The sequence below is a fragment of the Bacillus sp. NEAU-Y102 genome (assembly GCF_054788175.1).
Window position 1 is genome coordinate 115,344 of sequence record NZ_JBTWFK010000011.1, and the last position, 57,671, is coordinate 173,014.

Genomic DNA, 57,671 nt, shown 5'->3' on the forward strand with positions numbered 1-57,671 from the left:
GTAACCTGAGAGTGTTCCAATTTCAAGACCACTACCGAGTATACCACGCTTTTTATCTGGAGAAGATTCTGCGATATAAACCATTGCACCTGAATATTCGCCGCCTGTAGAGAAGCCTTGAATCATTCGGGCAACTAAAAGTAGTATTGGTGCCCATACACCAATTTGTTCATAGGTTGGTAGTAATGCGATGAATAATGTAGAAAGTGCCATTAAAATAATAGTAGTACTTAACACGATTTTTCGGCCGTACTTATCTCCTATTCTACCAAAGAATACACCTCCGATTGGTCGAACGAGAAAGGCTGCTGCAAATGTACCGAATGTAAGTACAAGCTGCAATCCACTATTATCAACACCTGAGAAGAATAATTGACTTAAAATAACCGCTAAATACGCGTATAATCCGAAGTCAAACCACTCCATTGCGTTTCCTATACCAGTAGCAATTACTGCTTTCCTGGCTTGTTTAGGATTGACAATATTAACGTCTTGAGGTTCAAAATTTAAATCATTATTTTGTTGCATATAATAAAACAGCTCCTTATTTAATTTAACTTCTTTAAGCACACCTTCTCTTATTGAATAAAATTAATTCGAAGCACTTAAGGAAAATTAACGTCTCCTTATCTGTTATTATTGTTTCACATAATTAATTATTTGTCCAATGAGATGCTCTCTATGTTAAGTAATTTACTATTTTAAAAAGCTAAAGAAGCCGCTAAAATAGCGGCTTCTTTAGCTTTTTATATTTTTTTATATTTTTTTAAATACTTGCTGTAGCAGCTATGTTATGAACACAGGAAATAAATTCATAAGTGAATGCGTCAATTTCCTCTTTCGTAATAATATACGGCGGAAGTAATCGAATAATATTCCCTTGTGTTACATCGACTAACATCCCTTTATTCATTAACTCAATCTGTAATTTCTTCACATTTTCATTCGTGTCATTCACACTTATCCCAAACATCATCCCCGCATGACGCACTTCCTGAATATAATAAGAATTTTCTTTCTGAATGTCTTGCAGTTTGTCATTTAAATATAGTGACGTTTCATAAGCTTCTTGCATTAACCCATCATCAAGTAATGTATTTAATACAGTTAAACCTAATGCTGTTCCCATTGATGAGTGAGCAAACGTTGTCCCGTGATCTCCTGGTGAAAATACATCACATAACTTTTCACCTACAATAATTCCCCCTAGCGGTATCCCACCTCCTGCTCCTTTACCGATTTGAATAATGTCCGGTGTAATATTAAAATTTTGATAAGCAAATAGTTTTCCCGTTCGACCCATTCCACTTTGAACTTCATCAACGACAAGAAGTACATTATATTTTTTACATAAATTTTGAACACCATGTAAATATTCACTTGATAAAGGATAAATCCCCCCGCTACCTAAAACAGGCTCTAGCATAATCGCAATTGGATTTTCTTTAATAATGGTTTCTTCTAATTGGTCTATATTCTCGCGCTCTACTTCATATACAGGAATAGATGTTTTAGGAAAATTTTGATATACTTTTTCTTGTCTCGTAAAATGTAGTGCCCCTAACGTCCTCCCGTGAAAACTATCTTTTAACACAACTACTCCATCACGCTCTTCATTCGCAATAGATCTATATTTATCAATTAATTTTAATGTCGTTTCTGTCGCTTCCGTACCAGAGTTTGTAAAAAAGACTTTTCCGCTTTTTAAAGTACAACCTACTAATTTCTTTGCATACTCAATTGCAACTGGGTTTAAAAAATGAAACGGTAAATGCAACGATTTCGCAACTTGCTCCATTGTCGTTTGTACAATTTTAGGATGATTATATCCTAATACATTTACTCCTACGCCAGAAAATAAATCTAAATACTCTTTACCATCTACATCATACAGTTTACACCCTTCTCCCCTTTCCATTGCAACCTCTGTACGACAATATGTAGACATCATATATTCTTTATCTAATTGAAACCAATCCGACATGCTAAATTCCTCCTAGTTATTTTCCCTGTTTATTTCTGTTCATTCTCTATAAAGTCATGTATAAATTCATTTTTCAGATTGAAATTTTAATAGTCATTTTCTTCACGATATTCATTTTTCCATAATTTCTTCTATTTCAACAGGTCCACTACATATGTGTTTTTTTCATCTAGCGGTATGTTACTGCTTTGAACTTTGCATGTCATACATAATCAAGACTATAAAATCATATTTAGTAACAATCGACGAAAAAATTTGGAGGCTATATCGATGAATGAAAAATATGATAAAAATAGGAAAAATTTATTAGAAGAAGAGTTTAATAAACATCGAGAATTTACTGAACCAGCTAAACTTCATTCGCAAACAATTGGTGCGCGCGGGCCTGTACTAGAGCAAGATAGTGTACTGCATGAGTCATTACAAGAATTTATTCATGAAAAAATTTTAGAAAGACCTGTTCATGTAAAAGGTTTTGGTGCGTTCGGTTATTTTCAAACGATCTATCCGATGTTTGAACATACTAAATTAAGTTTTTTACAAAATTCTAATGAGAAAGTTCCTGTTATGGTGCGATTTTCGTTAGCTGTTAGTACGAAAGGAACACCGGATACTTCTAGAAATGTACGCGGTTTTTCCACAAAATTTTATACGAAAGAAGGCATTTTTGACCTTTTATGCAATCACATCCCTGTTTTTTCTGTTCGTGATCCTATGCGTTTCCCTGAAACAATTAAAGCATTATTGCCTTCACCTAAAAATAACTTAATAGACCCTAATAGATTTTGGAGTTTTGTCGCTAAAGCACCTGAATCTATTCATTTTGTTGTCCGTTTATACTCTAATAATGGTACAGTCAAAAGTCTTCGCCACATACCAGGACATAGTGTAAATACATACATTTGGAGAAATGCGGAAGGTAATCGAAAGTATGTAAAGTATCATTGGTACCCATTTGAAGGTGTACAGTACATTACTAGTAAAGAAGCAATTAAACTAGCTGCCGAAAATCCTGATTATAGCGGGAAAGATTTATATGATGCAATTGAAAATGGTAAACCAGTGGAGTATGGCTTATACGTCCAGCTCATGGATCCGAAAGATGAAGCGCACCTATCTTATGATCCTTTAGATGACACAAAAGTATGGGATGAACAGACGTATCCTCTCATACCAGTCGGGAAAATGGTATTAAATAAAAATCCTGAAAATTTTATGGAACAAGTAGAAAAAGTCGCATTTTCCCCTTCTAATTTACTGGATGGTGCAGAACTATCAGATGATAAAATGCTGCAAGGGCGCGCTAATATTTACAGTGATTCACAACGAAGAAGAATTGGTCCCGAATTTCGCAAATTAACGATTAACCAGCAGCAAGATTGGACACCGACTAAGCAAATAACGAGCGGTGACGGAAGATACGTTGAAGGTAAACTTGAAAGAACTTCTATAACAAAACAAAATGACTTTACGCAGGCTGGTGAATTTTATACGAAGTTACAGCCGATAGAAAAAGAACATCTCGCTGAAAACTTAGCTAGTGATTTGAAAGTTATATCCGATGATATTCGAAAGGTAGTTTTGGGGTATTTTCATAAAGTGTCAGCTGATTTGGTGAATAAAATTGAGAGTGCAATACAAAAGCTTTGAGAATAAAAAAAACGTCATTTTTAATCTATAAAATGACGTTTTTTTTATGGCGAAATTACTAGGAATTTCTACCGCCTCATTTACAAGTATTAACGAAATTTTTCTCCTTCAAAATTTCCGTTATTTCATTTGGGATTATGATACTCATATCTCTTTTTCAAATAATCTTTTTCACATTGCAACGGTTTGTATTCCACTATTTTCCCTTGCTTCTTTTGCGTTTCAGTAACAACCCATTCCCCTTTTTCAAGTTCAAGGTGTTTTATCACATTTGTATCGTCTATTTCTTTATAGAGTAAAAATGCTTCAAGCGGCTTTACAAACAATCTTGGCTCTCCTCTATATCCACCACTTTCAAAAACTTTAGTTAACGAATTATAATACGTATCATCAATCCGACCACCATACATTAAATGTGCAGCTTCTAAATCTCTTTTATTAACTTCCCAAAAGCCACCTTCATCAAAATTCAAATGAAATACGGATTTAATGTCCTTCATAATATTTTCCACATACTTTTCATCCCGAATTTTACTTTCTTCGAGACAATCTGAAGTTAACTTTGGTGCATCTGTTTGAGAATGTACAACGTGTTGTATCGATACACACAAAATAAATATGCTTAAGATGTACAATATTTTTTTCATAATTACATATCACCTCAAATGATTTAGATACTATATTATTTGAGGCTTACAATATTCTTATGCTAGAAATGAGAAAGGTCCTATAAAATAAATTTTTTATAGGACCTTTCCTTTTAATATTGCTTTATCAAATTCACGGGCGGGGCAACTACCTTACTACTTTTCACATCATATAATCCTATAGGTGTTACTCGTATAAAAGGCAAGTGCGTCGCAGAAAAGAATAAAATCGTAAATGCTGGATCGTTATAAGCATATCCTCGCGCTTGCAGTAAGTTCACCATCTTTTTCTCTTCTTGTATTAATTCACTCATCTTTACATCCGACATAATCCCGAGCAATGGTAATGCAATTTCGTGCAATACTTCATTCTTTTCAGCAATTACAATCCCTCCGCCAAGCTCTTTTACTCTATGAAAAGCTGTAAGCATATCTTCTTTACTCTTTCCAATAAGAATGATATCGCCTGTACCTGAATAAGAACTAGCAAGGCCACCTAATTCATTCGCAAAACCTTTCACAACTGTATTCACTCGCCAACTGCCATCACGGGCAATCATCATGAGGAAACATTCATCATGAACAATAGACAGTTCATTAAGGCCTAAGTCGATTTCGCTAACGTATGGTTTTGTTATAACGTTATTCAATAAGTGTATACCTGCTTTATTAGAAAAAACCATATCCTCTTTTTCTATGGTCCAGTCTAACAGTAGTGGAGTTACTTTGAAGTTACTCCATTCTATAAGTAACGATTCATTTTTGTTTACTCTATCACGCTTTACCCATTGTCCTTTTGCGATTACACTCGTTGGCACCGGATTTTCTTTACTTTCTAAAATATTGACATTGGCGATTCTACCTGTCGCAATTGAACCATGCACATGCTCCATATTATAATAGCGAGCAATATTATAACTTGCCATATGGTATGCATCTATTACTGGCACTCCTTGTTTTATCGCGGTAGAAATCATAACGTTTGTCATTCCATTTGCATAAAACGAAGGATGTGAGCCGTCTGTAGTAAGAATAAATCTATCAAACTGCTTTACGCCTAGTTCCAACAATTCTTTCAGTAAAACTTCTAAATCTGGACGGATTGAAGAATTTCTTAGGGAAACAGTGTAACCTTGCATAAGACGAGCGAAAGCTTCCTGCCCTGTCATCGCCTCATGATCACAATCTGTACCTAACAGTTTTAACTTCGCTAAAGTCGTTTCAGATGCACCTGGAAAATGTCCTTCTACTTTTTTATGTAATCGTTTCGTTTCCTGCACCCAATGTAACATTTCATCATCACCATGTAATAATTTGGGCCATGCTGTTAGCTCGCCGCCTTGAATCACCGCTTCATGCTGTAGCCACTCTACTATTTCTTCACTATTAAACAAAGATTCCCCGTTTTGTAATTTCAGTCTGTCCATCAAAACGGCACCACCAATACATACTTGCTGGAATCTTATTGAATTCATCTAATAAACGAAATGCTTCTTCACGCTTTAATGTAAAAAATAAAGTTAAATTATCATTAATAAAAGTTGTTGTCCCAAACTGCATCGCATGATTCGCTAGCGTCTCTGGGTTATACAACTGATATGGATGTGCATGGGGTTCTATGTAACCGGGTACGACATACTTTCCTTCACAATCAACAACTTCACACTCCGTTAATTGCTTTGGCAGCTGCTCCCCTACATATACAATTCGATCATTATATATCCAAATGTGCGCTGTCATCCACTCGCGCATATAGGAATTTAAATATGTTGCATTCTTTAATAATATGTGTGGACTTCTTGTGCCGTCTAGTACTTCAACATGTTCTCGTAATTGCTTATTACTCCATTTAAAATGATTTTGTCCCATTGTATTCAACTCCACTGTTATATTAGTTAATATTAGAAATAATTAACAAACTAAAGTATCATCTATTCATAACTCCCCTTTATACCCCCTATTACTTTCATTATATGAAAAGATTATAAAAATAACAATTTTCAGAAATAAATACATTTCTTTTCTTCAAAATAAAAAGAATGCCATGCAACTGACATTCTTTTTATTTTTATCGTAAGCATTAAGTTTGATTTTCACTTTGAAATACACTTGATGCCATATCATAAATGCAACTATAACAAAATTCTATTCATTTTCTTTTCATCTATTTATTAAATTCAATTTGCATCATTTTATTTAACTGCGGAACAATATCGACTCCACCTATAGAGTTGAGACTGATAGCCAATGTATGTTTGCCTCCAATTACTCCCCCAGCAAAAGTTGTAAATCCAGGAATTCCTCCTCCATGCCCCCAAACTGAAACACCGTTTGGAAGTTTAGTCTCATAGATTCCAAGACCGTATGCGTCACCAACCCCTTTTCCTTCTATTGGAACTGTAGTAAGCATTTCTTTTAGCTCGCGTTCCTTTAGTAACTTACCACCGAGTAAAGCTGAAAAGAACTTATTTAAATCATCCGCATTAGAAATCATATCTCCAGCTGCATTAGCTAAACTCGGATTATAATACGTAATATCTTTCAACTCGCCTGTTCCCTCTATTTTCACATATCCACGAGCATGATTCTTTCCTGGGATGACGGGTGAATTTCCTGGTAAAAACGTATTTGATAGGTCCAAAGGTTCAATAATTCGCTTTTCGATTTCTTCCGCATAACTATTTCCAGTTATTTTTTCAATAAGCATTCCTAGTATTACGTATCCTGTGTTTGAATACAACCAGTCTTTACCCGGCGAGAAATCTGGAGGCAGCGAAAGGCCTATTTTCACTATTTCTTCTGCTGTATACGTTTTTTTCGAATTCATTATGTCCGCGTCTTTTGACTTTAAGTATTCAGCGATACCACTCGTATGATTCAAAAGTTGTCGTATCGTAATTTGGTTGCCATCATACCCATTTCCTTGAATAAGACCCGGAAGCCACTTTTCAATTGGATCGTCAAGTTGTAAGCGCTTTTCTCCTACTAATTGAAGAACAGTCGTCGCAGTAAACGTCTTCGTCACACTACCAATCCGAAAGCGATAATCCGGTTTCAACGGTTTCTTTGTACTTAAGTCCGCCACGCCAGCAGTAAAACTACTAGTTTTTCCGTTGTTAGACGCCTTAGCTAATATCCCTACAGCACCAAGCTGTACTGTTTCCTGCATTACTTGTTTCCAGCCATTACGATTCTTTTGATCATGTACTTGTGACGAACTAGAAATATTTTGAGTTGACTCTGCAGTCACAGTAAAACCAGGTGTGAATAGGGTAGTACCCGCTAATAAAGCTGCTAAACTTGCCAACTTAATTGAATTACATTTTTTCATAAGGCTTTGTCTCCTCCATTAATATCGCATTAATTCAAGCTATACTTTCATCCTATATGATAAATCTCTCTTTTTTCTTATCCATTCCTTACGAAATACTTACGTTTAAATACAGTAAACTGAGGAAGAGTTATGCATGCAAATAAAAAGAGAACATGTTTTCATTTTTTATGTAAACATGTTCTCATAAACATTTAAAATTCTATATTAACTTTTCATCCTATTCTTTACACAACTAATTTAAATTCCTTTTTACCAGCCCGCACTAGCATTCATACCATTTCCAATAATAGAAAGTAATAGCGGCCATAATACTGGTCCCAATGTAAGAAATACATTTAGAAGTATGAGCATTCTATATCCAACAGTGAAATTATGATTTTTACGATTAACAAATACTAAACTGATTAATGATATTATAGTCGTTAAAAATAATACTAACATTAGCAACCAATACCACACCATTAAACTAAGACTCCATGGTGTTAATAGCTCATGTATGATACAAAATGAGATTCCTAATACAGCAAAACTAAAACTAGTTACCGATGTTTTTATAAGCCATTTATTTATTTTTTTATCGTATGTATTTTTACAATATAAATCTATTAAAGTATATAAAGATAAATATGCCATTAATACACCTATCCAAGACAATAACCAGTCTCCGTCCCCTTTGAATAATACGTACAGTAACCAACACATGCCTACTGCAGAAAAAACAAAGGAAATAAGTATGCTTTTTAATACCGATTTCATTACATTTTCACACCCTAAAAAATTAATTATAATTTATAAAAATTAAGTATAGGTTAACATGCAATGAAATATAAGTAAATAAAGTTTATTTCATTTTCTTATTTGAAGACGGTTTCATATAAGAAAATAATTCATGTTAATCAAATTTCCCTATAAAAAAGAAAAGGTGGCCATTTAAGTATCCACCTTCCCGTCTCCCTCTACCAACTCATTATTTTTTCTACATCTAACTCCTTGTACGTCTTTTCACCATATCGAACAGACTCATATACCGGAATAATATCTCTCGTTCTACAAACTCTCTTTAGCCATTGTTGCATCGTTTCATAGGATCTTCGCTTTTCGTGAAATGGTAAAGTTCTTTCCCATTCAACTAACGTTTTTCTTATCTTATCTGAAGGTAATGGCTGCTCTGACTGAATAATGACTTTTTCATTCTTTATGCTTCTTACCGCAGTTTGCTTTGTGATCGATTCTTTCTCCTGTACTATTTCTGTTTTCGTCAACCTTTTCCTAATATACTTGTAGATGGAATATATAATTGATATTGCGATTATTACATAAAAAACTATAGTAATCCATGCATTTGAAAGAACAGAAAGCACGTCACTCCATAGACTTTCTCTTTCGAAAGGCTGAAATTTTCTATCCGTTTTCGTTCTTATACCTGTATCTCCTACTTCTTCATCTTCATCTTTTTCGGACTCATCTAAATTTCCCCCTATACTAGTAACATCATAATTTCTTTCCGATATTGTCTTAGTCTTACTGAAAAAACGCTCTTTTACTATGTCTTGTACATACACAACACCTTGTGATAACGTTATCGCACTAATCGCAAAGAAAAGTATGATTAAAGTTCTCACACTCCATAACTTCACTTTCATATGTCGCTTTTTATTCACCATGATATAAGCCCCTTCTTATTCTTTCATTACAATCCATTTATTCGTTCTACTGTATTTCTTTGGTGAAGTACCAATAATTAAAGGAACCGCATCCAGTTCCTTTCGACGAAAGCCTGCTGTGTAAAAGTAAGAAGAAGATATAGGCGTATCTTGGTCTGATATCGAGGCAAGTACCTTTAATACATTTTGCAAATGTTTCCGATTATCCCCATTTTTTATATGTAGCAAACCGTTATCTTTTACACTATTGATCCATACTTCAAACGAACAGTTTTGCATAAGAAGTTGTTTGCATATACCTGCTGTTAATTCAATTAGTTCCTCTATATCATTTCGCAAAGAAACACCACTTTTATTTTGCAAGTTGAGATAAATCGCGTATTTATCACATTGTGTTCGCTCATACTTTTTCGCAGTTAGCGTCCCTGTTTTCGCTGTTGCACTCCAGTGGATGGAACGAAAATCTTCATTTTCATAAGACTTTACTCCCATTACTTTCGTTTCATCATATAAGGGTGAAGACATCGCTTTTCGAAATCCTCGTGACCATTCTTGTAATTCAGGAACTTGTATTTTCGGAACAGCTGGTAAGACTAAATAAGAGGGCGTATCAACTTGTTTATATGTTATATGGTTCGTTATAAATCCAAAGAGATCAGTAATCACAATTTCAACTTCTTCCCATTTCGCGATGCCTCTTTTTAACGCTACAGCTTGCAAATCAAATGAAACTGACTCCCTTCCTTTTAAATTAAAATTCATATAATAATTTGAACCTGTACTATGATTTTTGTTTATTTCATCATGATTCCAAGTTAGCTTATTTTCACATTTAAATCGAAATACGATATTAAGAATAGGAAATATCGACTTGTTTGAAATTTTCATTTTGCACATATTCGTTTCACCTATAAAAACGTTCGAATTCCCTTGACTGTATTCCCATTCAACGCGAGAAACTTTACGTATATATACATGCATAGCACCTATTAAAATTACATATAAAAATACGAGAGATAAAAACAGTAGATTACTTGAAAATACACTTAAAATAACGGCTACAACTGACATAACCCCCATTACGAAAGGCTCCGCTAAAGGTGTATACACAAGCTGTTGATTCATCGTACATTCTCCACTGGCACACTAATCGTATGAAGAATTTCTTTCATAATTTGTTCTTTCGTCGTTTTCATCTCTCCCTCAATCGTTAACGTTAAACGATGAGCACAAACGGATGCAGCGAGCGTCTTAATATCATCTGGCGTACAGTAATCTCTTTCATTTAATATTGCCCGTGCTTGAATTGCTCTCATAAATGCCAACGTTCCCCGAGGACTTACACCAATTTCAATTAACTCATGGTTACGAGTTGCTTCAATAATTTCAAGGAGATAATCTTGCACATCATTCCCTACTAACACTTCTCTTGCACGCTTTTGCATCGTAATAATTTCTTCACTTGAAATAATAGAATGTAACGTTTCTAATGGATCATTCATTTGAAACCGATTCATCTTTTCCTTTTCAGCTTCTCTCGTAGGATAACCTTGGCGTATTGTGAGTAAAAACCGGTCTAACTGAGCATCTGGTAACGGAAATGTGCCCGCTGATTCGAGTGGATTTTGCGTTGCTATAACTAAAAAAGGTTCTGGTAATGAATGTGTCTGTTTCGCAATTGTAACAGTACGCTCTTCCATAACCTCAAGTAACGAAGATTGTGTTCTCGGTACAGCTCGATTAATTTCATCCACTAATACGATATTTGCAAAAATAGGACCTAACCTCGTTTTAAAATCCGATTCCTTCACATCAAAATATTCAAGACCAATAACATCTCCAGGCAAAGTATCCGCTGTAAATTGTATTCTTTGAAATTTAGCGTCCACCCTTTTAGTCAAACTTTTCGCTAATGATGTTTTTCCTGTCCCAGGTACATCTTCTAATAAAATATGCCCCCTTGCTATAAGAGCTATAGCTGCCAGTTCAATCGATTCATCTTTTCCTATGATAACTTTCGAAATATTATTAGTAATCTTCTTTAATGTACTCATATAGTATCTACCACCTTTTAATTATCTGAAAATTAAAAATATTTTTCCGAATTATAACGTGTAATTCGAAGATGAAATAGAGTGAAAATGAATCTTTTATTTTTTCTTCATTGCACGCAAAAAAGCACCTATTGTCGTATATTGACAATAAGGTGCTTAACTCAATCCAACAGCCTTCTTTCCCTCTAATTTTTAGTAACAATACATCCTTTTTTCTGCCACGCATGCATTGTTTTCAATTAACTAGTAAAATGCATTCTAACATTTCATATGATGACAACCATTTCAATTTGCTTATTATAGAACTTCCTCTACATCGACACTCTCTATCTTCACTTCATACATATTTGGGATGGTTGCTTCTTTTGGTACCCATGCATAATAATTTTGATCATTCTCTAAAATAAATTGAACTAACTTTGTTTCTGAAACATTCCAGAAATTTTTAAGATTATCGATGTAGTCCTCTAAATCTTCTTTATAGTCCAATTGTAATATATAATCTCTTACCGTCAGGGCAAACACAATTAAATTTCCTAATAGTTTTTTTGCTCATTTTCTTCTTCATACTCTTGTGGTAAGAACCACACTTGACCTATTCCTATCGTTTTTTTGTATTTTTCATAAAAACTACTATCATCCATATTCTCATAATCATGTATTAATTTATTGACCAATGAATGCCATTTTGGCGGAATAATATTTTCCAATGCAGGATTATGTTCAATTCCTTCTACTATATCCTCGATTTCTTCTGTCTCATCTTCATAGTGATATTCACTTAGGTCTATATGCTTGAATTTCATTTCATTTTTATAATGTGCCGAATCATATGGATAATGATTATTATCTTTTAAACTTGTATCATCAAGTCCGAGTATCTTTACTATTGCAGCTGTCTCAAAGCTCCAATACCCTACATATCCAGGTTCTTTATGCGCATTTTTCCATTCATAATCATAATGGCCTTTAAACCATTCTTTCTCCATGTACGTTTGTAATCTTTTAGATGCTTCTTTTTTATCTGTTTGTGCAAGTTCTATAATCTCTCTCGTTTTTGCATATGGATTTTCTTTATAATATCTATTCGTCACTTTTGTGTATCCGATATCACTAGCGCATAAGAGGAAATCAATTACTGCGTCATTCATATTTTCCTTCTCAACTAGCTTAGCTAAACTTACAAGATTCTTTTTCTCCGTCTCTAATAAAATCCCTAGAGATATCATCCAAATTAGATTTAAATATCCAACTTCTTTTTTTCCTATATGCTTCAAATTAATAAGAGCGTTGTCAAAATCTCCTTCTATTGTATGGATAGCTTCTCCTAGGGAATATTTTGCATTAACATTATCCAAATCGTATATAAAATTTGACTGATAGAATTCTTCTATGATACTTATATTATCATTAGGATACCTTTGAATACCTTTTTTCATCTTCTTCTAAACTTTTAATTTCAACTCTATTCTCTTGAATAAACTCTTTATTATATTCTATTACTTCTCTACATTTTTTTTCTATACATAAATGATCTCTCATACCTTTCAATTCCTCCTGGCTTCTATACTTATGGCCATTCTCCAATAATGTCTCCCTTTGCATCTATTCTATAAGTTTTAACGTTCCCAGTACTATCAACTTTTGATAGTACTCTTTCCACTTCACCTTTTTTCAATGCATTCGTAATTTTTATTGATAATTTCATATCTCCATCAACAGCCTTCAATATCCTACTTTTTCGCGTCTTCGCACCATTCAACCAATCATTTGACATTTGTCGTCCATCTTTAGTTTTCCCTAATTGTGAACTACCAAACTTAGCTTCATCAATAACATATTTAATATTTGAATTTGCATTTTCATATAATCCATCAATTCCTTTTACTATTTTATCATTTATGCCTGATGGTGCACTCTTTCCGACTGGCTTTAAATCAAATCCAGCTTCTTTTAAACTTTGATTATTCAATAAATTGTCACTAGATTTTATTTCACCATAATTCCCTTTTTGCTTTTTTTCATAATATTTTTCTTGGCTTCTACAACTTTTAATTGATTTTCATTTAAGTCTCTAGCAACATAACGCTCTCTGCTACTTTATCAACTTGAACCATACCCTAAATAAAAAGCACTTGTTGCCTTTAGTCGACAATCAAGTGCTATAAGTACATATTTCTGTTACAAGCGTAATTAAATATTTTTTTGATTATTTTAATAATAATTATCTCTTTGTACTAATATTATTTTTTCGCATAGAGAATTTATTCATTCTTAAAATGAACCATGTCATAAGGATAATAAGAAATATCTTTTAATATACTATCATCTAATCCTAAATTTTTCATAATTGCTCCACTTTCAAAACTCCAATAACCAAAATATAATTTTTCTTAATGTTTATGGCATTCATACCATCCCATATTATTATGCCCAACATACCATTGCTCTAACAAGTGCTTTTTATGAATTCATAAGATTTTGTATTATTATTATTATTACACAAAATAACATTAATCAGACTTTTAAATGGCTTTTCAAATAACCAGCTACATTTTCGAACTGTAATTACTTCTTAACAACTACTAATCTACCTCTATTATTTGTATCCCTTCTTTGGTTTCTGCACAATCATTAATGCTTCTTTTTAATACTCATCTTCAAATAAACAATTATATATAGTAACACCTGTTTCCTTTAACTCTAACGAAACATCCTCCACTTCAATACTTAGCGTTTCTTTATCAAGATTCTTTATACCGTTACTATCTAATAATTTTAAAATACTACTTCCTATTTTCTTAGATTCATCATTGTATGGCGAGGACTCTTCAACTAGCTCGATTGTACCATTAGTGTATCTATATCTTAAATATTTAACCACTGCATATGGCGCGATTGCCGAAATCATTAGCATTACACAATTAATTTCTGATTGCTTCCGAACGTACTCACTGAATTCTACACTACCAAAACGAAATTTCACATCTAGTGGTAGAAGAATGTAAGAAAAACATGATGAATAACTAAAATCAGTAATATTATCAACATTTATATTTGATATTTTATTAATTTCTCCATCCCAAAAATGTTTATCAACAAATTTCCCCAAAACATATTGGAAATCACCTTGTTTATATAATTTATTAACAACTTTTAGTATCTCATCACTCATAATTATTCTCCTTTATTGTACAGGGTATCCATGTATATTTCCTTTACCATCCATATGAACCTTTACCCTCGTTTCTCCATTTGGACCTATTGGTTTTCCAAAATCATGCACTCTAACACTTCCATCTGGCTTTACTAGTGTTCCTTTCACCCATGCTTCTTGTGTCTCTACTACCCCATTTTTCCCTGCTCCCCACTGCGATTTGGTTGAGACATTATTCCCATGACCAGGAACATGTTTACCCTGTTTTCCTGCATCAACTTTTGGAGCACCCGAAACGCCAGCATCAACATGTCCTTGACTTGCTAGTTTATCATTTTTTCCAATGTGCCCTGCTACACTGGCACCCTTACCTCCACCAGAAGACTGGATTTTTTGAATAGTATCCTTAGTATTTTGAATCGATTTATTCCAAACAAATCCACCATGTACAAAAAGACTTGCACCAGTAGCTGTTGCTGCTATATCTAATGGAATAACAATTGGTGACGCTAACCCGCCAGTTCCTACTTCTGCCACGATAGTTAAGAAATTAGATCCGCCTATGAGCGAGATACCTTCAAACATTTCTACAATGGACCCGGCTATTGATATAACATTTCCAGCCAACCTTCCAGCTTGATAAGTTGTCTTACTTTCTAATTTATCATTCTCATGTGGTTGTAGTCCAAAAAAGTTTTCTAGTGCTGCATCACCAGCACCTTGAAAAAATTCGATAACTCCATGCAAAAATGTTTGCGCATAAATGGCTGTTTTTTCATGCCATGATCTATTGTCTTCCCGCTCTTGTAAGTTAAATTGTTGTTTTTGCAAAGTAATTTGTTTCATCTCGGTTTGACGAGCTTGTTCTTCTATAATCCCCTGAATCGAACTCACCCAATCCATATTCAACCCTTGTGTACTAAACGTCCCACTCACAGGACTAAATCCTTTCCCGCTTTGCACTTCAGCGAGTCCGGCTGTGATGCTAGCGGCTAATTGGAGGGCGGTGCTGTAGTTGTTGCTGGATGAATGATTGAATTCATGTAGACGCTCTAGTTTTTCTTCTAGTTTTTTTCTCATTGCAATTAAGACTGCAATAATTGCGTCTACTCCAGGCATTGGTGTAAGTACTTCTATTGCTTCTATACTTGCAATGGATTGATTGATTTCTTGTATTTGTTGTCTTATTTCATGTTCGATAACATCTGTTGAAGCAACTTTTGCTTGAAAATCGTTTGGAAATGCTTCGTTTTGGCGAATTAATTCTTCACATAAGCATATGATTCCTTGTGCTAATGGCCGAAATGTTTGGACAAGGTAGGCTTTTGCACTACTGTATGTTTGTCCTTGTAATACTGTGTCTATCGCAAAGGCATCAATAGATTGAATGGCTTGTTCCATACTTTGAATCGTAGCATTACATATAGCGTTCATACTTTGAGTTTGACTTTGTACTTCTCCCAAATACATGTTTAAACTCATGTATTGGCCTCCCTTTGTAGTTGCTGCTGTTCATAGGAAAGGTTGTTTTCTTTCTCACTGAGATGCCGTTTTTCTTTAAGCAACGTCTCTTTTTCGTTTTCTAATTCGAATGTAAGTTTTCTTTCATACTGCCCGATCTCTTGCCGCATATTCGTAAAAAAGTGAAATGCTTCTTTGTCACCATACCAAGTTTCTAGTATTCGGTTAAATAAACGATTACTTCTATTTTTCCATTTATGAAAACTAGCCTCAGCTCGTTCTTGATTTTGCAGCGCGATTCGGTTTTCATTTTGTTCTTCAAATATAATTCGTAATTTTTGATTACATTGATTGATTCTCGTTTCAATTCCTTGACTCATCTTTTCTCCCTACCTTTTCCCCTTTACGTAGGTTGTTACATTATTGAAAAGTCTTTTGAAGTCCTGTATCCATTTTCTCAAATTCATTTGCTACGGAATGGATATTATCAATTGTTTGTTGAAAAGCAGTACAAAATTGTTTCGTGATCTGTAAATTTTGTTGATTTGCTTCTTGTGCCTTGAAGTTCACAGATAGTGTAGTACGCGTTGCCTTATTTATAGAGCGACTAGTAGCACTTTGCATTCTATCTGAAGCATTTCTCATTTTCGTTGCAAGTTGCGTTGCCGTATGCAAATTACTTTGAAATTCTCCCATTACTTACTCCCCTCTACCTTTTATTTACAAGAAAATTATAACACGGAAAAATTTCCCAATAAACCGAATGTTCGAATTTAACATACAATTCACCACAGTTACTGAGGATACGAGCAACACTTATCAATCAACATAACTGAATCCAAAATGGATTCTACTTATACAAAAAAGATGACTTCAGCCATATGCTAAAGTCATCTTTTTCTACCTTATTATTTTACTAATTCTCCATTATAAGCTTTTATATTAAGCGGAGCAGTTAAAAATTGTGCTGCTTTACTAACGAAAGATGTGAAGTGTTCACTCGTATTATGGCTCGCAACTGCTGCTTCATCTTTCCATACTTCTACCATCGTATAAACACTTTCTTTTTCTGTATCTTTATATAAGTCATAAGATACATTTCCACTTTCTTCTCTTGAACTATGAATAAGCGGACGAATTTCTTCTAAAAATGCTTGTTGTTTCGCTGGATCTACTTGAAATATTGCGTGAATAATAATCATGGTGCTTCCCCTCTCATCTTTCACTTATTGAAGTTCTTTTATAAAATTATTTCCACTCTGCAACTTTTTCAATTGGAAGACGTACTGATTGGTAACCACTGTCAGCAGCTTTTCCGATTGAAATTAACATAACTGGTACGTGACGGTCTTTATCTAGTCCGAAAGCTTCTGCGATTTGATCTTTCTCAAAACCACCAATTGGACAAGTGTCATAGCCGTGAGCACGAGCTGCTAGCATAAATTGCATCGCTACAAGACCACCGTCAATTAATACTGTATCTTTCATTACTTCTGGTGTAACCATAGAGAAGTAAGTTGAAAGTTTTTTCATTTGATCTTCTTTTACTTCTGCTGGCATAAGTCCACGCTCTACTGCTGTACCGTAAATTTCTTCTGCGTTATCAAAGTTGTTTAAATCACCAAATAAAGCAATCATTGCTGAAGATGTTTCTACTTGAGATTGATTGAATTTCGCAAGTGGCGCAAGTGTTGCTTTCGCTTCGTCACTTTCAATCACTACGAATCTCCATGGTTGCATGTTTACTGAAGATGGTGCAAGTGTTGCTTCTGTAAGAATTTCTGTCATTTCTTCTTTGCTAATTTTCACTGAAGGATCGTACTTACGAATTGAACGACGTCCTGTTAAAATTTCGTTAAAATCATTTGTTTTTACTGAGTTAGTCATAGTTGTATTCTCCCTTTTTTATAATTCTTTTATATTTTCTTGAATGTGATTTAACATATTTAAAAGATTATCGCGTTCTTCCTCACTTAATCCTTTAAATGCAGATGCTGCAAAACGTTCTTTTTCCTCTTGAAATGCTTGAATTTTATTTCGTCCCTCTTCAGTAAGAGAAACTAACGTAATTCTGTTATCATCTGGATTTTTACGTCTTACAATCATTTCATTGGCCTCAAGCTGCTTTAAATGCCTCGTTATCGCAGCATTATCAATATTCACTTCTTGTTGAAGTGCTTTTTGACTAATTTCACCTACTTCATATAACTGAAGTATAAGCTCTAATCGAGACTGGCTCATACCCGTACACCCTTCAAATTTCGAACTTACTTCTTTATTTAGAAAGTGTAATTTATATAAAATAATCGCTTCTTTTGAGCATGAACTTGTCAAATTAACCCTCCTTTACAATCAAAATAAAAATGTTTGATGTATCAATAGTTGATATGTCAATTAATATAATCTATATCGATTTAGAATGCAAGCATTTTGTTTTTATTTTATTTTTTCCAAATTAAGGCGCTTTGTAGCGTTACAAATAATGTTAATTGCACTATAATACTAATTTAAAGAACTGGAGAGTGATTGATAATGCGGCAATATACAAATAGAAATGAGGAATTGAAAATGGAAAATGAAATGAGGATATTCACAAATGACAACAATAAATATAGGGATTGTCGCGCACGTAGACGCTGGCAAGACGAGTTTGACTGAGCGTATTCTTTATGAAACGAATGTGATTAAAGAAATTGGCCGAGTAGATAGTGGTAATACACAAACTGACTCAATGGAATTAGAAAGACAACGCGGAATTACGATTAAAGCATCTGTCGTTTCTTTCTTTATTGATGATGTAAAAGTAAATGTCATTGATACACCTGGACACGCTGATTTTATCGCTGAAGTGGAGCGATCATTCCGCGTTCTAGACGGTGCGATTTTAGTTATCTCTGCCGTTGAAGGTGTGCAAGCACAAACAAAAATTTTAATGCGAACATTACAGAAACTAAACATACCGACTATTTTATTCGTTAATAAAATTGATCGTAGTGGCGCAAACAGTGAAAAAGTTATGAAACAAATAAAAGAGGTTCTTTCAAATGAAGCATTCCCCTTCTACTCTGTTCTAAACGAAGGAACGAAAGAAGCCCGGATCATTGAATACAAATCATATGACGATTGTATGGAACTGTTAGCACCATTTAATGAATCATTACTTGAATCATATGTAAATAACGAAATAATACCGGACGCACTATTAAGAGAAAAACTAGAACAGCAAATACAGCAAGCGAATGTGTATCCAATCTTTTTCGGTTCAGCAATGACTGGTATGGGCGTAACAGAACTTCTTGAAAAACTTCCGGCTCTCATTCCAGCTCTTACATCGGCACAAGAGGAACCATTATCCGGTGTTGTTTTTAAAATTGAACGTGAACCTTCTGGAGAAAAGGTTGCTTATATAAGAGTTTTTTCAGGTAGCTTACATGTTAGAAAATATGTTGATATACAGCGCAGTAAGTCTCTATTCCATAAAGAAAAGATAAAAAAAATGTGCCTATTTCATAATGGAGATACCGTTCAAACTTCTACCGTTCCTAGCGGTGAGTTTTGTAAAGTGTGGGGGCTGAATGATATTAAAATTGGTGATATTATCGGTGAACGTACGGATTATATAAAAGATATTCACTTTGCCGAACCACAAATAGAAGCTGCCATTGATGCGGTACCTAAAGAGCAAATTCATGATTTATACGCTGTTCTTATGGAACTATGTGAAGAAGATCCGCTCATTAAAGTTTGGAAAGACGATGTTCATAATGAACTATATATTCGCCTTTTCGGTGAGGTACAAAAAGAAGTAATTGAAACAACACTTTATGAGAAATATAATTTGCAGGTTACTTTTTCAAATACGCGAGTTGTATGTATCGAGAAACCAATTGGCGTAGGCAATTCTGTTGAAGTAATGGGTGAAAAAGAGAATCCATTTTACGCAACAATCGGATTCAAAGTTGAACGTGGTGAACTTAATTGCGGCATAACATATAAATTAGGTGTTGAGCTCGGCTCACTACCTTTAGCATTTCATAAAGCGATTGAAGATACGGTATTTCAAACGTTAAAACAAGGATTATATGGATGGGAAGTTACAGATATTATCGTCACGTTAACACATACTGGTTATGCTAGTCCTGTTACAACAGCGAGTGACTTTAGAAATTTAACACCGATCGTATTAATGGATGCTTTAAAGCAAGCTGAAACATATGTATATGAACCAGTAAATGAATTTGAATTAACTGTACCGGAGCACGCAATTAGTACTGCAATGTATAAGCTTGCTGCCGTTCCAGCAACTTTTGCAGAGCCTATATTCAATAACAATTCTTATCAGTTAACAGGATCATTACCTGTTGCGAAAACAGAGAATTTTAAACTCATGCTTCATTCATTTTCAGAAGGAGAAGGCATATTTACAACGAAGCCAGCTGGTTTCACAAAGCTTATGGCTCCCTTCCCTACTCGAAAACGTGTTGATTATAATCCGCTGAATCGTAAGGATTATTTACTTCATGTTTTGAAGGCTTATTAAAGTAAAAGAGGTGCAATTCGCACCTCTTTTGCATGTATTAATAGGTTAGTTTGTCCTAACAACTTCTTTAAGTTCTCCTATTATTTTCGCTATAGCCTCAATTGAATTTTCCGTTTCATATCCCCCAACATTTACAGAATGATTTGCATTTTTGACAACTTCAATCTGTAAATTCGTTTTATATAACTGATCAATTTGATCTGCATTGTATTGGTGATCTTTATCCCCAATAACTAAAAACCCTTCGTGTCGACTATGTAAGATAGAATCAAAAATTGTATCAAACGTCAGTAAAGGTGTAAGTAGTATCATTTTTGACTGCGCGAATTCTTCTCTCTTCATTAAATCATTTGCAATCGGAATTGTTCCGAGTGACTTCCCTAAAAACATAGTCTCGTTGTATTGCTCATCTTTTAATACTTCATTTATTACAGGATTAATATCATCCATCATTACTTTCGTTACTTCTTCCATTGGTTTATTCATTAATTGTCCATCATAAGAATAATGAATATGTACAACATCTATTTTATGTTCAAGCATTAACATCGTTGCGTAATAAAATAACGGCTTATCATAATTGTATCCTGAACCTGAAAACATAAAGCAAACGGTACTAGAACCTTTTTCGATATGTGTGTAATAAATTACTTTGTCATTTATATGTACCTCTTTTTTAGTTCCCTTCACCATTTTCCCCTCCGAATACATTTACTTTTGTAATACGATATGTTCTGTGTGAACTGATACATCCTTTACTTTCTCTTTTATAAATGCAGGCTGTAAGTTATATGTATGCAGTTCTTCTACTGGCACCCATCTAAACAAATACGTTCTACCCTCTTCTTCCAAAATATATTGATCCGCTCCACTCGCAGGTAACTCATGTAGCTCTACTTCATAATAAAAACTAATTTCATGAAACTTTCGCTCAGAAAGTGTAAAGAAATTTTCTACTGACCATATTAACCTTTTCCTTTTAATAGGAACACCTATCTCTTCCGCAAGTTCTCGTTTTAATGCATCTTCACTATTCTCTAGCATTTTTACTCTACCGCCGGGTACATACCAAAAATCTTCACCGTCACCTTGCAGAATGAGTATTTTATTATCATGTTTACAAATTGCTCCAACGCGGTAATTAAAACATGTTTCCTCAACTTTAAACGTAAGATCCATCCGTAACGCCCCCTTATATAAATATCGAATTATTACAAAACAATTATGTAATTACTGTACAAATAAGGTTACTAAATTTATCCACTCCATTCAATGGTTTTTGAATTTTCTAAACTATTATTTTTCATCATTACAAGTGTATATACATATGTTACAATCATATTGCACACTAGAAAACATTATGGGGGTACGGATGGAAACGTTATTAATCCAGCAAACTGAGAAATCAAATAAGTTTTGGAAAATCGTTGTGAAAGAAAAAGACTATGTTGTGTTTTACGGAAAAATTGGCACAGCTGGCAGTGTGAAAGCGAAAGAGTTTGAAACAGAAGAAGAATGTATGAAAGAAGCTAATAAACTAGTTGCTTCCAAACGTAAAAAAGGATATACAGACCCGTTGCCTGGGGAAGATTACATAAAAGAAAAAACGATAACCGAAGAAGAATTTTGGGAGCTACTTCATCGTGCAAAAACGAAAGGTGAGGACCAAGAAGAACAAATAGAATGGCTTACTTCTCACCTTGCTAAACGTACAGTACATGAAATTGTAGCTTTTGATACGCATATGCATCGCCTTTTGAAAGACTCCTATACCTCCCGTTTATGGGCAGCAGCCTATATTATTATGGGTGGCTGTTCAGATGATACTTTCGATTACTTCCGCGGATGGTTATTATATCAAGGAAAAGAGACATACGAAGCTTGTATTGAAGATCCAGAACGATTAATTCCTGTATTAGAAAATTTGAGTGAGTATGACGTCCCAGAAATAGAAGAACTTTCTTTATATTTCGGTTTCACTGTATATGCAGAAAAAACTGGTGACGAAGATGATACTTACTTTACACTTTACCATGTCTTATCTAATGAAGAATTCGACGATGTAGATTTTGAATTTGACTGGAATGAAGACGATGAAGAAGGTTTAAAAAAGATGTTTCCTAAGCTATGGGAACTGTATGGAGAAGAACCGTTTGAGTGGTAGATTCATATTAGGACTCTGTTTAAGCAATAAACAGAGTCCTTTTTTCACAAGATTCTTATTTAAACTCTCTTTATTTCATACCACTTATCCAATAACATCTTTTCTCTTTTCCTTGAAATACCTGCTTTTAATTCCCATTCGTCCACACTCTTCATCCACTCATACACATCTGTAACTCTATGTTCTAACCTTCTAAAAGTAAGTCCTTCTTTAACAGCACTTTCAATACTAATTGAAAATCCACCTTTCCACGGCTTCGTTTCACCTTCTAATGAAAAAGTTTCTGGAAGCCATAAAGGCATCTCTGTCCAAGGCTGCACTTTATGTTCATTCATAAACGATTCCTCTATCCAAACGAATTCAGCATCACTATTCGTAACTTTTTTACACGTATTTAATAGCTCTTCCATCGTCAAATCATAATTCGGACCTGTTACATTGAATGTACCTGCATTTTTGTTTTCTGCCATGTTTAGTCCCCAGTTTGCGACGTCTTTTATATCAACTATCTGTACTGGACGGTCTTTTCTTCCTGGAACTAACACTTTACCTCCTTTTGCTACACGCCCGATCCAGTATGGAAGTCGATCTGTATAATCGAACATTCCTGAAAGAAGTCCTGCTCTTACGTGTAAAACACGCCCCGGCCAATACTTCTCTGCTTCTTTTTCACATAATACTTTCAGCGCACCATAATGCTCATAAGGAGAAACTTCACCATTCTCTACAGCCTTTATTTGCTCTTCCGTTGGTTCAGGTTGTAATATATAGTCTTCTTTTATGTCATGCGGGATCCAATCTTTATATACGGAAAGGCTTGAGATGAATATATAATGTTTTATATTATCTTTTAAGACATCTCCAGTATTCCGAATGTGATGCGGAGAAAACCCACATGTATCCACGACAACATCCCATTTTCGATTTTCTAAACTTGATACATCACCATTTCTGTCACCGATAAGCTGCTCCACTTCAGGAAAAATTTCTTTGTTTGTTCCGCGGTTAAATAATGTAACTTCATGCCCTCTGTTCAAAGCCTCTTCTACAACAGCTCTTCCCAAAAATCGTGTACCACCTAGTATTAAAATTTTCATGGTTCTCCCCCATTCATCATTAAAAATCCTTTCTTTTGTTAAACGATTTTTTGCTCTTAAAAGTTACGGGTGGAATGCAGATTTTCACTATAATCTTAGTTCTATAAAATAAAAAGTAATTATTAGCGCCCATTCTTTACCTTTACACAATCTCCCCATCAATTAACTCAATAATTCTATTACACTTATTCGCTACCTCAATATCATGCGTTACAATAATAATCGTTCGTCCTTCTTCATTCAGTTGTAATAGTAGATCCATAATTTCTTCTCCTGTTTTTCTATCTAAATTCCCTGTCGGTTCATCAGCCAAAATTATTTCTGGTTCGCCTACTAACGCTCTAGCAATTGCGACTCGCTGCTGTTGTCCACCTGAAAGCTCGTCCGGTGTTTTATGCGTATGTTCTTTTAAACCTACTTTTTCTAAATAGAACTTCGCCTTATTTTCTCTTTCTCGTTGCTTTAGCTTTCTATATGTGAGTGGTAGTGCTACATTATCTAGTACAGTATGTTCTTTTAACAATGCAAAATATTGAAAGATAAATCCAATCATTTCATTTCTTGTTTTATGAACTTTATTTGCTCTTATTTCAGTTAATGTTTTTTCATTTAACGTATATTCACCCTCATTTGGCAAATCAATTAACCCTATAACATTTAATAGCGTACTTTTCCCCGATCCTGATCGACCCATTATCGCTATAATTTCGCCCTTATTTATCGTTAAGTTTATACCGTTTAATGCGAACGTATTATGGTTCTTGTTACTATACACCTTCTTAATGTCTTTCAATTCAATTAAACTCATTATTCCATCCCACCTATTAATGTTTTCGGTTCGAGTTTTCTAATAAATAAGAAGACAATTACATTCGAGACAATGATGATCAATAATAAGAAAAGAAATACTAAAAATAATATAGGCATGTCCAATTTAAAGTCTAATGCCGATACTGCTTTAAAATCCTTTGACATTTGCAGCAGCTTCCCATACCTCCATGAAAAGTAAGCTATTGACATTCCTAAGCCAGCTATTGCTACAATAATGTTTTCTAAAACAATTTGAATAAACATTCCAAATTTACTTTCGCCAAAAACTATTTTTATACCAAATTCCCTCTTTCTCATTAAAATAGAAACGATGGTTGTTACTGCCATTCCGACTATCGAGAATAGAATGAATAAGATTCCTACTATAAGTTGAGGTATTTCAGAATAGCTGTTAAGAGTAACATCTATATTTATTTCATCACCTAAATTTTTCAAATGAAACGTACCGCCGTTTCCTTTAAGTTGAATTAATTCTTCTAGTTTCTTTACATCTGCATCTTTTCGTAAATGTAAAACTGTACTTTGATGCAGTCTTAAAAACATTCCTTCATAATTTTCATATCTATTAGATGACATAGGCATTATCATTGCGTAATCCAACTTCAAATAAACGTTCGTTGTATTATTATCTACGATAAATTTATTCTCTGGTAAAAAGCCTATAATTGTATATTGATTATTAATTGTATCCCCAACTTGAAAATATTTCTTAAAGTAAGAACCCATTAATACTTTTGTTTTTTCTTCACTATTTTTGGGAAAATCTTCATGCAAGAAACCCTCTTTAGGTTTTAAATGTAAACCTAATAATTTATAGTAATTTTCATCTACAACAATTGTTTGAACAGTAGGTCTTTCATCGTGAAACGTTTTATGTTTCAAATCAGCAATCATACTGTTTTGAAGTGGTCTATTACTTGATTCTATTTCAATTAAACTCTCCTCGTATGTACCATACGAAATCACGTCTTTATTTTGATGAATTGTATTATAAACCGCTTGAATTTGCTCTTTATTAAATTGATTGCTTTGTAACCTATCTGTCATCCTTTCAAAAGTAACTAAATATGTTTTATCCACATTTAATGCTGAGCTGGATTTATCGTTTAAATGGTGTAAATTATAAAATACATTAATTGAACTCGTTATAGTTGCTAATCCAAATGTAATTTGTATTAGCAGAAGTACCGAAAATAGAAATCTCTTTTTTAATGCTATGAACGCACTTTTTATTCTCATCATTTTTACTCCTTTAATGCTTTAGCAGGTTCACTTTTAAGCACATATACAAATGGTATAACAGAGAGGATAAAAGCTATACTAAGTGAAAGAAATACACACATTACAATATGAGTAGGCTGTAAACTAATGCTATAGCTTGTAGACTCTATAATACTTTCACTCAAAGTGCTAAAAATCCATTGTATGCATATCGCACAGGCTGATGCGGTAATTGCACATAAAAATAATTGACTAAATATAAAAATAAAAAGATTTACATTACTTGCTCCCAAAGATTTCCTTAGCGAAAGACTTTTTTTCTTCGTATAAATCCAATAATAACTTACTACTATACTGGTAATTAAAGCTATACAAAAAAGCCTAAATGGAAAACTTAATAACTCTTTCACAGCTTTACTTGAGTTTTTTTCTTTCTCAAAATTCTCTTTTTCACTTATCACTTTGGCATTTATATCTTTATTGTTCTGGTTTATATGCTGTATGAAAGTGTTTATTTCCTTTATAGGGTTTTCGTTAGAACGAACGATCATTTGGAATGTATTTTCATTTTGGATCATTTTTTTCACTTCATCTGGCATATCATTTAAAGCGACGTAAATTTTAATATTATACTCATATCCAGTATTTGCTCCAGCTACACCTTTAACTGTATATTCCTTATTAAATAGTTTTATTGTTTCCGTATCCTTATAAATTTTCTTCCCGACTATTACACTATTTTCTTCATTTTGTTCCATCTGAGAACCTTTTAGCAAAGGTGGAGACCAATTTTTATTAAGGAGACCATTCATTGTTGCTCGGCCGATACCCGGAATAGTAATACGAATATCATTTGTAATAACACTAGCATTTTTAAAATCAGTCTCTACTAACATCTGAAATTGTTTAAAATTTAATTCCCCTATATTAGTAAGTTGAACGGAATAGTAATAATTAAAATAACCATTCTTTCTATCATAAAATTTCTCATCATAATAATCTTTCGTCGACATTGCTATAAGTATCGGCCATATTGTCAATACAAACGCAATAAATAACATAATGAATATTGCTTTGTTTACCACTATTTCTTTTAATACTAGATTCATATATCCTCCTCATTTTAAAAACCGCGAAAAAGGTATTTATCCTTTTTCACGGTTTTTGTTGATTGTTATCTAATTACCATTTCCTTAGAGGTGTAGGCACTATCCCCTTTCATTACCCATTCATGACCCGAATAACCAGTAGTAATTGGCCCTCTGGATGAAACTTTAACGTTCACACGATCTGTAATTTTAGCATTATTCTTTTCTGCCTCTTTAGAAGACCCATCATCAAAGCTAGCCCTTACAGTCATCTTGTAAAAATGAGGTTCATTTGTTTGCGCAGTGTAGGCGTGTCCTGTAGCCTTTCCTCCGCTCCCTTCCCATTTCCCATAAGAATCCCAACTAATCGAAGCAAATGAAACGGAAGAAACCATACCTAATAAACAAGCAGTTAGCCCTGTAGTAGCTAAAGTTTTTTGAAGTAAGTTTTTCATATAAACTCAATCTCCCTTGTTTAAAATATTCACTTAAATATTTAAGTATTTTCAGGCCTTGTCCTCATTATACATAAAAAAAATAATCTCATATTAAAAAATCCTAATTTTTACATTTTCCACACAACCCTTACATTGCTCTGAACTTTCCGTCATAAAAGAAAAAGATGGTATGAAACTCCCATTCACACCATCTTTTTGCTTCCGTTATTTATTTGATCCTGTATAAGGAAGAATGTATTTCACAATCAATTCCCATCTATCCCGTGCATTCGGCATAACTTCAGAAGCAATTACTACAACCAAATCCTTCTTCGGAATACAACAAATCAAATTCCCACCATCGCCCATTGCACAGTATGAAAAGATTCCAGCCTCTTCTCGTAACCACCATAAGTAACCGTATTGATTTTGGTTCATTTCTGTCGATTCTTTTATCCATGATTTTGATAGTATTTGTTTTCCATTATGAATACCTTCATTCAAATACAACTGTCCAAACTTAGCCATATCTCTAGCTGTTAACGTAAGTCCCCAGCCGCCTGTTGAAATACCATTTGGATCGTGAACCCATCCTTTCACACCTTGTCCAAATAGGTCATCGAATCCAAATGCCTTCATATTATAGTTTGAAATTTCTCTCATACCGAGTGGTTGAAATAAGTACTCATTTGCAAAGTCACGGGCACTTTTTCCTGTTGCGCTCGTTATGATTGCTGATAATAAATGAGCTCCTGCAGATGAATACTTAAAAGTCCCAATTTCTCCGCCTTTTCCTATCCTATTTAACGTATACTGTACCCAATCTTGTTGTGTACATAGTTCTTCTAACGGTTCCTGCCAGTCTACGAAAGGATGTGGAGCTGTCAATGTCAACAGATGTCGTACTGTTATTTCAGATGAATTAACGTTATATTCCGGGAAAAATTCTATTACTTTTTGATCAACACTTTTTATATAGCCCTTATCTATACATATCCCAATTAACGCAGAGATTATCGTTTTTGTAACTGACGCTACATGAAACGCATTATCTGGACTGTAACCATTATAATAATTTTCAAAAACAACATTACCTTTCTGCACTACTAACATACCATTAATATTTTTGTATTCTTCTTTTATAATACGGTCTATCTTTTCAGCAGTTTGCATTGTTCTTCCCCCTTAATCAATGATTAAAAAGGCTCGATAGGTACATATATATCAACTATATGTTTCTTTTCCGGGTGCCGTCTTGGGTCATTTTTATACATTTCAAAAGGATACGAATCTCTCGGTTTATATCCGCTATTTTGCAGCCACTCACCGTATATAAAGTCCCATGCCCCTTTATATTCATCTTGAAATATTTCAAAATGTCCTACTGCATACTTTCCAGAAGGTATTACCATTATTCCTATGTCGTTCGCTTCTACTGCGGACGCATCCGGAATTGTTATACATAAACTTGTTCTTAAATGATAGTCCTCAGTAAATTCATGATGATCGTGGTAAATGGTTAATACTTTCGTATCATCAAATACATGATAGTTTTGTTTAGCTGCGTAATGAAATACTTTCTCTATCATTTCCGGAAAAGCTATCGTTAACTCTCCATATGTACCGATATGTCTTGTGTATGCGACGTTTATATCATCCGCTGTTACAATTTCAACATTTCCTCGAACCTTCTTACATTCATTGTATTGAGGAATTCCCCTTACGTCTTTGCAATTCTTGCTATTGTCATTTCGATATTGAGACGGACTTACACCGTAATAATTTTTAAATGTTCGGGAGAAAACTGCTGAATCTGTGAAACCAAAATGGTAAGCGATATCCGTAATCGTCATATCCAATCGATATGTAAGAAGGTTTGTTGCCCTTTCTAACTTCAATCGATTTACATATCGTGATAACGGCTCGTCTACTATTCCTTTAAAAATTCTATGAAAATGAAACTTCGAAAATCCTGCTATATCCGCTAGCTTTTCAATGGATAGTGAACTGTCTATGTTTGATTCTATATAATCTTGAACCTTATGTATGCGTCTTAAATACTCATTTCTACTTTGTTTACTCTCCATATTTCTAGCTCCTCACAACAAAAAGGCTAACTTTGTGCTAGCCTACTTTTACACATTTTTCAAAAATAATACTCTACTACCACCATTCCCATCATAATTTGTATGTACCGATACACCCTCTATTTCATCATCCCCAGCCTCAATTCGAAAGCCAATCTCCCTATGAAACTGTATTGATTTTTTATTTACTGGTGACGTGATTGCTTTTACAACTTTACGGTTATTTGCACGAGCAATATCAAAGAAATAAGAATACAATGTCGATGCAATTCCTCTTCTTCTATACTTCGGATTCACACCGATAAAATGAACGTATGCTTCATCTTTATATGTTTGTGAAAAAAAACCGCATAAGAAACCTAACGTTTCTCCCTCTTCTTCAATAATAAAACTCGTTTCTTGAAAGTGAACGAAAAACAATTTTGGCAACATGCCAGTCATATCTCTCCCGTCCCACCAATCATTTAAAACAGAATGAATTTTTACATAATCTTCCCCTTTGATGTTTCTTACTCGCATATGTTTCTCCCTCTCACTCACTTCATTTTTTCATAAATTTTAATGACCGTTTCTACTAAAAGGATGAATACCCATATCCCGCAAAATACAAGAACAGACTGGAATAAAGAACCTAGCATAACAATACTTATTAAACCTAATTCTGGGCCTGAAATGGATATTTCATCAAATCCTATATTATGTATAAATGGACCAGTTGAAAAAGCCATCAAAATAGATGCTATTAAATAGATAACACTCATTATTTTTAATATTTTTATAGAAAGATACGAAGTTTGTTCTTGCTCCACTTGTGATAATTCGATTTCACCGCTCGCAATTCCTTTTTGCAAACAGTCCTCACATAGAAATTCTTCCTTAATTTTTTTACCACCGTGCAATGTACCTGTAATTTCTTTACACCTTGAACATTTTCGATTTATCATGTTGTTACCACTCCAATCTATTAAGATTATACTTATATCACTCTGCATTTACCTTAATATCCCTTTTATGTATTTTATAGAGAAAGGTCGTGTTTTATGATTTCAAAACTTACGTTTGGCTCGAAAAAGCGTACCGTTCATTATGTATTAAGACCTAGTTGTTATGCAGTTATTTTCCATTCATCTTCTTCAATGATTGCTGTTATCCAAAAAGGAGACCGTTATTTTTTACCTGGTGGTGGTATGGAAGGTACCGAAACAAAAGATGAATGCTTACATCGTGAACTACTAGAGGAATTAGGATGGGCAATTGAAATTGATCAGTATATCGGTAATGCGGCACGATATTTTTATGCAGAGAAAGAAGATACATATTATTTAAACGATGGGTTCTTTTATATTGCGAACATGGTGCAGAAACAAACTGAAAACTGTGGGGAGGATCATGTTTTACGATGGATGTCTCCATTACTTGCTGTTAAGCTTCTCATTCACGATCATCAAAAATGGGCGGTTGAACAAGCACTTTTATTACGAAAACAAAAATGATCTCCTTCTATATGAAAGAGATCATTTTTACTATTAACTGACTTTTTTCAAATTGAAAGCAGGCTTTTTCATTCCACCTTTTTTTACAACATATAAGCCGATGAAGATAATAAGTCCGCCAACGAGTTGCATCATATTAATTTGCTCTCCAATTGTAACTGCCGCAAAGATAACTGCGAACAATGGTACGAGATACATATAAACCATTACTTTCGTTGAGCCTATTTGACTAATACCGACATACCACATTGCTAGTCCGAAGATGGTCGCAAAGATGATTGAATATGCTAGTGAACCCCAGCTTGGCGTATCTACTGGCCATGTTAAAGAGTTTACGTTGAATAAACAGTATATAACAAGTGGTACAATTCCAATTAAAGTAGACCATGATGTAACTCTCATTGCGGAGTATTTTGTAATAAGAGGTTGCGCTAATATTGGATACCATCCCCACGCAATTGCTGCGACTAATCCAATTACATTTCCGAGCCACGCATATTCGTAAGTAGCTCCTCCTGTATGTCCTGTTAATAAAACAAATGCTGCACCAATAAACGCTACTATTGAACCAATTTGTACTTTCATCGAAAAACGTTCTTGTTTGTGCAATACTGCTAATATCCCTGTAAATATAGGTGACATCGCAATTAATAATGAGGCGTTCGTTGCTGAAGTATATTTCACAGATAACATAAACATCGTTTGATACATTGCTGTACCAACGATACCGACTACTACTAATCGTAACCAATCTTTTCTTTCAATACGTAATGAGCGTTCCATCATAAATGTAATAAGTAATAAGACCGGTGATGCTACTAAAAATCGTAAACTATTAAATTGAATGGATGACATATATGCCACGCCATACTTTCCTATTGTATAATTTGCTCCCCATACTAACGCTACTGATACTAGGAGCCATTCCATTTGCCATCTTTTCATCCGAATCTCCCCTTCCATATTTAGCATAGTAAAATTGGCTGGATATAGCACCGTCCAATTGGCTGTTTTTTTACCCAGCCAATTTGTTATACTTAATGTATATAAGAGATACGGAGGCGTTTGTATGGAATGGAAGCTAGATAGTGACAGTAAAATCCCTATTTATCAGCAAGTGGTTGACTTTATTGAAAAACGTATTACATATGGAGAACTTCCTCCAGGAAGCTTCCTCCCTTCAGAACGGAAATTAGCTACGCAGTTAAATGTAAACAGAAGTACAGTAACGACTGCTTATAATGAACTTCGTGCTATGGGAATTGTAGAAAGTACGACTGGTAAAGGTACACGTGTGAGTACACATATGTGGGGCGTTTCTCCAACATTAACGCCGAACTGGAGAAATTTCGTAGAAGGTGGTACTTTTTTACCAAACTTACCACTACTTCGCCATATTCGGGCAGAAGTACAACAAAATGAAAATATTATAGATTTCGCTAATGGAGAACTCGGTTGTAATCTTTATCCTCACGATCAACTACAAACGATTTTACGTGAACAACCGTTAACGCATTCATTAAGTTACGATCATCCGCAAGGCTATCTCCCGCTAAGACAAGCGGTCGTAAAATATATGAAGGAATATTTAAAAGTTGAGGCGACTGAACAATCCATTATGATTACATCCGGCGCTCAACAAGCACTGCACCTTATCGTGCAATGTTTATTAAATCCAGGTGATGCTGTTGCTTTCGAAAGTCCTTCACACTGTTATTCCCTGCCGTTATTCCAATCAGCAGGTATTCGTATTTTCCCATTACCTGTCGATGAACACGGCATTAATCCAGACGATGTACAAGAGCTATACAGAAAGCACCGCATTAAAATGATTTTTTTAAATCCAAATTTCCAAAACCCTACGGGGACGATGCTTCATCCAAACCGTAGAAAAAAACTATTATCACTTTGCGCAGATTTACGAATTGCAATCGTTGAAGATGATCCATCTAGTTTGCTGACGCTAGAAAAGAAACAACCTTGTCCTACTTTGAAATCAATAGATGAAAATGGAACTGTCATTTATGTACATTCTTTATCAAAAATGATTGCGCCAGGATTACGAGTCGGTTGGCTTGTCGCCCCGCAGTCTGTCGTAGAGCGATTATCAGATGCACGGCACCAAATGGAATTAGGAATGAGTATTTTCCCGCAGTGGCTTATGCAACAATTTTTTGAAACTGTACCATTTCAGTCTCATATCGTACCGTTACGAAAACAACTAGCAGAAAAAAGAGACGTTATCGTTCGTGCCCTAAACGAGCAACTTCATGATAAAATCTCTTTTTCAAACCCTACTGGTGGTATATACATTTGGGGGAAATTAAAAGAACCTATAAACGAAAAACAAATCATTATGCAAAGTTTAAAACAAGAAATTGCTTTTATGCCAGGTAGTATTTTCGGTGCGAAAGATGGTTATATACGTTTATCTTATGGAAAAGTGGATATTGATCAAATTGAGGAAGGTATTTCTCGTTTACGCGAGGCTATTTTGGTATGTGAAAATAACTTTAAATAAAGCTTTCTCGTTTGACAAAACCTAAATCTACCATTATTATCAACTCGAACCTATTTATAGGAGTGATAAAATGAAGATTTACGTTGATGCAGATGCTTGTCCTGTAAAAGATGTAATTATTTTTGAGGCTACGAATGTGGAAATTCCTGTTACCCTCGTTACTAGCTTTTCACATTATTCTAATGCAGAGCAGCCAAAAGGTGTCGAAACAATTTATGTTGATTCTGGAGCAGATGCTGCAGATTACCGGATTATGCAGTTAGCAAAAAAAGAAGATTTAATCGTAACGCAAGATTACGGTCTTGCTTCACTCGCTTTAGCAAAAGGCTGTATCGTACTACACCATAAAGGCTATAAGTATACGAATGACAACATTGAACAATTGTTACAAACACGGTATTTAAGTGCAATGGTTCGCAAAAGCGGTAAGCGTACAAAGGGACCGAAACCATTTACAGCAGAAGATAAAGAGAAATTTAGAGCACTCTTTAAAAGTATGATCGCTCATTAAAGATGAACCTTCTTTTCGCAAGGAAAACTTCGCAACACAAAGAAGAGAATATCCAAATGAACATTCTCTTCTTGAGGTTTACCCGTTTAAAATGAAGGTAAATTATCTAAGTTATTTTCCTTTATTCCATCAGGTTCACTACGTATAATATCTCTGCCATACTTATGAAATACGTCTACATGAGCTAACTTCCCTGATTTTGCTTCTTCAAGGGCAGTCATATAATCTAACTCTCTCCCGCTACTTGTTTTAAACGCAATTAAATCACCATCATCATTTTTACGAACAGCAACAATTTGTTCTGCTCCTGAATTAACTTCATGGTCTACTTCAAATTGAGCTTGTTCTTCTCCTTGATGTAAGTAATCATTATAAACTTTTTCAAAGTCTTTATTGTCCATAACATTCACCTCCAACACATTTTTTAGTATGGTTGGGAGGTAGTGGTTTTATGTACTTTTCTCTTAGAAAAACGTATTTTTAATACCTACGCAACCCTTTCAAAGTCTCCAATATATCCTCTGTAAAGGCTGTACTACCTTCTGTCTCTAAAACTCTGAAATAAAAACTTCTTAAGAAAGTTCTAATATTTTGTACTAAAATAGCATGCTGCGGATGTCGGATATCTTCAACCGTTGCTATACTATGTAGCCAATTGCTCCACTCTTCTTCAGTTAAAAGATTTTGGTTACGTAAAGACATAATCGGCTTTACTAACCTCTCATCTTCAAAGTGCACATACACGTAATCACTTAATCGAACCTTCTGACGAACAGCTGCAAGAATCGCATATGAAAACTCACGATTTTGGATTGTACGTGCTAAAGCATCGAGCGCATCTGCTGCATGTGCAGTAGAGTGTGCCCAGCCTTTTCCTTCTACGTATCCTCTTACATCTTCTTCTAAATATACATATTCTAGTACTTGTTCTGCCACACTATACAGCTGTTCTTCAGATAACAGTGGTTCTCTTTCATGAACAGATAAAATAAGCGGCGGAATTAATACAGAGAACGCACGTTTAAAGACAGAATCTGTTCCCTTTTCACCAATTTTATAAAATAAATAATCAGGGCTAATTGCTTGCAGCATTAATCCTCGTAATTCTTTTTGTCTAAACACATCATTTGTAATCCATTTGTGAAGCGTACTATAAATTAAATCATCGCGTAATTCAGCATCAGTTGACCCGATATAATCTAACATCCACTGTGCATATGGATAAGCATCTACGTCTTCTGGTACAGCATAATTATTATTTTTAATTTGTAGTAGTTCTTCTTTTAGTTCTAGTACTTCATTCATTATATTTCTTGTCCCCTTTTTGCGTTTTTTATTGTCTTATCCCCTTTTATTTGCTTCATAAAATTAATTTAATTATAACAATAAACAAAAGGCTATACATATATTTCTGATTATGTAATACGCTCATTCATGAAATATAACTTCTGGATTTCCTAAATCACTATTCTGAAATACAACATCCGCACACTCTTTCGGATTATGCTCATCTATATACATCTTACAGGCCGCATGATATCTGTTTAAAAACATTTTCTCAGCTTCTTCATAACTTCCAAAAGCCTCAGTCTCGCGCTTTGCACCACGTTTTCTCGCAATCTCAAAATCTGTATCTACGAAAATTTTATAGTCAAATAAATGCTCTACGTCTTTTTTCAATAGAAACGTCCCATCTACTATTAGTACCATATTAGGTTGAGCCAATAGCTGCCCATTATGGACAGGTATATCCGTTATTAAGTTATGAGAAATCGTATCATATTGTAAATTCCCGTTAGGCCCTAAAGGCTTTAATAATCTTTCTTTGAAAGCTGTATAATCGTGTGCATCTTCATAATACCCTCTTGCAGATTCTTTTCCTTGCGCGTATCGAATTGCTCTCGGATTATGAAAATCATCAATGCTGGCGCGTGTTACTGGTAATCCTCGTTTTTTTATTTCTTCCGCTAGTTCGTTTGCAAATGTTGTTTTTCCCGACGCTGTAATACCACTTACTCCAACTCTTGTTGGATGGGTTAAGTTTAGCTTTAAAATATGATCTGCAATTTTTTTGATTTGTTGTTTTCGGTTCATGATATTGCCTCCACACAATCGGTTTACATAATATAATTATGAGTTATAACTTATGTCGCTATTTGTCGGCAAGTCAATATTCTTTTTCGAATCGTCGATATATCGAAAAAAATCGTTGATATATTATGATTGGCTTACTTTCCCTTAAACCCTCGATATAAAGCAGTCCGTAATTCTTGTTTGTATTCTTCAATTTCTGGCATATCGAGTTCTTCTGCTAGTCTGATGGCTAGTTCAATATCATACGGTACTCGTACGAGTTGAATAGAAAAGCTCGCTGCTTCTTTTTCATTGTAAGTTCCTTCAAATATTAAATAGGAAGCTTGTGTTATTTCAAGTGGGTTTCCTACGCTACCGGCATTACATAACGTTTTCCCTCTGAAATTTTGAACGAACGCTTGGTGAACGTCACCGTAACAAACGACATCTGGTTTTCTTTCCCCTTCTATATTCTCTGTGAGCTCACTATTTTCGAACATACTAATACGCTCTTCTCTTGAGGCATGTGGTTGAATTCTTTCATATAAACTTCTCGGTGAAGCGTGGAACATACGGATCAGTTTGCCGCTCATAAAAAATTCGATTGAAAATGGTAAGCTTCTTAAATAGTCATTTTGTTCTTCCGATAATTGTTTTTGATGCCATTTTAACGTTTCAAATTCAGTCGGTTTTGTAATGAAATCATCCCAGTTCCCCATTACAACTCCTTCACATTCTTTACGAATGATTTCAATCACTTCGCTAGAATGAGGACCTTTTCCGACTAAATCTCCAAGACACACGACGCGCTCGATTCCTCTTAATTTAATATCTTGCAGTACAGATTCTAATGCTGGAATATTACCATGTATATCTGAAATTACCGCTATTTTATCCAAATGAATCCCTCCATTACTTATAGTTTATTATATCCTCATGTTGTGATTGATACCATTTTGGAATATAGGATGAAAAATGATTATGATCTTCTAAAATTCCGTTCAATCTTTCCTTCATATCATTTACTAAATGTGGCGTGCTTCGGTTTGTCCATACGATATCAGCTGGGAATGTCATTGCTGCATATAATGAGTACAGTTTCCAAAAATGAAGCGACGGTTCGCCTCCGCAATATCCGTGAACTTGTCCAACCGCAAATGGTTTACTTATTCTTGTAGTAAAAATCGCTACGTTATAAAAATCATGTATTGGATCACCAAAATCATATCCACCAAAATCGATAACGATAAACTCCTTATTATGAATCATACTATTTGCTGGATGGAAGTCATCGTGTAAAAAGGTAATAGGGCGATTTTTCAATAATTGTTTATGCTCCCCTACAAATCTTAATACTGGCTTCAAATCAAGGAAGTCTATTTCATAATTTGCTAACGCTTCTACGTATCTTTCGTATTTATTCCATCGAACCGTTTCCCATTTATTACTTGCACTTTCTCTTCCAATTGAGTGAATCCTCTTTAGTACTTCTCCTGCTTTTCTTCCTGCATGGTACTGTTCTTCCACGGATAGCTTCCCTAAACCTTCTTCACCATTTATACCTTGGATCCATTCAAATACTTGAACACATTTATTTATTTGTTCAAGTTTTATAAAATGAATTAACTTAGGCGTTGGAATATGTAATGACTCTAATTGTTTCATATACATATATTCTTCTTGTTTACGTTCAAAATGAACAGCATCACATACTTTTACAAAATATGTTACTCTGTTTTCTAACTCTATTTTATATTTCTCTTCATGTGAAAAACCTTTTGATATAGCTGTACACTTTACAATATGAGGCCATTCTAGTTTTCTCTCTATCTCTCTAAGCGTTTCCTTCACAAAGTTCACCTCTATCAATATATGTACAAACTACCTAGCACTTCATGCTCTCGTTTATTTTCACCTTTAAACTCCACTGCAAAAGGATTTTCGCCATTCTTATTCAGATGTTCTAGCACTAGCCCTTCTCCAATCGGCTCACAAAACTGCACATGAATATCTCCAAATACTACACTTTGACACTCGGCATTCCATTTTTCACTTTTCACAACTGAGCTTGTAGATAGCCCCATTACTTCTTTCCATTTCCGCACCGTTTCTCGAACGTTTTTCACTGCATAATGGATCGTTTCAATTTGTTGTACTTTATTTTTATGTTCCGTGATTGTTCCAATGTTACGTAAATCATTTCTTCTTTCTTCGTCCGTTTCATTCCATTGTATAAAGAAAGGTAATTTCGGTCCGTTCTCTTCTTGCTTTACAAATAACATTTTCCATTCTAAAAGGCGGCCATCTTTTCTCATACGTTTCCCTTCAAATGGTCCTATCGTATGTAAACCGTGCTTACTAAACTTTACTGCTAGCTCTTCAATTGCATCTGTTCGAATTGCGATTTGCAGCATTCCTTCTCCGTCTTGTAATTTCACTACTGTTTCTTGTACTAATGGATTGTCTGCTTCTTTCGCTTTTTCTTCATGCTGCACTGCTAAAAATTCGATATATGATAAATCAAAATAACATAAACTATTCCAAGTACCCCAAGTAATATGCTCTCCACCTATTGCAGTATAAAATCCGTGCGCCTGCATTTGTTTTGCCGCTTCTTCCGGTGTACAATGTACGGCGTGTACTAGATGATCAAATCGCAACATGTCCTTCTCCCCTTTCTCTCCATCCTTTTATTGTATATTTTATTTTTCTTTCATTCAATTCAAAAAACTTTAAAACCCAGTTGATTTATACGATTAATATGTATTATAATGAAACAAATTTAATTATTGCTGATTGGAAAAACCAAAGGCACTTTTCTCATACGGGAAAAGTGCCTTTTTCATTTATTATTACAGGGGGATTATTTATGCAGAAATTAATTGTCTTTGCTATTATCGGATTTTTCGCTCAATTGATTGATGGGGCACTTGGAATGGCGTATGGGGTAACATCTACCTCACTATTATTAATGTTTGGTATCGCACCGGCTGTAGCTTCCGCTTCTGTTCATTTAGCTGAAGTCGTTACAACCGCCGCTTCCGGTGCATCTCATATCAAATTTGGAAACGTTGATAAATATACAGTTTCCAGACTTACATTACCTGGAGCAATTGGTGCATTTGTTGGGGCATGTTTTTTAAGTAATTTACCTGGCGATGTAATTAAACCGTACATTTCCGTTTTTTTATTTACTTTAGGGGTTTATATTTTATTACGATTCGTCCTTCAAAAACAAATTGTTGCTTCAAATAAGCGTATGTCTGCAAAACAACTTGTGCCGCTTGGTTTATTCGCTGGATTCGTTGATTCAACTGGTGGCGGTGGCTGGGGGCCGATTACGACACCCGTTCTTCTAGCAAGAGGAAATGAAGCTAGAAAAGTTATTGGATCTGTAGATACGAGTGAATTTCCTGTTTCACTCGCTGCAACAATTGGTTTCTTCATCTCACTTGGCTGGGAACAAGTAAGCTGGGTTTGGGTATTTGCCTTAATGCTTGGCGGTATTGTCGCAGCTCCAATTGCTGCATGGTTAGTTCGTATCGTTCCAGCACATTTACTTGGGGTATTAGTTGGTGGTCTTATTATCTTTACGAATATACGTACACTGCTGACTACATTTAAAGTGGATCCAACTATTATTTCACTTTCTTACGTGGCAGTTGGTCTTGTCGTTATTATTTCTATTTTCATTGCTGTTCGCAATCATTCCAAGCGTTCTAACGCATCGACAGCCGGATATCCGAATGATCAAAAACAAATGCTACCATAACGATAAAAATACCGCCCGATATACTTCGAGCGGTATTTTTTATTTTTCTATTTTCCAATTAATCATCGTTTCTGTAGCATTTACTCTCTTCATATGTAACTTTTCTAAAACACGAATCGAACTATAGTTATCTAGGATTGTCTCTGCAATTATTGTTTCTACCTCTCCTGTTTTGAAAGCCCAATCGATTAGTTCTCTTACAGCTTCTGTTGCATAGCCCTGATTCCAATATTTCTCAATAAATCCATAGCCAATTTCTACTGTTTGATTCTCGTTTGGTTTCCCTTTAAACCCAATATCACCTAAAACGCTATCATCTTCTTTCCGAAGAACATACCACGCGCCCCATGGTAATATAGCTGCATCTTGTTTTACATTCTTTACATGCCCTACAATATGCGGACCGCTATTGTATCCTTGCTCGTTAGCAATTTGAATCCTCTCTTCTGTACACGGCACTATATAGAGCCTTTCTGTTTCTAATTTCATATTGATTTCCCCTTTTTACTTAAACGTTACTCTAATTATAACAAATAATATGACTTTATCATGAATGTCGAATTATATTTTTCTGAATTTTCTTTTAATTTAGAGGGTTTTTCAATATTTTTTGCGAAACATTTGTATAACAATTTTTTCTTTGCTTATTGCTACATAATAGTAGGTTCGGGTGGAGTTTTGCAAGCGTTTCCTATACAATAACCGATATTTTTTGACTTTTCCTAACAAAATATCTTGCAATATATTCAGAAAGTCATTACAATTGCCATATATTAAAAATCTTAGCAATATATCAAATCCTCATCAATCCGATGAGGTAGAGGTTGCGACTTTTATGAGTAAAACGGACGAGACACAGAGAATGTCACCAACTCCGTTTGAAAGGAAAGGTTGCCGAAGTTTATATTTCTTCTCTGGAAATATGAGCTGGGGCTGTCTCCGAAAGGAACAGAACTGTCACGTTTACAAATTACCGTGTAAACGTGGGGTGCTATCTTAACGGAAGGGTATGATGGGGTGGTTATTTGTGAAACGTTCCGCCAAATTCCTTTGGCGGTTTTTTGTATTTTTCTCCCCCGCTCCTTCCTAACCTACAAGAAAAGGAGTGTTGAACATGAATAGCGCAACAAATCAATCTACCTCTAAAACGCAAACTACACAAGGACAAGGTGAATTAAAACGCGGATTAAAATCTCGTCACCTTACGATGATTTCTCTCGGTGGTACAATTGGTACCGGACTATTTCTTGCCAGCGGTGGTGTCATCCATACAGCTGGACCTGGTGGCGCATTAATTGCATACGCCGCAATTGGAATTATGGTTTATTTTTTAATGACAAGCTTAGCTGAACTTGCAGCTTACATGCCTGTTACTGGATCTTTTAGTACGTATGCAACAAAATTTGTTGATCCATCACTTGGCTTTGCACTTGGATGGAACTATTGGTATAACTGGGCAATTACGATTGCTGCTGAACTTGCAGCTGTAACATTAATTATGAAATTTTGGTTCCCAGATACTCCTTCTCTTATTTGGAGTGGATTATGTTTAGCTATTATTTTCCTTTTAAACTATTTATCTGTTAAAGGGTTTGGTGAATCTGAATATTGGTTCGCACTTATTAAAGTAGTTACTATTATTATCTTTTTAATTGTTGGTTTCATGATGATTTTCGGAATTATGGGCGGCGAAACTGTTGGATTTAAAAACTTCACAGTTGCAGATGCACCATTTAACGGCGGTATCATGGCAATTATCGGTGTATTTATGGCAGCTGGTTTCTCCTTCCAAGGAACTGAATTATTAGGAGTAGCTGCTGGTGAAACATCTGATCCAGAACGTAATATCCCAAAAGCAATTCGTTCAATCTTTTGGCGTATTCTTTTATTCTATATCCTTGCGATTCTCGTTATCGGTTTACTAATTCCTTATACAACTGAAAGCCTTGCTGCAAGTGATGTAACAGTAAGTCCGTTTACACTTATTTTTGAAAAAGCGGGCGTTGCCTTTGCTGCTTCTGTTATGAACGCTGTTATTTTAACTGCTGTACTATCTGCTGGTAACTCTGGTATGTATGCATCAACTCGTATGCTTTGGGATTTAGCTCGCCAAGGAAAAGCACCAAAGTTTCTTGGTAAATTAGATAGCCGCGGTGTACCTGTTAACGCATTAATCGTAACGTCAATTGTTGGTAGTATTGCTTTCATTGCTTCTTTATTCGGTGACGGTGTTGTATACATTTGGTTATTAAACGCATCTGGAATGTCTGGTTTTATCGCATGGGTCGGAATTGCAATTAGTCATTACCGTTTCCGTAAAGCATATATCGCACAAGGAAAAGATTTAAAAGACTTACCATATAGAGCAAAATGGTTCCCATTCGGTCCAATCTTCGCATTTACACTTTGTATCATCGTAATTTTAGGACAAAACTACGGCGCATTTATGGGTGAAGCAATTGATTGGAACGGTGTACTCGTTTCTTACATCGGTTTACCACTCTTCTTAGTACTATGGTTAGGTTATAAATTTACGAAAAAAACAAAAGTGATTCCACTTGATAAATGTGAACTAAAATAAAGTGAAACGAGCAAACAAATTTGTTTGCTCGTTTTTTGTTGCAAACCTCTTTCCTTTATTATTGCTCCTGTTTTTGCAATAATAAAGGAAATATAAATAAAGGTTGGGATACAATGAACATTCGTATTACTGATGAAGCAAAAGCAGCTATACGTAGATTAGAACGTGAAGATAAAAAGATCGTTCGCATTAGAGGAACAATGACGAACTCTTGTAGTATTTTCGTTGATGTCGATTTAATTTGGGATACATATAACGCAGATGATGTTGTATATGAAGATGTAGAGCTTATCGTACAAATGGATTCATTCACGAAAGAATACACTGGTGATACAGTGAAACTTGATTATAAGACGACAGGTTTTAGTATTACGACTCCGAGTGAGACTTTAGTTTATGGATTGTCGATTAAAAAATAAAAATTGTTTTCATTTGACCACCGAGGTGAAAAAATGGGTAAATATGTTCCGTTAAAATTTTTATTTAATGAAGAATTAGCAGAGAAAATAGCTGATTCTATTTGTAAACACGATCCTAATTTTTCTAAAAGAATCTTTGTAGATTCTGTAACATATAAAGTTGAAAATTTAGAGTTAAAACAACGTATTGAAGTAATAGCAGATGAATTACACAATGCTTTACAAAAAGATTTTAATGTAGCAATACATATATTACTGAAAACATTAGGACCAGAAAATACAACAGAAGTAGGCACATTCACAAACGGATATATGTACATGCCTATCGCAAAATACGTTGAAAAATATGGTCTGAACGATTTTGAAACCTCATTCAACACCATGTATGAAATAACGAAAAGGAATAACGCTGAATATGCCATTCGGCCTTTTCTTGAAACATACCATGAAGACACACTAGACATATTACAACAGTGAGTTCATGACCAAAACAGTTATCTCTATCAGTGTTTCAGTAGTTTGGAACAAAAGGCTGCTGGTACTAGAATGAGTTTGCTTAATTTCCCAGGCTTTCTAACGAAAGGAATGGGGATTGCGATTGTAGGTGGATTATTATCGATACATTTGCTAAACCGAAAATTACTACCTATGAATGCTAATTCTTTCACTCATTTGTATAGTAATTTACTATTACTTTTTGCAGGAATCATATTGATTAGCTGGTTGGTTACTATGAAAATGTATAAATGCTCCAGAAGAAATATATATCAAGTGAAAAGATTCATTTTTCAATAACTTTTTTGTTATATTTTTCAATCTAGTGACGTTTCTTACATCAAGATTAAACAACTATATTTTTAACCCCGATCTAAATTTAGATCGGGTTATACTTATTTGGACTTTTGAAATTAAATAACTTTATTATCATTTTACATATAAAAAATCAAAATTTAACAATTTACCCTATATGCATTATAAAAGGCTTGTCTAAAATAATGTATATGTCAAGAAAACTTGTCTGTAAGTTGAAATGTTGTAGAATCTAGAGTCCGAATATGCTTACGGTAGATCCTCCTAATCATACTCGCCTGCGTCGGATGGTCTCTAAACCCTTTATACCACGTATGATTGAGGACCTTCGTTCCCGTATTCAGCAACTTGCCGACGAATTGTTAGTTGCTGTACAAGAACAAGGAAAGATGGAAATTATTGCAGATTTTGCTTAACCACTACCCATTATTTTCATTTCAGAGGTGCTTGGGATTCCCGCCACTGATCGAAACCAGTTCCGCAAATAGACAAAAAACTCATGGACACCTCTGTGGAACCTATTCAGGGAACTGAAGTTAAAACAACACTTAAAAGTTTATTCATTACATTGAGACATTACTTAACGAAAAGCGTCTAAATCCTGATTCTGATTTGATAAACGATCTCATTCAAACAAGAGAGCAAGAAAACAAGTTGAATAAGAACGAGCTTCTTTCGACAATTTGGCTATTCATCATCGCTGGACATGAAACGACAGTTAATTACATAGAGAAGTCAACGTCTTTTTTATTTTAGGGGAACTTGTTTTGTTAATTTGATATTTACAGTTAAGTTAAGTGACATTTGATTCTCATAATCCGTATTATCTGAAGTTAATAAAGTCTATTACACTCTCTTCTTTAGGAACGTTTCCATAATATCTTTCTTAAATTTTTCATAATCAAACTGAAAAGCTACATTATGCGTTTTATAGCCTGGATTAGTAACAAAACGAAAATCTGCAATGCTTTGACCAAATCCTTCTCCTTGATCAGGGATTACTTTAATAGGTACTCTTGAAAGACTAACAGCGTCTTGATTTAGCAAATACCAAACTGTTACAAAATCATGCATAGGACTTCCACTTATACCAGGATTAGACTTGGAGTAGAAATTATAATAATAATCTAACATAGGTTTGATGATGAGTCCTGCAAGATCCTGTGTACTCCGATGAAATGCATCAATTTGCTGGACCATTTCGGGTGTAACAATCGCGTGTTGAGTCACATTTAAAGGAATAATCGTCAAGTTCTTTGCATGCTGCAGAATTAAGTTTGCTGCATACGGGTCTGCGTAAAAATTAGCTTCAGCCACAGCAGTTACGTTACCTGGATAGAAAAAAGCTCCCCCCATGCAAATGCATTCTCTTACATTTCGCATTGTTTCTAAATTTAATACAAAAGTCGTAGCTAGCGAAGAAAGTCTTCCTAAATTGATAATTGTAAGATCTTCTAAATTTGATTCTATAATTTGATAAATATCATTTAAAGGATAAACTGGATATGAAATTTCAGGTGGAATAATAGGTCCTAATCCAACTTTTCCATGTACCTCAGGGAAATACTGAATCACTATACCTGTCAACGGTACAGAAGCACCAAGGAATACAGGTATTTCTTCTCTTCCCGCAATGTACTTTAAATAGTTAATATTTCTTATTACATCTTCTCTTGATACATTTCCATAATCGGCCACAATTCCTACAAGTTGAATGTCTTTACGAAAAAAGGTGTACAGTATAGCAAACGCATCATCAATCCCTAAATCTGTAAACAGGAGAACCTTTTTTTGCATATCTCTTCCTCCAAAATTTATAGAATTCTACTTTCACCAATGATGCAGTGATTAGAATACGCTTGTATATATATTTTTTATGTATTCTTAAAGAGTGGATTCTATTCACTTGAAATAGTTTTGCTTATCTAAATCTGATATTATATTCAAGCACAAAATACATAAGGGTATTAGAGATATGGAAAAATCTGTTGTTATTGAGGAATTTACATCGGATTGGGCACTACAATTAGGGCTCACCATATCAAAAACGAAAATTGTACGTTTAGACACAAAATTAACATATTTTGATTAGCTCCCTGTACGTTAAGGAATTAGTTTCTATATTTGAGGAGATGTATGTGACAGGTGTATATTTAGGGGAATCTAATATTCACCATTCAAATATGATAGAATAGAAGTATATCCAAAACGGAGGAATAACAAATGAACTCAAACACAAAACAGTTTATTTATGATATCCAGCAAAGAAAGAACAATTATATAGAAAATGCTCTAATAGCAATACAACACCCTAAAAAAGAGCAATCTGAACAGGTCATTCAAAATATAGTAGAGAAGATGGATATGATGATTAGTCTAGTTACTACGTACATGAGGATTGAATCTGGATCTACGGAAGAATTAAAAGAACTTCAGAAAGAAATTATCCATGCTCAAGCATATATCCAAAAACGAAAATTTGAAGAAACACAGAGATAAAACCCTGTGTTTTTATTTGATTTATAATGCTAATCTATTATAAATCAAATTACATGTGATTATTGTTTTGGCATAATCCATACAATTTGTTGAATGCGTACAATATATGGCACCGTATCTTCAATGAGCAAATGATCTAGTTTCACATCCTTTAATTTACCTCTTATATTGCCTCTTACAGTTTCAATAACCACATGTTTACCAATTACTGATTGTAATGTCTGATATACATAGGGATTAGGCACACTTACCATATTTTGTTTACTAAAGTCATTTCCCTCCAAATAACTCATTCTATAAAACTCCTTTCTAACTTGCATTCTTTCTACTAATATATGATATAAATCTTATAAATATGCTAGAAGGATAATTCATTATATGGACGGAAATAACATTTTAATAGGGTACGGTTTCTATTTCTACATTGCTAAAAAAATGATTTATATAAAGTTACTTTTACTAGTTAATAGGAGATGATAAAGGGATATTTTGAATATACATCTAGGTTGTTCCTTTCTGGTTATGTATCATTTTAAATACGCCCTTTATTAGAATAGTGCTCATACTTTTTTTGAGATTCTTTCGTAATACGTGCGTTAAGTAAAATTGCTAACAATAAAAACACTCCATATTTTCCGCCTGTAGCTCCTATGATAATCACACTACTACAAACAAGTACAATTAATAGGATAAACGAAACTAAATAAATACGATCATAATTCTTTGACATCTTCTCGTATTTTATGCGTTCTTTCCTTGCATCCATTTTAATTCCTCCTTTAGATGATCCATTTCACTCTCAGATAAATCTCGGCCTTAAAAAGGAAACAATCTATCGTTTTAAATAATTAGTTTGTTTTTTTATCAACTAATTTATATAACGTAAAAAGAAATCCTACCAATATTAAGCTTTCCACCATGATAATCTCCATCCTCTCCTTCCTTTTAACCCCAACACATCAGATAAAAGTTATGTATATCCCATATTAGCTGCAGCAAGCAAAAAGGATCCCCCTTTTCTTAAAGGCTGATCCTTTTCTCCTTGCATGCAACTATTTTTACCTATTCTTGATTAATTAGAATAATAGCTGGTCCATCTACACGAATTCCACCAACTTCGATTTTTTCATAAGGCTCAACTGTAATAGAAATAATCCCTTCTCGCTTCTTTAATTCATTACTTAATTCTTTTGTTAACATTTTTTTCATGTGCGGACTCCTTCTTACTGCTTAATTTACTATTGTTATGTAAATAAAATAAAAAATGGTTTCTTGGTCTGGAAACCATTTTTTGTAGTTTACCATATGGTGTTACCAGTTCGTTTATCAATTTTACGTAAAGAAGATAAACAATTACTATTCACTGTCTCAGTAGATGTAAGGAACTCTTAAAGCTGGCGGTGAGATTGATTGTTTTTTCTTCTAGAAATAATGACTTAGATAGTATATTACCTAAAACAATGAAAGCCCTACCTCTCTTTCATCCTTACGGCTCCTTGTCCGTGCCAGTGTGAATCAGGATTGCAAAAATCAAGTGACTATTTAATCGAGTTATTTAATGAAACTTCGAATGTTCGTAAAATAAATTTAAAAATAAAAATGGATTAGATTGAAGTAATAACAAAAGAGGTTCCTACTCTAAAAGTGAGTTGAAGAAATTGAATGTCTTTGAAATGATTTACTTTTAATACTCATCATATTCTCGAAAAATTCAGGATGTTTTCGGGAGATATAATACATTATCTATAATAAACCTTAACAGAAACTTTTTATTTGATTTTCAGTGATTCCTTTAATTAATTCTAGTTCACTGACCAAAAACTTATATGCATCATCCAACAATTTTTTTTCACTTGTATTCAGTGTTTTTTCTTTCTTCATACGCATTAAATCGCGTACAACTTCAGCACCTTCTTGTATTTCACCCGTTTTTATTTTGTCCGTGTTCACTTTATGCCTTTGTTTCCACGGCAGTAATTTACATGATTTTTCATGCTGAAAAATGTGTATAATGTGTTTTAATGCAAGTATATCAGTAACTGGGCGTATATTCGAATTCAATATTTTACCCGTAGGAATCATGACTTGCATATTACTGATTGACATTTTGATGACATAATACTGTTGTTTTTCCCCTGAGAATTCTTTTTCTTCTATGGCTTCAATTATACCTGCTCCGTGCATTGGATAAACAATGTTATCGCCAATTTGAAACATATAATCCACCTCCATATGTGGTAACCTTTTCAAGCTTAACACATATGTTGTTTTTTATCAAATATTTAATAATATCACAAGTTCATTTTAGGTGTCAATTACTTTTTTCTTCAAAAGTTAAATCAAGTAAAACAGCCGTAAAATACCAAAGAGCGTTCGAGATTTCCAATAAAAGAAAAGGGAATCCATACGCGTATATCCTGAAATCTCCACCCATTAACGTAGATCAATTTCCCCTTGAAAACGGCCAAATCGATCCCGTATTTTTTTCAATCTTATATGATACTCCAAAATCTCAATTCTTGCTTTTTCTGCTAGAGGGGCAATTGGTCGTAAATCTTTTAACCCCCAATACTCAACCACTACATCAAGTACTTGATCAAAATATTGTAGTGGGCCATAGTTTGCTTCTTTTGCAATCACAGCCATTCTATTTTCAAAATCAGGCATGACGGCACCTGGCATTTTAAAATTCCTAATCACATTGGCAATATGGTAGCAATAATTTGGTTCCAATTCTAAATGTGTTCGAATGACGTCTCGATAAAACGCATAATGAAGTATTTCATCTTTTGCAAGACGGCGTAATAATGTAGCAAGATCTGGATCATGCTTACTTGCCACCTTAGCTACATTATTGTAAAACACCATTGTTGCAAGTTCTTGTAGCGTCGTATATGTCATGGCTTCGATTGGTGTATGAAAATCAGGCTCAAATCCACACTCAACGACTGATTTTCTTAATTCATGTATACGTTTAGGGTTTACACTTCGAGTGAGTAGTAAATATGTCTCTAATAAATTCGAATGTTGATCCTCTTCTGAGGTCCAAGTATGAATAAAGTCTGTAATAACAGAAAGGGAACCTTTAAAAGTCGCAGATAAATACGTTGTAAACCATGGTAAATTCACTTCTGTTAATAAAGCTGTTTCAATGGCCGTAATTACACCAGAAGGGAGAGTAACTTGACTTTCATCCCAAGGAACTCTTTTAAAGTCCATTCCCTTATCCCATGGTAAAAACTCATGATAAGCCCAGTCTATCTTCTGCGCTCTTATTTTATGTTGTTCATACAGTTCTTTTAAACGTGGTTCTAATCGAAAATCTAAATCATTTGTTAACATTTAAGTGCCCCCTTTTTCTTACCATGGATATTCATCCTATTTTTATCCTTAAAAATTTTCTACAAATAAATATTACTTTCCTTTTTTAAAGTCAAACAAAACAAATTTGTAACAAAATTTTTTAAGAGCACTATATTTTTATAGGATTTTTTTATTAAAAGGAGGACCGTTACATCTATTTTCTTTTTTATAAAATAGATACTGAAACATACAATATGTTAGTTAGCCTAAATAATAGCTTTGACAAGTGCCAACCCAATTCCATTCGAGCCAAGCTTTTTAGAACTACTTGATTTATAGAATCGTTCAAAAATATGAGGTAATTCTTCAGCTAAAATTCCCTCTCCAAAATCTTGGATCACTAGTTCGATATAGATTGGAGAATTTTTGACCTGAATCATTATGTTACCACCTGGTTTAGAATGTTCTATTGCATTCTTCAACAGGTTTAACAAAGCTTCCTCCATCTATATTTTTTCGTGAATAACGATTATTTCTCTCGGTGCATTCCAATTAATATATTTTTATCACTTATCATGCTTTCCAAGCGATTTAGAACTTCCTTAGTCATATCTACTAAATTCCCTAGCTCTTGATCAAAGGATTTCCACTTATTTATCCCGAATATATAAATAACCATTCTCACAAGGAGCGAATTTATATGAATCTATTCGAACATGAAACATAAAACTGCTTCATTTTAATAAGAGGTCCTCCCTTTTTCTTTTCTCATCATATTATCCATTAAAAAATAGGAGGACAAATTTATGAAACGTGATCCATTATTTTTAACTTTATTAGAAAGTGCAAATACGAACTTTAGTGGCTGGGATTTTTCTTTCATTTCAGAAACGGGTCGAATGAAGAGCGAGCCATTATCGTGGTCGTACGGCAGTACTGCTTTTCAGCTTATGCAACGTGCAGAATCAATGCTCGATATGGGTACTGGTGGCGGAGAGTTTTTATCTATGTTACAACCGTTCCCGTCAACTACATTCGCTACTGAGGGCTACGCTCCAAACGTGCCAATTGCTCAGAAGAAATTAGAACCTTTAGGGGTTACAGTTGTGGCAGTAAGTGATGATACTGCTTTACCATTTCAAAATGAACAGTTTGATTTCATTCTGAATCAACATGAATCCTATTCTGCTTCTGAGGTAAATAGAATACTTTCTCCTAATGGAATATTTCTTACACAACAAGTTGGCGGTCTTGATTGCGTTGAACTTAATGAACAATTGGGTACGCCTCTAAATAGTGAGTTTGCAAATTGGTCTCTCGAAACTGCATGCAGTGAGTTAAACCAAAATGGATTTACTATTTTAGAAGCAAAAGAAGAATTCCCTTTCCAACGTTTTTATGATATTGGCGCTATCATCTATTATTTAAAAGCAATTCCGTGGCAAATTCCTGATTTTACTGTCGAAAAGTACTTTGAGGAGTTATATCGTATACATGAGATTATTTTGCAAAAAGGATATTTAGATGTGAATCAACATCGATTTATAATTAAGGCGATTCGTAGCTAACAAAAAGAGGTGGCAAAGCCACCTCCTTTTTGTTCCGTTTACGTATATTCTCTACTCTTTCACCATAAGAAAAGTTATATCATATATATTACAATTCTGACCAATGAATTGTATTTCTGAAACATATAATCACCTCGCATATATAATGAGAGCAAAAACGTGATTTTTCACTATCCTCTTCTATTGAGAAATGAGTTGTTTTTCATATCGCTTATTCGCATCATCTTCCGTCAAACATGCAGTTGTGTAATGAATAATATTCCGGTTATCATACGTGAATATATGTTTTAACTTATTTTCTTCTGTTAATACTGTCGGTAAGTATTTTGGTAAATTGCTAACAACACCTCTATTATCACCATCTAATATCCAATCAATTTCTTTCCATTCTAATAATCCTTCAGCCGTACGAAATGGTGTATTCATTTGCATTCCATCTGGCAAATCAGCAACGAACACATACATTCCTTCACTAGCCTGGGGCTCATCTTTACCTTTAAAACCAACAGTCCCTTTATACATTACACTTGAAAGTTCTATACCCGTTTCCTCAAACGTTTCTCTAATTATTCCTTCGTATGGCGTTTCATTATCTTCTATTTTTCCTCCAACACCATTCCACATCCCCATATTCGGCTTTTTATTTCTATTTAATAGCAGTATTTTATCGCTTTTTCTAATAAAACAAATTGTGTATTTGTACATACAATCATTTCCTTTCATTTTCCACATGAGTTATTTGGCTTATTTTCAAGTAAAAACACTCGCCTTACAATTCTTTACTACATAATATATAGTACAACTTTCATGCGTAAACACTTTACGTCAAACGAGAGAATCCTTTTTAGAAAGGAGAATTTAAAATCGATAATATAAGCAATGAATTTCTAAACCAATATTACAACAGCCTCGTGTGGTTAAACGATACACACTGGTTCGGAGTTCCAATCTGTAAACTTCCCTCTGACCTCTTTTTGTATCAAGAAATTATTTATGAATTAAAGCCCGATTTAATTATTGAATGCGGGACTTTTCACGGTGGTAGTGCACTGTATTTAGCTTCTATGTTAGATTTAATTGGAAAAGGTCACGTACTTACTATCGATATAACTCCGCAGCCAAATCGGCCATCACATAATCGGATTACGTATTTAACAGCCTCTTCTGTTTCTGTGCAGGCCGTCCAAACAATAGTAAGCATGCGCAAACCTGATGATGTGGTTTTAGTTATTTTAGATTCTGATCATAGTAAAGAGCATGTATCCAAAGAACTATTACTATATAAATCTATCGTCACTACTGGCAGTTATATGATTGTAGAAGATACCTCCATTAATGGAAATCCGCTTCTTCCCGATTGGGGTCCTGGTCCGATGGAGGCTGTGGATGAGTTTTTAACTAAAAATAATAACTTCATAATCGACGAGTCTAAACATAAATTTTTCATATCATTTAATCCAAAAGGTTTTTTAAAGAAAATAAAGTGAAACTTTAATAAGTGGGGTTTTGCTTCTCCCCCACTTATTCTATCATTTTCATTTTTGAAAAAGGATAATATACGAATTCCACCTTGCCAATTATGTTATCTTCTTCAATATATCCTAAGCCATTTCGACTATCTCTACTTACTTCGCGGTTATCTCCCATTACAAATAACTTATTTGGCGGAATTTTTGTCTTTTGAAAGTTATAAAACACTTGTGTGTTGTTAAATAAATCTTTGTTCGTATATGGTTCTTCTTGCTTTTTATCGTTCACATATACCTTTCCGTTCGTTATGTTAATTACATCACCCGGAAGCCCTATTACACGTTTCACATAATATTTCGATTCATCCGCTTCCTTTATAATAACAATTTCTCCGCGTTGTAAATTAGAAAGACGTACTACTGCTTTATTTACAAATACGTAATCTGCTTCATATAAAGTCGGGTGCATCGATTCCCCTTCCACTTTACATAAAGTAAAAGAATGGTAGCCTATTACCATCACCAATATAAATAGTATGTACTTTCCCCAGCCTCTCTTAATTTCCTTTTTCATATCCATTCCCACCTTATAAAGCGCTTTTTAACTCAAAAAATATATCACTGCACAATATGTTTCCATGCAGTGATACTATTTTTACTGTGCCTTGTTCGGTTGTTCTACTGGAATTGAATTTGTATTTGATCTATTTGTTTTTAATTCAAAATACGCATCCAAAATCTCTTTACCAATCGCAGAATTAATTCCTGATTTATCATCATTCACCCATGGTACAACAACTGAAAAAGCTACTTCCGGATCAGCATCATATGGTGCATAACCGGCAAGAGTTAAATTATAACATTTTTTTCGGTTGTTATTCTCATCTCTTCCAATATCACTTTCTCCACCATATACTGTCTCAGCTGTTCCTGTTTTTCCCGCTGGTTTATATGGTAAACCTTTAAACGTTCCGGTACCTGTTCCGTCAGCTTCTTGAAAAACTCTTCTAAACCCTTCTTTTACATGATTAATGTACGAAGTGTCCATATCCACTCGATTTAATACAACTGGTTCAATCGACCGAACGACTTTTCCTACATCCTCTGGTCTATTCGGTTGCTCTCTAACTTCTTGTACAATTTGTGGTTTCATTCGGTAACCGCCATTTGCAATTGTGGAAATATATTGCGCAAGCTGAAGAGGCGTGTATGTATCATACTGTCCAATCGCGTAATCAAGTAAAAATCCGGGTATGTTATCAGTTCTACCTACTTGACCGATTGCTTCATTTGGCAGATCAATACCAGTCGACACACCTAGGCCAAATTGTCTAAAATAGTAGCGCATTTTATTAAATGTTTCTTGTTTAATATCTAATGGATTATTTGGGACATAATTAATGCCTGCCATTTTTAAAGCTGTATTAAACATATAAACGTTTGATGAAACTTGTAAAGCTCTTAAATCATCAATATCCCCAAATTCTTTCCACGATTTCTTCGGCTTAGAACTTCCTTTAAAATACATTGGTGCATCAAAGAAATGTGTATATGGCTTAATCGCTTCTGTTTGATATCCAGCTAATAAAGTAGCACCTTTTACAGTTGATCCTAACTCATAAGAACTTGTCATCGTTCCTAATGCATAATCTTCTATTTGCATACCGCCATCTTTATTTACAATTTTCTTTCCTGCCATTGATAAAATTTGACCGTTTTTCGGATTCATCATTACTACGAACGCACGATCCATCATCGGCTCTGCAGCATGAAAAGCTCGTAAATTCTTTTCAAGGCTTCCCTCTACTTTTTTCTGTAAATCCATATCGACTGTTAACATTAAGTTATTTCCACTTTTTCCTTCGGTCACTTTTTCTGTTCGAACAATTTTCCCTGCTTTATCCATAATATTTTTAGACTGTTCTTTCGTTCCATGTAGTGCATCTTCGTATTGTTTTTCAATGTAACTTTTACCAATACGATCGTTTCGATTATAATCACGAACTAAATAATAATCTAATTGTTCTCTTGGCAACCCTTCATTTTCATTAGAAACGCTACCTAGTATAGAGCGAAGTATTTTATCATTTGGGTATTCACGTTCCCAATCTACTGTCGTATCTACCCCCGGTAAACTTGCCAATCTTTCACTAACGACAGCATATTCATTTTGACTTACATCTTTTTTAACGATTTGCCGCGTCATTTTATATCCCGCATTCATTTTGCTTTTAATTACTAATACTTCTATATCTTCCTTTGAAAGCTCATTTAATTCTTCTTGTGTAATTCTTTCCCGGCGCAGTTCTTCTACTTTTTTATCTAATTCTTTTCCTTCTATTTCTTGCTTTCTAAATTTACTCTCATCTTCTTTCGTTACTTTCGCTGCTGCCCGCTTTTCATTTAACTGCATCCAAAAATCTTTCTTATCTGTCTCTGTTAACTTATCCATGTCCTCTTGCGACATTTCAATCAGCTTGGCTAAATCTCTTGCTACTTGTAAAACTTCTTTCGAGTCTACTCCTCTCATTTTCGTATATGTAACGGTTCGCAATGGTTTATTATTTACAATAACGTGACCTTGCCGATCAAACATTTTCCCTCTAGGAACGGGAGTGCTTACCGTTACATCTTCCTTTTTGTTTACTTCATTTCTATACGTTTCTCCATCAATGATTTGTACTTTACCTAATTGAATTATAATAGCTGAAAATAAAAGAAAGACAATAAAAAATAGTACATTTAACCGAAAAGGAATATGAGTCTTTTTCTTTTTCGATTGTTTCTTCTGCTCCTTTTTCTGTCTCATTTCGCTCCCTCGCTTCATTCTATTAACATTTCTACGCAAAATCATTATGTATCAAATTTATTTATATGATATATATAGAATTTTATATTAATTACAAAAGAAATAAAAGATTTAATTTTCAGTTTTTTAATTAATTATCCTATTTATTACCATTCCCTTAATGCACAATAACATGAATATTATTCTAAAAGAAAAATGGGGCAAATTGATTTTTATAAATTATAGAGATCTGGTTACTACATTATCAAAATGTTTTCATATGGCTTAAAACAGTGATTATTCAAATAAAAAACTGAGGTGGATACCTCAGTTTTTTTAATAATTTATTTCATTGAAGATAATCCCTCAACAAATTCACCAATTTTATTTTGAAAAACATAATCAAAGTTATATTCCTGTCCTGTTAACTCTTCATTTACTAAGATGGTTGTTGCTCCTACTTCCCTCTTTGCGATTTCCGGGAATGAAGCGACAGGTTGTACTTTTAATGACGTTCCCATAACGAGAAGTACATCTGTTTCATATAAACGTTTCATCGCATTTTGATATTGCGGCAGTGTATCTCCGTATAAAACAACGTCTGGATTTAAAATGAAATTACACTTCTGACAGCGCGGTACTTCATGATCAATCATATACTGTAAATCATAGCCTGATTTACATTTTGGACAATGTGCTGTTTGAAGTGTTCCATGTAAATCAATGACGTGCTTACTGCCACCTAATTGATGTAAACCGTCAATATTTTGCGTTAAAATCGTAATATCTTTCCCTTGTTCTTCTAGCACAGCTAAAAAGCGATGGCCACGATTTGGTTTATATTGATGGAACGTATTAATTTGAAAGATTTCTTTATAATGCTTCCAAAATTCTTTCGGACTTCGGTTATAGTACCCTCTTGATAAGTACATCTCCACATTCGCATCAGCATACAATCCATTTGCTGAACGAAAATCTGGAATACCACTTTCCGTACTTGCACCAGCGCCTGTTAATACTGTAATTTTCTTCGCTTTTTCTAAAATTGAACGTACTTCTTCAAATTGTTGCACAAAAATCACCTCTATGTATATTCCTATACTTATTATACCAGTTGTTTACAGGAGGTGTTGTACAATTCGTTTTATTTAATGCGTCGCACCCCCAACCTCTACAATATCTACTTCAACTGTTGTCGTTACCTCAACTGCCAATTCGATCCCTTTACGAATAGTAGAAAGTGACATACTCGGTTGCCCTGGATATTTACTCGCTTGTTCTGGTAAGAACGGAATATGAATAAATCCGCCTTTTATTTTCTTATCACGCTTCTCTAGTTCATGCATGAGACCGTAGAATAAATGATTACAAACGAATGTACCTGCTGTTTGTGAAACGAAAGCTGGTATACCTTCTTCTTGCAGTCTTTTTACGATTGCTTTCATCGGAAGTGTAGACCAATAAGCAGCTGGTCCTTCTTCTGCAACTGGCACATCTATGGGCTGATTCCCTTCATTGTCAGCAATTCTTGCATCATCAACGTTAATTGCGACACGCTCTATCGTAATATCTGGTCTGCCCCCAGCTTGTCCGATACATATAATCATTTCAGGGTTTAGTTCTTCTATATATTCTTTTAATACTTTTATTGATTTATGAAATACCGTTGGGACTTGTTTGCTAATAATCGTGTACTCTCCAATTGTTTTTTCATGCAAACTTTTTGCTACTTCCCAAGCTGGGTTGATGCTTTCTCCGCCAAACGGATCAAATCCTGTTAATAATACTGTTTTCATAGTTTTCCCTCCTAATTAGAAACGATATACAAGGCCGTACATAATAAACATATTGATAATAAAGATTGAAAGAGCAATTGGTACTTGTGCTTTAATAACTGCATTTTTATCCTTTAGTTCTAAAAGCATCGCCGGAACGATATTAAAGTTTGCTGCCATTGGCGTAAGTAGCGTTCCGCAATATCCAGCAAACATACCGAGTGCTGCCATAATTGCTGGATTCCCACCGTGCATTTGAACAATTAAAGGTAAACCAATTCCGCCAGTAATAACGGCAAACGCTGCGAATGCATTTCCCATTACGACTGTGAAAAGCATCATTCCTAAACAATACGCCATAACAGCAACGAACGGATACTCTGTCGGTAACACTTGTCCGACTAAATCTGAAACAACTTGTCCAACGCCAGACTTCGCGAATATACCGCCAAGTGCTGCTAACATTTGTGGTAAAATTACAGCCCAGCCGACAGCTTGTAATAGTCTGCTTCCTTCTTGTACAGGCGTTGTTATTTTTGATTTTGTAATACGCATCGCCGCAACGAATGCGAGTAATGCACCAAGCGCTAATGCAACTAATGTTACTTTATCTGGATCAACAAGAGAGACATTTCCCCATTTAATTTTCCCTAAGGTCAACGTACCGATAATT

At 34.4% G+C, this 57,671-nt stretch carries 59 protein-coding genes, 7 pseudogenes and 1 riboswitch (2 of these 67 cut by a window edge); of the genes and pseudogenes, 15 read left to right on the top strand and 51 right to left on the bottom strand.

The window, feature by feature from the left end; all coding sequences use genetic code 11:
* Positions 1-528, bottom strand: the 5' portion of a protein-coding gene (locus tag ACYFX0_RS24340) for an MFS transporter (protein ID WP_001186930.1). Its footprint begins 930 nt before the window's first position; only the first 528 of its 1,458 coding nucleotides appear in the window; the start codon lies at positions 526-528; its stop codon lies beyond the left edge, outside the window.
* Positions 529-766: 238 nt separating this feature from the next.
* A complete protein-coding gene (locus ACYFX0_RS24345; RefSeq protein WP_001286468.1) occupies positions 767-1,984 on the bottom strand; it encodes an aspartate aminotransferase family protein in 1,218 nt (405 codons plus the stop codon).
* Positions 1,985-2,254: 270 nt separating this feature from the next.
* Between ACYFX0_RS24345 and ACYFX0_RS24350 the strand changes: the two genes are divergently transcribed.
* Complete coding sequence (locus tag ACYFX0_RS24350; protein ID WP_106081954.1) at positions 2,255-3,634, top strand: catalase; 1,380 nt, start codon at positions 2,255-2,257, stop codon at positions 3,632-3,634.
* 125 nt (positions 3,635-3,759) lie between these two features.
* On the opposite strand, the gene ACYFX0_RS24355 is transcribed toward ACYFX0_RS24350, so the two are convergent.
* The 17 genes and pseudogenes from ACYFX0_RS24355 to ACYFX0_RS24435 all read right to left on the bottom strand — a co-directional run bounded on the left by ACYFX0_RS24355 (position 3,760) and on the right by ACYFX0_RS24435 (position 18,285).
* Positions 3,760-4,281, bottom strand: a complete 522-nt coding sequence (locus ACYFX0_RS24355) for a hypothetical protein (protein WP_017763323.1) — start codon at positions 4,279-4,281, stop codon at positions 3,760-3,762.
* 113 nt (positions 4,282-4,394) lie between these two features.
* Positions 4,395-6,150 (bottom strand): annotated as a pseudogene (locus ACYFX0_RS24360) (adenine deaminase C-terminal domain-containing protein).
* A gap of 295 nt (positions 6,151-6,445) precedes the next feature.
* Positions 6,446-7,612 (bottom strand): serine hydrolase domain-containing protein, encoded by a 1,167-nt coding sequence (locus ACYFX0_RS24365; RefSeq protein ID WP_042598181.1) that lies wholly within the window; start codon positions 7,610-7,612, stop codon positions 6,446-6,448.
* A 252-nt stretch (positions 7,613-7,864) separates the two neighbouring features.
* Positions 7,865-8,371, bottom strand: coding sequence for a DUF3902 family protein (locus ACYFX0_RS24370; RefSeq protein WP_000843839.1), 507 nt, complete (start codon positions 8,369-8,371; stop codon positions 7,865-7,867).
* 174 nt (positions 8,372-8,545) lie between these two features.
* A pseudogene (locus ACYFX0_RS24375) lies at positions 8,546-9,279 on the bottom strand (signal peptidase II).
* Positions 9,280-9,294: 15 nt separating this feature from the next.
* Entirely contained in the window at positions 9,295-10,404 is a 1,110-nt protein-coding gene (locus ACYFX0_RS24380; RefSeq protein ID WP_001075946.1) for a DUF58 domain-containing protein, read from the bottom strand.
* Entirely contained in the window at positions 10,401-11,333 is a 933-nt protein-coding gene (locus tag ACYFX0_RS24385; protein ID WP_106081953.1) for an AAA family ATPase, read from the bottom strand. The genes ACYFX0_RS24380 and ACYFX0_RS24385 overlap by 4 nt, the downstream gene beginning before the upstream one ends.
* A 297-nt stretch (positions 11,334-11,630) precedes the next feature.
* Positions 11,631-12,875 (bottom strand): annotated as a pseudogene (locus ACYFX0_RS24390) (PoNi-like cognate immunity protein).
* A gap of 28 nt (positions 12,876-12,903) precedes the next feature.
* Positions 12,904-13,305 (bottom strand): hypothetical protein, encoded by a 402-nt coding sequence (locus ACYFX0_RS24395; RefSeq protein ID WP_223266669.1) that lies wholly within the window; start codon positions 13,303-13,305, stop codon positions 12,904-12,906.
* Between the two features lie 292 nt (positions 13,306-13,597).
* On the bottom strand, positions 13,598-13,681 hold the full coding sequence (locus ACYFX0_RS24400; protein ID WP_187299006.1) for a hypothetical protein: 84 nt from the start codon (positions 13,679-13,681) through the stop codon (positions 13,598-13,600).
* Between the two features lie 299 nt (positions 13,682-13,980).
* Positions 13,981-14,508 carry a hypothetical protein gene (locus ACYFX0_RS24405; protein WP_001278747.1) on the bottom strand — a complete coding sequence of 176 codons (528 nt, stop codon included), beginning with the start codon at positions 14,506-14,508 and terminating at the stop codon, positions 13,981-13,983.
* 12 nt (positions 14,509-14,520) lie between these two features.
* On the bottom strand, positions 14,521-15,972 hold the full coding sequence (locus tag ACYFX0_RS24410) for a T7SS effector LXG polymorphic toxin (RefSeq protein WP_106081950.1): 1,452 nt from the start codon (positions 15,970-15,972) through the stop codon (positions 14,521-14,523).
* On the bottom strand, positions 15,969-16,331 hold the full coding sequence (locus ACYFX0_RS24415) for a DUF3958 family protein (RefSeq protein WP_017763327.1): 363 nt from the start codon (positions 16,329-16,331) through the stop codon (positions 15,969-15,971). The genes ACYFX0_RS24410 and ACYFX0_RS24415 overlap by 4 nt, the downstream gene beginning before the upstream one ends.
* A gap of 40 nt (positions 16,332-16,371) precedes the next feature.
* Complete coding sequence (locus tag ACYFX0_RS24420) at positions 16,372-16,647, bottom strand: TIGR04197 family type VII secretion effector (RefSeq protein ID WP_000503639.1); 276 nt, start codon at positions 16,645-16,647, stop codon at positions 16,372-16,374.
* A gap of 212 nt (positions 16,648-16,859) precedes the next feature.
* Complete coding sequence (locus ACYFX0_RS24425; protein ID WP_000583807.1) at positions 16,860-17,153, bottom strand: putative quinol monooxygenase; 294 nt, start codon at positions 17,151-17,153, stop codon at positions 16,860-16,862.
* A gap of 46 nt (positions 17,154-17,199) precedes the next feature.
* Entirely contained in the window at positions 17,200-17,838 is a 639-nt protein-coding gene (locus ACYFX0_RS24430; protein ID WP_000185395.1) for a nitroreductase family protein, read from the bottom strand.
* 18 nt (positions 17,839-17,856) lie between these two features.
* The gene (locus ACYFX0_RS24435; RefSeq protein ID WP_000204172.1) at positions 17,857-18,285 is read right to left on the bottom strand and encodes a MarR family winged helix-turn-helix transcriptional regulator; all 429 of its coding nucleotides are present in this window, start codon (positions 18,283-18,285) and stop codon (positions 17,857-17,859) included.
* Positions 18,286-18,547: 262 nt separating this feature from the next.
* Between ACYFX0_RS24435 and ACYFX0_RS24440 the strand changes: the two genes are divergently transcribed.
* On the top strand, positions 18,548-20,491 hold the full coding sequence (locus ACYFX0_RS24440; protein ID WP_106081949.1) for an elongation factor G: 1,944 nt from the start codon (positions 18,548-18,550) through the stop codon (positions 20,489-20,491).
* A 45-nt stretch (positions 20,492-20,536) separates the two neighbouring features.
* On the opposite strand, the gene ACYFX0_RS24445 is transcribed toward ACYFX0_RS24440, so the two are convergent.
* Together ACYFX0_RS24445 and ACYFX0_RS24450 are read right to left on the bottom strand one after the other, a co-directional pair.
* Positions 20,537-21,202: an alpha/beta hydrolase gene (locus ACYFX0_RS24445; protein ID WP_142398792.1), complete on the bottom strand. Its 666-nt coding sequence runs from the start codon at positions 21,200-21,202 to the stop codon at positions 20,537-20,539.
* On the bottom strand, positions 21,203-21,670 hold the full coding sequence (locus tag ACYFX0_RS24450; RefSeq protein ID WP_000366230.1) for an NUDIX hydrolase: 468 nt from the start codon (positions 21,668-21,670) through the stop codon (positions 21,203-21,205).
* Positions 21,671-21,863: 193 nt separating this feature from the next.
* Between ACYFX0_RS24450 and ACYFX0_RS24455 the strand changes: the two genes are divergently transcribed.
* The gene (locus ACYFX0_RS24455) at positions 21,864-22,655 is read left to right on the top strand and encodes a DUF4240 domain-containing protein (protein ID WP_000449117.1); all 792 of its coding nucleotides are present in this window, start codon (positions 21,864-21,866) and stop codon (positions 22,653-22,655) included.
* A 59-nt stretch (positions 22,656-22,714) separates the two neighbouring features.
* Here the strand turns inward: ACYFX0_RS24455 and ACYFX0_RS24460 are convergent, their stop codons facing one another.
* The 9 genes from ACYFX0_RS24460 to ACYFX0_RS24500 form a co-directional block, all read right to left on the bottom strand.
* Complete coding sequence (locus tag ACYFX0_RS24460) at positions 22,715-23,752, bottom strand: SDR family oxidoreductase (RefSeq protein ID WP_106081948.1); 1,038 nt, start codon at positions 23,750-23,752, stop codon at positions 22,715-22,717.
* Between the two features lie 142 nt (positions 23,753-23,894).
* Entirely contained in the window at positions 23,895-24,560 is a 666-nt protein-coding gene (locus ACYFX0_RS24465; protein WP_098096397.1) for an ABC transporter ATP-binding protein, read from the bottom strand.
* Positions 24,560-25,825 (bottom strand): ABC transporter permease, encoded by a 1,266-nt coding sequence (locus tag ACYFX0_RS24470; protein ID WP_179865925.1) that lies wholly within the window; start codon positions 25,823-25,825, stop codon positions 24,560-24,562. Before ACYFX0_RS24470 ends, ACYFX0_RS24465 begins: the two co-directional genes overlap by 1 nt.
* A gap of 2 nt (positions 25,826-25,827) precedes the next feature.
* The gene (locus ACYFX0_RS24475) at positions 25,828-26,913 is read right to left on the bottom strand and encodes an FtsX-like permease family protein (protein ID WP_106081947.1); all 1,086 of its coding nucleotides are present in this window, start codon (positions 26,911-26,913) and stop codon (positions 25,828-25,830) included.
* A gap of 65 nt (positions 26,914-26,978) precedes the next feature.
* Positions 26,979-27,347: a hypothetical protein gene (locus ACYFX0_RS24480; RefSeq protein ID WP_016091180.1), complete on the bottom strand. Its 369-nt coding sequence runs from the start codon at positions 27,345-27,347 to the stop codon at positions 26,979-26,981.
* A gap of 207 nt (positions 27,348-27,554) precedes the next feature.
* Positions 27,555-28,502 (bottom strand): serine hydrolase domain-containing protein, encoded by a 948-nt coding sequence (locus ACYFX0_RS24485; protein WP_106081946.1) that lies wholly within the window; start codon positions 28,500-28,502, stop codon positions 27,555-27,557.
* A gap of 23 nt (positions 28,503-28,525) precedes the next feature.
* Positions 28,526-29,416, bottom strand: a complete 891-nt coding sequence (locus tag ACYFX0_RS24490) for an AraC family transcriptional regulator (protein WP_106081945.1) — start codon at positions 29,414-29,416, stop codon at positions 28,526-28,528.
* A gap of 48 nt (positions 29,417-29,464) precedes the next feature.
* On the bottom strand, positions 29,465-29,935 hold the full coding sequence (locus ACYFX0_RS24495; protein WP_106081944.1) for a GNAT family N-acetyltransferase: 471 nt from the start codon (positions 29,933-29,935) through the stop codon (positions 29,465-29,467).
* Positions 29,936-29,952: 17 nt separating this feature from the next.
* Positions 29,953-30,360, bottom strand: coding sequence for a DUF3980 domain-containing protein (locus ACYFX0_RS24500; protein ID WP_016081101.1), 408 nt, complete (start codon positions 30,358-30,360; stop codon positions 29,953-29,955).
* Between the two features lie 96 nt (positions 30,361-30,456).
* Between ACYFX0_RS24500 and ACYFX0_RS24505 the strand changes: the two genes are divergently transcribed.
* Complete coding sequence (locus tag ACYFX0_RS24505; protein ID WP_000624007.1) at positions 30,457-30,909, top strand: NUDIX hydrolase; 453 nt, start codon at positions 30,457-30,459, stop codon at positions 30,907-30,909.
* Between the two features lie 33 nt (positions 30,910-30,942).
* On the opposite strand, the gene ACYFX0_RS24510 is transcribed toward ACYFX0_RS24505, so the two are convergent.
* Positions 30,943-31,854 (bottom strand): DMT family transporter, encoded by a 912-nt coding sequence (locus ACYFX0_RS24510; protein WP_000832991.1) that lies wholly within the window; start codon positions 31,852-31,854, stop codon positions 30,943-30,945.
* A 124-nt stretch (positions 31,855-31,978) separates the two neighbouring features.
* Between ACYFX0_RS24510 and pdxR the strand changes: the two genes are divergently transcribed.
* Positions 31,979-33,430 carry a MocR-like pyridoxine biosynthesis transcription factor PdxR gene (gene pdxR / locus ACYFX0_RS24515; protein WP_000454934.1) on the top strand — a complete coding sequence of 484 codons (1,452 nt, stop codon included), beginning with the start codon at positions 31,979-31,981 and terminating at the stop codon, positions 33,428-33,430.
* 70 nt (positions 33,431-33,500) lie between these two features.
* Complete coding sequence (locus ACYFX0_RS24520) at positions 33,501-33,941, top strand: YaiI/YqxD family protein (protein WP_000708771.1); 441 nt, start codon at positions 33,501-33,503, stop codon at positions 33,939-33,941.
* Between the two features lie 86 nt (positions 33,942-34,027).
* Here ACYFX0_RS24520 and ACYFX0_RS24525 read toward each other — a convergent pair whose 3' ends face one another.
* The 6 genes from ACYFX0_RS24525 to ACYFX0_RS24550 all read right to left on the bottom strand — a co-directional run bounded on the left by ACYFX0_RS24525 (position 34,028) and on the right by ACYFX0_RS24550 (position 38,677).
* Positions 34,028-34,342 carry a DUF3892 domain-containing protein gene (locus ACYFX0_RS24525; protein WP_000368862.1) on the bottom strand — a complete coding sequence of 105 codons (315 nt, stop codon included), beginning with the start codon at positions 34,340-34,342 and terminating at the stop codon, positions 34,028-34,030.
* Positions 34,343-34,421: 79 nt separating this feature from the next.
* Entirely contained in the window at positions 34,422-35,246 is an 825-nt protein-coding gene (locus tag ACYFX0_RS24530; protein WP_106081943.1) for a DUF2785 domain-containing protein, read from the bottom strand.
* Between the two features lie 123 nt (positions 35,247-35,369).
* The gene (locus tag ACYFX0_RS24535) at positions 35,370-36,035 is read right to left on the bottom strand and encodes a nucleoside/nucleotide kinase family protein (RefSeq protein ID WP_106081942.1); all 666 of its coding nucleotides are present in this window, start codon (positions 36,033-36,035) and stop codon (positions 35,370-35,372) included.
* Between the two features lie 134 nt (positions 36,036-36,169).
* A complete protein-coding gene (locus tag ACYFX0_RS24540) occupies positions 36,170-36,913 on the bottom strand; it encodes a metallophosphoesterase family protein (protein WP_000357646.1) in 744 nt (247 codons plus the stop codon).
* A gap of 13 nt (positions 36,914-36,926) precedes the next feature.
* The gene (locus ACYFX0_RS24545; RefSeq protein WP_016077518.1) at positions 36,927-37,865 is read right to left on the bottom strand and encodes an aminoglycoside phosphotransferase family protein; all 939 of its coding nucleotides are present in this window, start codon (positions 37,863-37,865) and stop codon (positions 36,927-36,929) included.
* 14 nt (positions 37,866-37,879) lie between these two features.
* The gene (locus ACYFX0_RS24550; protein ID WP_016077517.1) at positions 37,880-38,677 is read right to left on the bottom strand and encodes a VOC family protein; all 798 of its coding nucleotides are present in this window, start codon (positions 38,675-38,677) and stop codon (positions 37,880-37,882) included.
* A 98-nt stretch (positions 38,678-38,775) separates the two neighbouring features.
* Here ACYFX0_RS24550 and ACYFX0_RS24555 point away from each other — a divergent pair, with 98 nt between their 5' ends.
* Positions 38,776-39,786, top strand: coding sequence for a sulfite exporter TauE/SafE family protein (locus tag ACYFX0_RS24555; protein ID WP_002082558.1), 1,011 nt, complete (start codon positions 38,776-38,778; stop codon positions 39,784-39,786).
* 39 nt (positions 39,787-39,825) lie between these two features.
* On the opposite strand, the gene ACYFX0_RS24560 is transcribed toward ACYFX0_RS24555, so the two are convergent.
* Positions 39,826-40,275, bottom strand: coding sequence for a GNAT family N-acetyltransferase (locus tag ACYFX0_RS24560; protein ID WP_016077516.1), 450 nt, complete (start codon positions 40,273-40,275; stop codon positions 39,826-39,828).
* Between the two features lie 321 nt (positions 40,276-40,596).
* A riboswitch (Lysine riboswitch) is annotated at positions 40,597-40,788 on the top strand.
* A gap of 112 nt (positions 40,789-40,900) precedes the next feature.
* On the opposite strand from ACYFX0_RS24560, the gene ACYFX0_RS24565 reads away from it, so the two are divergent.
* The 5 genes and pseudogenes from ACYFX0_RS24565 to ACYFX0_RS24585 all read left to right on the top strand — a co-directional run.
* Positions 40,901-42,367 (top strand): amino acid permease, encoded by a 1,467-nt coding sequence (locus ACYFX0_RS24565; RefSeq protein WP_001083394.1) that lies wholly within the window; start codon positions 40,901-40,903, stop codon positions 42,365-42,367.
* Positions 42,368-42,480: 113 nt separating this feature from the next.
* A complete protein-coding gene (locus tag ACYFX0_RS24570) occupies positions 42,481-42,786 on the top strand; it encodes an iron-sulfur cluster biosynthesis family protein (RefSeq protein WP_001026197.1) in 306 nt (101 codons plus the stop codon).
* 33 nt (positions 42,787-42,819) lie between these two features.
* A pseudogene (locus ACYFX0_RS24575) lies at positions 42,820-43,260 on the top strand (hypothetical protein); the annotation flags it as partial.
* A gap of 10 nt (positions 43,261-43,270) precedes the next feature.
* Positions 43,271-43,581 (top strand): annotated as a pseudogene (locus ACYFX0_RS24580) (tetracycline resistance MFS efflux pump); the annotation flags it as partial.
* 254 nt (positions 43,582-43,835) lie between these two features.
* A pseudogene (locus tag ACYFX0_RS24585) lies at positions 43,836-44,325 on the top strand (cytochrome P450); the annotation flags it as partial.
* 117 nt (positions 44,326-44,442) lie between these two features.
* Here the strand turns inward: ACYFX0_RS24585 and ACYFX0_RS24590 are convergent.
* Positions 44,443-45,393 (bottom strand): nucleoside hydrolase, encoded by a 951-nt coding sequence (locus ACYFX0_RS24590; protein ID WP_001170286.1) that lies wholly within the window; start codon positions 45,391-45,393, stop codon positions 44,443-44,445.
* 426 nt (positions 45,394-45,819) lie between these two features.
* Here ACYFX0_RS24590 and ACYFX0_RS24595 point away from each other — a divergent pair, with 426 nt between their 5' ends.
* Entirely contained in the window at positions 45,820-46,095 is a 276-nt protein-coding gene (locus tag ACYFX0_RS24595) for a hypothetical protein (protein ID WP_001087712.1), read from the top strand.
* Between the two features lie 59 nt (positions 46,096-46,154).
* On the opposite strand, the gene ACYFX0_RS24600 is transcribed toward ACYFX0_RS24595, so the two are convergent.
* From ACYFX0_RS24600 to ACYFX0_RS24625, 6 genes and pseudogenes are all read right to left on the bottom strand, one after another.
* Positions 46,155-46,388, bottom strand: a complete 234-nt coding sequence (locus ACYFX0_RS24600) for a YuzF family protein (protein WP_000120816.1) — start codon at positions 46,386-46,388, stop codon at positions 46,155-46,157.
* Between the two features lie 239 nt (positions 46,389-46,627).
* Entirely contained in the window at positions 46,628-46,861 is a 234-nt protein-coding gene (locus ACYFX0_RS24605) for a hypothetical protein (protein WP_000340032.1), read from the bottom strand.
* Between the two features lie 296 nt (positions 46,862-47,157).
* Positions 47,158-47,304: a BC1881 family protein gene (locus tag ACYFX0_RS24610; RefSeq protein WP_000738546.1), complete on the bottom strand. Its 147-nt coding sequence runs from the start codon at positions 47,302-47,304 to the stop codon at positions 47,158-47,160.
* A 546-nt stretch (positions 47,305-47,850) separates the two neighbouring features.
* Positions 47,851-48,312 carry a CarD family transcriptional regulator gene (locus ACYFX0_RS24615; protein ID WP_000486295.1) on the bottom strand — a complete coding sequence of 154 codons (462 nt, stop codon included), beginning with the start codon at positions 48,310-48,312 and terminating at the stop codon, positions 47,851-47,853.
* A gap of 216 nt (positions 48,313-48,528) precedes the next feature.
* The gene (locus ACYFX0_RS24620) at positions 48,529-49,437 is read right to left on the bottom strand and encodes an acyl-ACP desaturase (protein ID WP_460271979.1); all 909 of its coding nucleotides are present in this window, start codon (positions 49,435-49,437) and stop codon (positions 48,529-48,531) included.
* Between the two features lie 230 nt (positions 49,438-49,667).
* Positions 49,668-50,041 (bottom strand): annotated as a pseudogene (locus tag ACYFX0_RS24625) (sensor histidine kinase); the annotation flags it as partial.
* A gap of 163 nt (positions 50,042-50,204) precedes the next feature.
* Between ACYFX0_RS24625 and ACYFX0_RS24630 the strand changes: the two are divergent.
* Positions 50,205-50,966 (top strand): class I SAM-dependent methyltransferase, encoded by a 762-nt coding sequence (locus ACYFX0_RS24630; protein WP_000817593.1) that lies wholly within the window; start codon positions 50,205-50,207, stop codon positions 50,964-50,966.
* A gap of 180 nt (positions 50,967-51,146) precedes the next feature.
* On the opposite strand, the gene ACYFX0_RS24635 is transcribed toward ACYFX0_RS24630, so the two are convergent.
* Positions 51,147-51,671, bottom strand: coding sequence for an NUDIX hydrolase (locus ACYFX0_RS24635; RefSeq protein ID WP_000280180.1), 525 nt, complete (start codon positions 51,669-51,671; stop codon positions 51,147-51,149).
* A 158-nt stretch (positions 51,672-51,829) separates the two neighbouring features.
* On the opposite strand from ACYFX0_RS24635, the gene ACYFX0_RS24640 reads away from it, so the two are divergent.
* Positions 51,830-52,453, top strand: a complete 624-nt coding sequence (locus ACYFX0_RS24640) for a cephalosporin hydroxylase family protein (RefSeq protein ID WP_265736909.1) — start codon at positions 51,830-51,832, stop codon at positions 52,451-52,453.
* 34 nt (positions 52,454-52,487) lie between these two features.
* Here the strand turns inward: ACYFX0_RS24640 and lepB are convergent, their stop codons facing one another.
* The 5 genes from lepB to ACYFX0_RS24665 all read right to left on the bottom strand — a co-directional run.
* Entirely contained in the window at positions 52,488-53,009 is a 522-nt protein-coding gene (gene lepB / locus ACYFX0_RS24645) for a signal peptidase I (RefSeq protein ID WP_044784024.1), read from the bottom strand.
* An 81-nt stretch (positions 53,010-53,090) separates the two neighbouring features.
* The gene (locus ACYFX0_RS24650) at positions 53,091-55,244 is read right to left on the bottom strand and encodes a peptidoglycan D,D-transpeptidase FtsI family protein (protein ID WP_044784025.1); all 2,154 of its coding nucleotides are present in this window, start codon (positions 55,242-55,244) and stop codon (positions 53,091-53,093) included.
* A 323-nt stretch (positions 55,245-55,567) separates the two neighbouring features.
* Complete coding sequence (locus tag ACYFX0_RS24655; protein WP_142398858.1) at positions 55,568-56,296, bottom strand: NAD-dependent protein deacylase; 729 nt, start codon at positions 56,294-56,296, stop codon at positions 55,568-55,570.
* 75 nt (positions 56,297-56,371) lie between these two features.
* Positions 56,372-57,019 (bottom strand): pyroglutamyl-peptidase I, encoded by a 648-nt coding sequence (gene pcp, locus ACYFX0_RS24660; protein WP_000859748.1) that lies wholly within the window; start codon positions 57,017-57,019, stop codon positions 56,372-56,374.
* A gap of 15 nt (positions 57,020-57,034) precedes the next feature.
* On the bottom strand, positions 57,035-57,671 hold the 3' portion of the coding sequence (locus ACYFX0_RS24665) for a DUF979 domain-containing protein (RefSeq protein WP_106081937.1). Its footprint extends 326 nt past the window's final position; 637 of the gene's 963 nt are visible here — the last part of the coding sequence; its start codon lies off the right edge, out of view — the gene reads right to left on this strand; the stop codon is at positions 57,035-57,037.

What these genes read in the sequence shown, in the direction of transcription:
- ACYFX0_RS24345 (WP_001286468.1), bottom strand. Translation starts at nt 1,984, where the DNA reads ATGTCGGATTGGTTTCAATTAGATAAAGAATATATGATGTCTACATAT.
- ACYFX0_RS24350 (WP_106081954.1), top strand. Translation starts at nt 2,255, where the DNA reads ATGAATGAAAAATATGATAAAAATAGGAAAAATTTATTAGAAGAAGAG.
- ACYFX0_RS24355 (WP_017763323.1), bottom strand. Translation starts at nt 4,281, where the DNA reads ATGAAAAAAATATTGTACATCTTAAGCATATTTATTTTGTGTGTATCG.
- ACYFX0_RS24365 (WP_042598181.1), bottom strand. Translation starts at nt 7,612, where the DNA reads ATGAAAAAATGTAATTCAATTAAGTTGGCAAGTTTAGCAGCTTTATTA.
- ACYFX0_RS24370 (WP_000843839.1), bottom strand. Translation starts at nt 8,371, where the DNA reads ATGAAATCGGTATTAAAAAGCATACTTATTTCCTTTGTTTTTTCTGCA.
- ACYFX0_RS24380 (WP_001075946.1), bottom strand. Translation starts at nt 10,404, where the DNA reads ATGAATCAACAGCTTGTGTATACACCTTTAGCGGAGCCTTTCGTAATG.
- ACYFX0_RS24385 (WP_106081953.1), bottom strand. Translation starts at nt 11,333, where the DNA reads ATGAGTACATTAAAGAAGATTACTAATAATATTTCGAAAGTTATCATA.
- ACYFX0_RS24400 (WP_187299006.1), bottom strand. Translation starts at nt 13,681, where the DNA reads ATGAAAAATTTAGGATTAGATGATAGTATATTAAAAGATATTTCTTAT.
- ACYFX0_RS24405 (WP_001278747.1), bottom strand. Translation starts at nt 14,508, where the DNA reads ATGAGTGATGAGATACTAAAAGTTGTTAATAAATTATATAAACAAGGT.
- ACYFX0_RS24410 (WP_106081950.1), bottom strand. Translation starts at nt 15,972, where the DNA reads ATGAGTTTAAACATGTATTTGGGAGAAGTACAAAGTCAAACTCAAAGT.
- ACYFX0_RS24415 (WP_017763327.1), bottom strand. Translation starts at nt 16,331, where the DNA reads ATGAGTCAAGGAATTGAAACGAGAATCAATCAATGTAATCAAAAATTA.
- ACYFX0_RS24420 (WP_000503639.1), bottom strand. Translation starts at nt 16,647, where the DNA reads ATGGGAGAATTTCAAAGTAATTTGCATACGGCAACGCAACTTGCAACG.
- ACYFX0_RS24425 (WP_000583807.1), bottom strand. Translation starts at nt 17,153, where the DNA reads ATGATTATTATTCACGCAATATTTCAAGTAGATCCAGCGAAACAACAA.
- ACYFX0_RS24430 (WP_000185395.1), bottom strand. Translation starts at nt 17,838, where the DNA reads ATGACTAACTCAGTAAAAACAAATGATTTTAACGAAATTTTAACAGGA.
- ACYFX0_RS24440 (WP_106081949.1), top strand. Translation starts at nt 18,548, where the DNA reads ATGACAACAATAAATATAGGGATTGTCGCGCACGTAGACGCTGGCAAG.
- ACYFX0_RS24445 (WP_142398792.1), bottom strand. Translation starts at nt 21,202, where the DNA reads ATGTATTCGGAGGGGAAAATGGTGAAGGGAACTAAAAAAGAGGTACAT.
- ACYFX0_RS24450 (WP_000366230.1), bottom strand. Translation starts at nt 21,670, where the DNA reads ATGGATCTTACGTTTAAAGTTGAGGAAACATGTTTTAATTACCGCGTT.
- ACYFX0_RS24455 (WP_000449117.1), top strand. Translation starts at nt 21,864, where the DNA reads ATGGAAACGTTATTAATCCAGCAAACTGAGAAATCAAATAAGTTTTGG.
- ACYFX0_RS24460 (WP_106081948.1), bottom strand. Translation starts at nt 23,752, where the DNA reads ATGAAAATTTTAATACTAGGTGGTACACGATTTTTGGGAAGAGCTGTT.
- ACYFX0_RS24465 (WP_098096397.1), bottom strand. Translation starts at nt 24,560, where the DNA reads ATGAGTTTAATTGAATTGAAAGACATTAAGAAGGTGTATAGTAACAAG.
- ACYFX0_RS24470 (WP_179865925.1), bottom strand. Translation starts at nt 25,825, where the DNA reads ATGATGAGAATAAAAAGTGCGTTCATAGCATTAAAAAAGAGATTTCTA.
- ACYFX0_RS24475 (WP_106081947.1), bottom strand. Translation starts at nt 26,913, where the DNA reads ATGAATCTAGTATTAAAAGAAATAGTGGTAAACAAAGCAATATTCATT.
- ACYFX0_RS24480 (WP_016091180.1), bottom strand. Translation starts at nt 27,347, where the DNA reads ATGAAAAACTTACTTCAAAAAACTTTAGCTACTACAGGGCTAACTGCT.
- ACYFX0_RS24485 (WP_106081946.1), bottom strand. Translation starts at nt 28,502, where the DNA reads ATGCAAACTGCTGAAAAGATAGACCGTATTATAAAAGAAGAATACAAA.
- ACYFX0_RS24490 (WP_106081945.1), bottom strand. Translation starts at nt 29,416, where the DNA reads ATGGAGAGTAAACAAAGTAGAAATGAGTATTTAAGACGCATACATAAG.
- ACYFX0_RS24495 (WP_106081944.1), bottom strand. Translation starts at nt 29,935, where the DNA reads ATGCGAGTAAGAAACATCAAAGGGGAAGATTATGTAAAAATTCATTCT.
- ACYFX0_RS24500 (WP_016081101.1), bottom strand. Translation starts at nt 30,360, where the DNA reads ATGATAAATCGAAAATGTTCAAGGTGTAAAGAAATTACAGGTACATTG.
- ACYFX0_RS24505 (WP_000624007.1), top strand. Translation starts at nt 30,457, where the DNA reads ATGATTTCAAAACTTACGTTTGGCTCGAAAAAGCGTACCGTTCATTAT.
- ACYFX0_RS24510 (WP_000832991.1), bottom strand. Translation starts at nt 31,854, where the DNA reads ATGAAAAGATGGCAAATGGAATGGCTCCTAGTATCAGTAGCGTTAGTA.
- pdxR (WP_000454934.1), top strand. Translation starts at nt 31,979, where the DNA reads ATGGAATGGAAGCTAGATAGTGACAGTAAAATCCCTATTTATCAGCAA.
- ACYFX0_RS24520 (WP_000708771.1), top strand. Translation starts at nt 33,501, where the DNA reads ATGAAGATTTACGTTGATGCAGATGCTTGTCCTGTAAAAGATGTAATT.
- ACYFX0_RS24525 (WP_000368862.1), bottom strand. Translation starts at nt 34,342, where the DNA reads ATGGACAATAAAGACTTTGAAAAAGTTTATAATGATTACTTACATCAA.
- ACYFX0_RS24530 (WP_106081943.1), bottom strand. Translation starts at nt 35,246, where the DNA reads ATGAATGAAGTACTAGAACTAAAAGAAGAACTACTACAAATTAAAAAT.
- ACYFX0_RS24535 (WP_106081942.1), bottom strand. Translation starts at nt 36,035, where the DNA reads ATGAACCGAAAACAACAAATCAAAAAAATTGCAGATCATATTTTAAAG.
- ACYFX0_RS24550 (WP_016077517.1), bottom strand. Translation starts at nt 38,677, where the DNA reads ATGTTGCGATTTGATCATCTAGTACACGCCGTACATTGTACACCGGAA.
- ACYFX0_RS24555 (WP_002082558.1), top strand. Translation starts at nt 38,776, where the DNA reads ATGTATTATAATGAAACAAATTTAATTATTGCTGATTGGAAAAACCAA.
- ACYFX0_RS24560 (WP_016077516.1), bottom strand. Translation starts at nt 40,275, where the DNA reads ATGAAATTAGAAACAGAAAGGCTCTATATAGTGCCGTGTACAGAAGAG.
- ACYFX0_RS24565 (WP_001083394.1), top strand. Translation starts at nt 40,901, where the DNA reads ATGAATAGCGCAACAAATCAATCTACCTCTAAAACGCAAACTACACAA.
- ACYFX0_RS24570 (WP_001026197.1), top strand. Translation starts at nt 42,481, where the DNA reads ATGAACATTCGTATTACTGATGAAGCAAAAGCAGCTATACGTAGATTA.
- ACYFX0_RS24590 (WP_001170286.1), bottom strand. Translation starts at nt 45,393, where the DNA reads ATGCAAAAAAAGGTTCTCCTGTTTACAGATTTAGGGATTGATGATGCG.
- ACYFX0_RS24595 (WP_001087712.1), top strand. Translation starts at nt 45,820, where the DNA reads ATGAACTCAAACACAAAACAGTTTATTTATGATATCCAGCAAAGAAAG.
- ACYFX0_RS24600 (WP_000120816.1), bottom strand. Translation starts at nt 46,388, where the DNA reads ATGAGTTATTTGGAGGGAAATGACTTTAGTAAACAAAATATGGTAAGT.
- ACYFX0_RS24605 (WP_000340032.1), bottom strand. Translation starts at nt 46,861, where the DNA reads ATGGATGCAAGGAAAGAACGCATAAAATACGAGAAGATGTCAAAGAAT.
- ACYFX0_RS24610 (WP_000738546.1), bottom strand. Translation starts at nt 47,304, where the DNA reads ATGAAAAAAATGTTAACAAAAGAATTAAGTAATGAATTAAAGAAGCGA.
- ACYFX0_RS24615 (WP_000486295.1), bottom strand. Translation starts at nt 48,312, where the DNA reads ATGTTTCAAATTGGCGATAACATTGTTTATCCAATGCACGGAGCAGGT.
- ACYFX0_RS24620 (WP_460271979.1), bottom strand. Translation starts at nt 49,437, where the DNA reads ATGTTAACAAATGATTTAGATTTTCGATTAGAACCACGTTTAAAAGAA.
- ACYFX0_RS24630 (WP_000817593.1), top strand. Translation starts at nt 50,205, where the DNA reads ATGAAACGTGATCCATTATTTTTAACTTTATTAGAAAGTGCAAATACG.
- ACYFX0_RS24635 (WP_000280180.1), bottom strand. Translation starts at nt 51,671, where the DNA reads ATGTACAAATACACAATTTGTTTTATTAGAAAAAGCGATAAAATACTG.
- lepB (WP_044784024.1), bottom strand. Translation starts at nt 53,009, where the DNA reads ATGAAAAAGGAAATTAAGAGAGGCTGGGGAAAGTACATACTATTTATA.
- ACYFX0_RS24650 (WP_044784025.1), bottom strand. Translation starts at nt 55,244, where the DNA reads ATGAGACAGAAAAAGGAGCAGAAGAAACAATCGAAAAAGAAAAAGACT.
- pcp (WP_000859748.1), bottom strand. Translation starts at nt 57,019, where the DNA reads ATGAAAACAGTATTATTAACAGGATTTGATCCGTTTGGCGGAGAAAGC.